The 56,372-nt window shown below is 67.6% G+C and carries 52 protein-coding genes and 2 pseudogenes (2 of these 54 running past the window's edge); 22 read left to right on the top strand and 32 right to left on the bottom strand.

The features are described from left to right. A protein-coding gene (locus tag ABLG96_RS15625; RefSeq protein WP_353648266.1) for an MFS transporter crosses the window boundary here: on the bottom strand, positions 1-600 show its 5' portion. Its footprint begins 654 nt before the window's first position; only the first 600 of its 1,254 coding nucleotides appear in the window; its start codon is at positions 598-600; the stop codon falls past the left edge of the window. A gap of 83 nt (positions 601-683) precedes the next feature. Here ABLG96_RS15625 and ABLG96_RS15620 point away from each other — a divergent pair, with 83 nt between their 5' ends. The 3 genes from ABLG96_RS15620 (at position 684) to ABLG96_RS15610 (ending at position 3,608) form a co-directional block, all read left to right on the top strand. Next, positions 684-1,346, top strand: a complete 663-nt coding sequence (locus ABLG96_RS15620) for a helix-turn-helix domain-containing protein (RefSeq protein WP_353648265.1) — start codon at positions 684-686, stop codon at positions 1,344-1,346. A gap of 103 nt (positions 1,347-1,449) precedes the next feature. Continuing rightward, entirely contained in the window at positions 1,450-2,667 is a 1,218-nt protein-coding gene (locus tag ABLG96_RS15615; RefSeq protein ID WP_353648264.1) for a glycosyltransferase family 1 protein, read from the top strand. Beyond that, complete coding sequence (locus ABLG96_RS15610; protein WP_353648263.1) at positions 2,664-3,608, top strand: glycosyltransferase family 2 protein; 945 nt, start codon at positions 2,664-2,666, stop codon at positions 3,606-3,608. Before ABLG96_RS15615 ends, ABLG96_RS15610 begins: the two co-directional genes overlap by 4 nt. 84 nt (positions 3,609-3,692) lie before the next feature. On the opposite strand, the gene ABLG96_RS15605 is transcribed toward ABLG96_RS15610, so the two are convergent. After that, on the bottom strand, positions 3,693-5,039 hold the full coding sequence (locus ABLG96_RS15605) for an FkbM family methyltransferase (protein ID WP_353648262.1): 1,347 nt from the start codon (positions 5,037-5,039) through the stop codon (positions 3,693-3,695). A 122-nt stretch (positions 5,040-5,161) separates the two neighbouring features. Here ABLG96_RS15605 and ABLG96_RS15600 point away from each other — a divergent pair, with 122 nt between their 5' ends. Together ABLG96_RS15600 and ABLG96_RS15595 are read left to right on the top strand one after the other, a co-directional pair. After that, positions 5,162-5,791, top strand: a complete 630-nt coding sequence (locus ABLG96_RS15600; protein ID WP_353648261.1) for an acetyltransferase — start codon at positions 5,162-5,164, stop codon at positions 5,789-5,791. Then, positions 5,792-6,913 (top strand): DegT/DnrJ/EryC1/StrS family aminotransferase, encoded by a 1,122-nt coding sequence (locus ABLG96_RS15595; protein ID WP_353648260.1) that lies wholly within the window; start codon positions 5,792-5,794, stop codon positions 6,911-6,913. Between the two features lie 127 nt (positions 6,914-7,040). Here ABLG96_RS15595 and ABLG96_RS15590 read toward each other — a convergent pair whose 3' ends face one another. From ABLG96_RS15590 to ABLG96_RS15535, 12 genes are all read right to left on the bottom strand, one after another. Further along, the gene (locus ABLG96_RS15590; RefSeq protein WP_353648259.1) at positions 7,041-8,726 is read right to left on the bottom strand and encodes a hypothetical protein; all 1,686 of its coding nucleotides are present in this window, start codon (positions 8,724-8,726) and stop codon (positions 7,041-7,043) included. A 137-nt stretch (positions 8,727-8,863) separates the two neighbouring features. Beyond that, positions 8,864-10,216: a glycosyltransferase family 4 protein gene (locus ABLG96_RS15585; protein ID WP_353648258.1), complete on the bottom strand. Its 1,353-nt coding sequence runs from the start codon at positions 10,214-10,216 to the stop codon at positions 8,864-8,866. Then, positions 10,213-11,250 carry a glycosyltransferase family 4 protein gene (locus ABLG96_RS15580; protein WP_353648257.1) on the bottom strand — a complete coding sequence of 346 codons (1,038 nt, stop codon included), beginning with the start codon at positions 11,248-11,250 and terminating at the stop codon, positions 10,213-10,215. The genes ABLG96_RS15585 and ABLG96_RS15580 overlap by 4 nt, the downstream gene beginning before the upstream one ends. Then, positions 11,247-12,281, bottom strand: coding sequence for a glycosyltransferase family 4 protein (locus ABLG96_RS15575; protein ID WP_353648256.1), 1,035 nt, complete (start codon positions 12,279-12,281; stop codon positions 11,247-11,249). Before ABLG96_RS15575 ends, ABLG96_RS15580 begins: the two co-directional genes overlap by 4 nt. Before the next feature lie 79 nt (positions 12,282-12,360). Further along, the gene (locus ABLG96_RS15570) at positions 12,361-13,296 is read right to left on the bottom strand and encodes a DUF4214 domain-containing protein (protein ID WP_353648255.1); all 936 of its coding nucleotides are present in this window, start codon (positions 13,294-13,296) and stop codon (positions 12,361-12,363) included. Positions 13,297-13,402: 106 nt separating this feature from the next. Continuing rightward, on the bottom strand, positions 13,403-15,364 hold the full coding sequence (locus ABLG96_RS15565) for a hypothetical protein (protein WP_353648254.1): 1,962 nt from the start codon (positions 15,362-15,364) through the stop codon (positions 13,403-13,405). Beyond that, entirely contained in the window at positions 15,364-17,331 is a 1,968-nt protein-coding gene (locus tag ABLG96_RS15560) for a hypothetical protein (RefSeq protein WP_353648253.1), read from the bottom strand. Before ABLG96_RS15560 ends, ABLG96_RS15565 begins: the two co-directional genes overlap by 1 nt. Positions 17,332-17,411: 80 nt before the next feature. Next, positions 17,412-19,319 carry a hypothetical protein gene (locus ABLG96_RS15555; protein WP_353648252.1) on the bottom strand — a complete coding sequence of 636 codons (1,908 nt, stop codon included), beginning with the start codon at positions 19,317-19,319 and terminating at the stop codon, positions 17,412-17,414. A gap of 19 nt (positions 19,320-19,338) precedes the next feature. Then, the gene (locus tag ABLG96_RS15550) at positions 19,339-20,751 is read right to left on the bottom strand and encodes an ABC transporter ATP-binding protein (RefSeq protein WP_353648251.1); all 1,413 of its coding nucleotides are present in this window, start codon (positions 20,749-20,751) and stop codon (positions 19,339-19,341) included. A gap of 3 nt (positions 20,752-20,754) precedes the next feature. Then, positions 20,755-21,801, bottom strand: coding sequence for an ABC transporter permease (locus ABLG96_RS15545; protein ID WP_353648250.1), 1,047 nt, complete (start codon positions 21,799-21,801; stop codon positions 20,755-20,757). Further along, positions 21,798-23,390: a glycosyltransferase gene (locus ABLG96_RS15540; RefSeq protein ID WP_353648249.1), complete on the bottom strand. Its 1,593-nt coding sequence runs from the start codon at positions 23,388-23,390 to the stop codon at positions 21,798-21,800. Before ABLG96_RS15540 ends, ABLG96_RS15545 begins: the two co-directional genes overlap by 4 nt. Continuing rightward, positions 23,387-25,030, bottom strand: coding sequence for a glycosyltransferase (locus tag ABLG96_RS15535; RefSeq protein ID WP_353648248.1), 1,644 nt, complete (start codon positions 25,028-25,030; stop codon positions 23,387-23,389). Before ABLG96_RS15535 ends, ABLG96_RS15540 begins: the two co-directional genes overlap by 4 nt. Positions 25,031-25,373: 343 nt before the next feature. Here ABLG96_RS15535 and ABLG96_RS15530 point away from each other — a divergent pair, with 343 nt between their 5' ends. Genes ABLG96_RS15530 through ABLG96_RS15510 form a run of 5 tightly spaced genes read left to right on the top strand, consistent with a single transcriptional unit; the run spans position 25,374 to position 30,520 of the window. After that, positions 25,374-26,360, top strand: coding sequence for a GDP-mannose 4,6-dehydratase (locus ABLG96_RS15530; protein ID WP_353648247.1), 987 nt, complete (start codon positions 25,374-25,376; stop codon positions 26,358-26,360). Between the two features lie 7 nt (positions 26,361-26,367). After that, the gene (locus tag ABLG96_RS15525) at positions 26,368-27,402 is read left to right on the top strand and encodes a GDP-mannose 4,6-dehydratase (protein ID WP_353648246.1); all 1,035 of its coding nucleotides are present in this window, start codon (positions 26,368-26,370) and stop codon (positions 27,400-27,402) included. Beyond that, a complete protein-coding gene (locus ABLG96_RS15520; RefSeq protein ID WP_353648245.1) occupies positions 27,399-28,541 on the top strand; it encodes a mannose-1-phosphate guanylyltransferase in 1,143 nt (380 codons plus the stop codon). The genes ABLG96_RS15525 and ABLG96_RS15520 overlap by 4 nt, the downstream gene beginning before the upstream one ends. Before the next feature lie 60 nt (positions 28,542-28,601). After that, positions 28,602-29,708 carry a lysylphosphatidylglycerol synthase transmembrane domain-containing protein gene (locus tag ABLG96_RS15515; protein WP_353648244.1) on the top strand — a complete coding sequence of 369 codons (1,107 nt, stop codon included), beginning with the start codon at positions 28,602-28,604 and terminating at the stop codon, positions 29,706-29,708. 35 nt (positions 29,709-29,743) lie between these two features. Further along, positions 29,744-30,520 (top strand): class I SAM-dependent methyltransferase, encoded by a 777-nt coding sequence (locus ABLG96_RS15510; protein ID WP_353648243.1) that lies wholly within the window; start codon positions 29,744-29,746, stop codon positions 30,518-30,520. Positions 30,521-30,571: 51 nt separating this feature from the next. On the opposite strand, the gene ABLG96_RS15505 is transcribed toward ABLG96_RS15510, so the two are convergent. The 3 genes and pseudogenes from ABLG96_RS15505 to ABLG96_RS15495 all read right to left on the bottom strand — a co-directional run bounded on the left by ABLG96_RS15505 (position 30,572) and on the right by ABLG96_RS15495 (position 33,949). Next, positions 30,572-30,742: a hypothetical protein gene (locus ABLG96_RS15505; RefSeq protein WP_353648242.1), complete on the bottom strand. Its 171-nt coding sequence runs from the start codon at positions 30,740-30,742 to the stop codon at positions 30,572-30,574. 1,000 nt (positions 30,743-31,742) lie between these two features. Further along, positions 31,743-32,114, bottom strand: a pseudogene (locus ABLG96_RS15500) (ISAzo13 family transposase); the annotation flags it as partial. A 968-nt stretch (positions 32,115-33,082) separates the two neighbouring features. Then, positions 33,083-33,949: a helix-turn-helix transcriptional regulator gene (locus ABLG96_RS15495; protein ID WP_353648241.1), complete on the bottom strand. Its 867-nt coding sequence runs from the start codon at positions 33,947-33,949 to the stop codon at positions 33,083-33,085. An 85-nt stretch (positions 33,950-34,034) separates the two neighbouring features. Between ABLG96_RS15495 and ABLG96_RS15490 the strand changes: the two genes are divergently transcribed. Further along, positions 34,035-34,751 carry an SDR family NAD(P)-dependent oxidoreductase gene (locus tag ABLG96_RS15490; protein WP_353648240.1) on the top strand — a complete coding sequence of 239 codons (717 nt, stop codon included), beginning with the start codon at positions 34,035-34,037 and terminating at the stop codon, positions 34,749-34,751. Between the two features lie 68 nt (positions 34,752-34,819). Continuing rightward, on the top strand, positions 34,820-35,665 hold the full coding sequence (locus ABLG96_RS15485) for an NAD(P)H-binding protein (protein WP_353648239.1): 846 nt from the start codon (positions 34,820-34,822) through the stop codon (positions 35,663-35,665). A gap of 439 nt (positions 35,666-36,104) precedes the next feature. Here ABLG96_RS15485 and ABLG96_RS15480 read toward each other — a convergent pair whose 3' ends face one another. Further along, positions 36,105-36,968: a zinc-binding dehydrogenase gene (locus ABLG96_RS15480; protein ID WP_353648238.1), complete on the bottom strand. Its 864-nt coding sequence runs from the start codon at positions 36,966-36,968 to the stop codon at positions 36,105-36,107. A gap of 151 nt (positions 36,969-37,119) precedes the next feature. Then, positions 37,120-37,665 carry a dinucleotide-binding protein gene (locus ABLG96_RS15475; protein ID WP_353648237.1) on the bottom strand — a complete coding sequence of 182 codons (546 nt, stop codon included), beginning with the start codon at positions 37,663-37,665 and terminating at the stop codon, positions 37,120-37,122. Between the two features lie 133 nt (positions 37,666-37,798). Here ABLG96_RS15475 and ABLG96_RS15470 point away from each other — a divergent pair, with 133 nt between their 5' ends. After that, positions 37,799-38,356 carry a MarR family winged helix-turn-helix transcriptional regulator gene (locus ABLG96_RS15470; RefSeq protein WP_353648236.1) on the top strand — a complete coding sequence of 186 codons (558 nt, stop codon included), beginning with the start codon at positions 37,799-37,801 and terminating at the stop codon, positions 38,354-38,356. Between the two features lie 169 nt (positions 38,357-38,525). On the opposite strand, the gene ABLG96_RS15465 is transcribed toward ABLG96_RS15470, so the two are convergent. Then, on the bottom strand, positions 38,526-38,789 hold the full coding sequence (locus ABLG96_RS15465; protein WP_353648235.1) for a hypothetical protein: 264 nt from the start codon (positions 38,787-38,789) through the stop codon (positions 38,526-38,528). A gap of 144 nt (positions 38,790-38,933) precedes the next feature. Next, positions 38,934-39,491, bottom strand: a complete 558-nt coding sequence (locus ABLG96_RS15460; RefSeq protein WP_353648234.1) for a TetR/AcrR family transcriptional regulator — start codon at positions 39,489-39,491, stop codon at positions 38,934-38,936. A 93-nt stretch (positions 39,492-39,584) separates the two neighbouring features. Between ABLG96_RS15460 and ABLG96_RS15455 the strand changes: the two genes are divergently transcribed. Further along, complete coding sequence (locus ABLG96_RS15455) at positions 39,585-40,325, top strand: SDR family oxidoreductase (protein WP_353648233.1); 741 nt, start codon at positions 39,585-39,587, stop codon at positions 40,323-40,325. A gap of 226 nt (positions 40,326-40,551) precedes the next feature. Here ABLG96_RS15455 and ABLG96_RS15450 read toward each other — a convergent pair whose 3' ends face one another. Further along, entirely contained in the window at positions 40,552-41,379 is an 828-nt protein-coding gene (locus ABLG96_RS15450; protein ID WP_353648232.1) for a helix-turn-helix transcriptional regulator, read from the bottom strand. Positions 41,380-41,487: 108 nt separating this feature from the next. Between ABLG96_RS15450 and ABLG96_RS15445 the strand changes: the two genes are divergently transcribed. Continuing rightward, on the top strand, positions 41,488-42,264 hold the full coding sequence (locus ABLG96_RS15445; RefSeq protein ID WP_353648231.1) for an alpha/beta hydrolase: 777 nt from the start codon (positions 41,488-41,490) through the stop codon (positions 42,262-42,264). A gap of 319 nt (positions 42,265-42,583) precedes the next feature. Here the strand turns inward: ABLG96_RS15445 and ABLG96_RS15440 are convergent, their stop codons facing one another. Next, positions 42,584-42,916, bottom strand: a complete 333-nt coding sequence (locus ABLG96_RS15440; protein ID WP_353648230.1) for a hypothetical protein — start codon at positions 42,914-42,916, stop codon at positions 42,584-42,586. Between ABLG96_RS15440 and ABLG96_RS15435 the strand changes: the two genes are divergently transcribed. Next, positions 42,814-43,629, top strand: a complete 816-nt coding sequence (locus ABLG96_RS15435) for an NAD-dependent epimerase/dehydratase family protein (protein WP_353651536.1) — start codon at positions 42,814-42,816, stop codon at positions 43,627-43,629. The genes ABLG96_RS15440 and ABLG96_RS15435 overlap by 103 nt on opposite strands. Before the next feature lie 486 nt (positions 43,630-44,115). On the opposite strand, the gene ABLG96_RS15430 is transcribed toward ABLG96_RS15435, so the two are convergent. Then, on the bottom strand, positions 44,116-45,189 hold the full coding sequence (locus ABLG96_RS15430; RefSeq protein WP_353648229.1) for an IS630 family transposase: 1,074 nt from the start codon (positions 45,187-45,189) through the stop codon (positions 44,116-44,118). 53 nt (positions 45,190-45,242) lie between these two features. On the opposite strand from ABLG96_RS15430, the gene ABLG96_RS15425 reads away from it, so the two are divergent. Beyond that, positions 45,243-46,268: an alcohol dehydrogenase catalytic domain-containing protein gene (locus tag ABLG96_RS15425; RefSeq protein ID WP_353648228.1), complete on the top strand. Its 1,026-nt coding sequence runs from the start codon at positions 45,243-45,245 to the stop codon at positions 46,266-46,268. Between the two features lie 453 nt (positions 46,269-46,721). Here ABLG96_RS15425 and ABLG96_RS15420 read toward each other — a convergent pair whose 3' ends face one another. Next, positions 46,722-47,159 carry a MarR family transcriptional regulator gene (locus ABLG96_RS15420; protein WP_353648227.1) on the bottom strand — a complete coding sequence of 146 codons (438 nt, stop codon included), beginning with the start codon at positions 47,157-47,159 and terminating at the stop codon, positions 46,722-46,724. Between the two features lie 109 nt (positions 47,160-47,268). On the opposite strand from ABLG96_RS15420, the gene ABLG96_RS15415 reads away from it, so the two are divergent. Both ABLG96_RS15415 and ABLG96_RS15410 read left to right on the top strand, forming a co-directional pair. After that, on the top strand, positions 47,269-47,883 hold the full coding sequence (locus tag ABLG96_RS15415; protein WP_353648226.1) for an NAD(P)H-binding protein: 615 nt from the start codon (positions 47,269-47,271) through the stop codon (positions 47,881-47,883). 53 nt (positions 47,884-47,936) lie between these two features. Next, entirely contained in the window at positions 47,937-48,827 is an 891-nt protein-coding gene (locus ABLG96_RS15410; RefSeq protein ID WP_353651535.1) for an SDR family NAD(P)-dependent oxidoreductase, read from the top strand. A gap of 791 nt (positions 48,828-49,618) precedes the next feature. Here the strand turns inward: ABLG96_RS15410 and ABLG96_RS15405 are convergent. Beyond that, positions 49,619-49,974: pseudogene (locus ABLG96_RS15405) on the bottom strand (aldo/keto reductase); the annotation flags it as partial. A gap of 103 nt (positions 49,975-50,077) precedes the next feature. On the opposite strand from ABLG96_RS15405, the gene ABLG96_RS15400 reads away from it, so the two are divergent. Next, positions 50,078-50,218, top strand: coding sequence for a hypothetical protein (locus ABLG96_RS15400; protein ID WP_353648225.1), 141 nt, complete (start codon positions 50,078-50,080; stop codon positions 50,216-50,218). Positions 50,219-50,352: 134 nt separating this feature from the next. Here ABLG96_RS15400 and ABLG96_RS15395 read toward each other — a convergent pair whose 3' ends face one another. Then, the gene (locus ABLG96_RS15395) at positions 50,353-50,778 is read right to left on the bottom strand and encodes a carboxymuconolactone decarboxylase family protein (RefSeq protein ID WP_353648224.1); all 426 of its coding nucleotides are present in this window, start codon (positions 50,776-50,778) and stop codon (positions 50,353-50,355) included. Beyond that, complete coding sequence (locus tag ABLG96_RS15390; RefSeq protein WP_353648223.1) at positions 50,775-51,668, bottom strand: MBL fold metallo-hydrolase; 894 nt, start codon at positions 51,666-51,668, stop codon at positions 50,775-50,777. Before ABLG96_RS15390 ends, ABLG96_RS15395 begins: the two co-directional genes overlap by 4 nt. A 132-nt stretch (positions 51,669-51,800) precedes the next feature. Here ABLG96_RS15390 and ABLG96_RS15385 point away from each other — a divergent pair, with 132 nt between their 5' ends. Then, positions 51,801-52,661 (top strand): LysR substrate-binding domain-containing protein, encoded by an 861-nt coding sequence (locus ABLG96_RS15385; protein WP_353648222.1) that lies wholly within the window; start codon positions 51,801-51,803, stop codon positions 52,659-52,661. Positions 52,662-52,874: 213 nt separating this feature from the next. Beyond that, positions 52,875-53,219, top strand: coding sequence for a nucleotide disphospho-sugar-binding domain-containing protein (locus tag ABLG96_RS15380; RefSeq protein ID WP_353648221.1), 345 nt, complete (start codon positions 52,875-52,877; stop codon positions 53,217-53,219). Positions 53,220-54,367: 1,148 nt separating this feature from the next. Here ABLG96_RS15380 and ABLG96_RS15375 read toward each other — a convergent pair. From ABLG96_RS15375 to ABLG96_RS15360, 4 genes are all read right to left on the bottom strand, one after another. Further along, the gene (locus tag ABLG96_RS15375; protein ID WP_353648220.1) at positions 54,368-54,748 is read right to left on the bottom strand and encodes a hypothetical protein; all 381 of its coding nucleotides are present in this window, start codon (positions 54,746-54,748) and stop codon (positions 54,368-54,370) included. A gap of 170 nt (positions 54,749-54,918) precedes the next feature. Then, positions 54,919-55,845, bottom strand: a complete 927-nt coding sequence (locus ABLG96_RS15370) for an NADP-dependent oxidoreductase (RefSeq protein WP_353648219.1) — start codon at positions 55,843-55,845, stop codon at positions 54,919-54,921. After that, positions 55,842-56,282 (bottom strand): ester cyclase, encoded by a 441-nt coding sequence (locus ABLG96_RS15365; RefSeq protein ID WP_353648218.1) that lies wholly within the window; start codon positions 56,280-56,282, stop codon positions 55,842-55,844. The genes ABLG96_RS15370 and ABLG96_RS15365 overlap by 4 nt, the downstream gene beginning before the upstream one ends. A gap of 75 nt (positions 56,283-56,357) precedes the next feature. Next, positions 56,358-56,372, bottom strand: partial view of an SDR family NAD(P)-dependent oxidoreductase gene (locus ABLG96_RS15360; RefSeq protein ID WP_353648217.1) — the 3' end only. It continues 912 nt past the right edge of the window; only the last 15 of its 927 coding nucleotides appear in the window; its start codon lies beyond the right edge, outside the window — the gene reads right to left on this strand; its stop codon occupies positions 56,358-56,360.

The raw sequence follows: 56,372 nt of genomic DNA, 5'->3' as shown, positions 1-56,372 counted from the left end.
CCCGCTGCGCGTGGGGGCGGACAGATCGGTCCTGATCCGTCCGAGCATGACCCAGGACACCGCGAACGTCACCGCGTCGACGGCGAACGGCAGCCAGCGGGTGATCCCGTAGAGGGCGCCGCCCAGCGGCCCGCCGACCAGCGAGGCGACGTGTTGACGCGCCTGGTTCTGGCTGAGCGCCGTCGGCAGCTCCTGCTCGCTGACGACGCTGCGCACAGCGGAGGTCTCCGCCGGCGAGAACAGGCCGGCGGCTGCGCCGGTGAGGACGGCCACCACCAGCAGGTGGGGGAGAGTGAGCACGTCGAGGATCCCGGCGACCACCAGCGACGTGTAGAGCACCACCCCGGCGGCGCTGGAGGTGCGCATCACCCGTAGCCGGTGCAGGCGGTCGGCCAGCACCCCGGCGGGCAGCAACGTGGCGGCAAGTCCGAGCAGGTGCAGTGCTTCGGCCAGGGCGGCGCTGAGTGCGGATCCGGTGAGCGCGAAGGCCAACAGGGGGAAGACGAACATGCTGACGTGACTGCCCAGATCGCTCACGGCCTGGCCGATCCAGAGTGCGGTGAAATCACGGTTGCGGGCGAGGGTGCGGTAGCTGGGCATGATCCGCACTCTATGGTGCGCAACTAATATTGCGCAATAGGAGTTGCGCACTGAACCGTGCGAGGTGCAGCTAGGCTGCGGGCATGAGCGAACCCGGAGCCGAGGTTCGGCACGTCCACGACCCGAAGGTGCTGCGCGCCATCGCACATCCGCTGCGCAACCGGATCCTCACCGAGCTCTCTGCCTCGGGTTCACTGCGGGCCGCCGATCTGGCCCGCGAACTCGACATCCCGGCCAACCAGGCGAGCTTCCATCTGCGTCAGCTCGCCCGGTACGGGCTCGTCGAGGACGATCCGTCGGCGGCCAGGGACCGGCGGGATCGTGTGTGGCGGGTGCCGGTGGGCGGTCTCGCGGTCAATCTGGGGGACATCGAGGCGGCGCCGGGCGGTCGGGCCGCAGCCCAGGTGTTCCGCCGCAATCGTGCTGCCTGGGCGCACCACGCGGTGGACGTTGCCTATGCGGACGAGCGTCCGGTCGGCACCCATCGCTCGATCAGCGACCACGCCCTCAAGCTCACGAAGGCCGAGGCGGACGAGCTGGCCGAGCAACTCGCCGCGCACGTCACGGCGTTCACCGAGAGGATCCGGAACGACGCCGTCGAGCCGGAGCAGCCCGACCAGCAGGACCCCCAGAACGCTCAGCACGAGGGTCGGCGCACCTATCTGCTGCTCTCACTGTTGTTGGTGCATCCCGAGTTGTCATCGGCCGAGACTCCGGGCAGTGCAGGGAAGCAGGCCGCCACGTGATGCGGAGGCAGGCCCGCCCGTTCCGGTAGCGTCCTTCCACGCCGGTCACCCATCGCTGTCAGCGACGCCGCGCCCGTGATCCACGAGAGGAACGCCACCCCCGATGCCAGCGTTGCGCGTGTTGCTCGATGCGACAGCCGTTCCGGCAGCACGCGGGGGAGTCGGTCGGTACGTCGAGGAGCTCGCCGCCGTGCTGCAGCACGAGGTGGAGCTCGTCATCGCCTGCCAGCGACGCGACCGGGAGGTCTTCACCGCCCGGGCGCCCCGGGCGGAGCTCGCAGTGCTGCCGGGCTGGGCGGACCCGCGGCCCGTACGTCTGCTGTGGGAGCAGTTCGGTCTGCCGCTCGTCGCCCGCAGGCTCCGGGTGGACGTCATCCATTCCCCGCACTACACGATGCCGTTGCTCGCCGGTCGCCCCGTCGCAGTCACGCTGCACGATGCGCTGTTCTTCTCCGACCGTGAGTGGCACACCGGTCTGAAGGCCCGCTTCTTCCGCAGCTGGATCAAGCTCTCATTGCGCCGCGCTGCGGTCTGCGTGGTCGATTCCGCCGCGACCGGTGACGAACTCGTGCGGCTCGCCGGGGCCGATCGCGACCAGTTGGTGGTTGCGCACCTCGGTGTCGATCCCGCCCGGTTCCATCCGCCGTCGACCGCCGAGGTCTCCGCCGCCGCGGCGTCGCTGGAGCTCGACGACCGGGGGTGGATCGCCTTCCTGGCCACCCACGAACCACGGAAGAACGTGCCGGCGCTGGTGGACGGATTCGTCCGCAGCTGTACCGACCGTCCGGACCCGCCGGTGCTGGTGCTCGCCGGCGGCGCGGGCTGGGACACCCGGATCGATGGCGCCATCGCAGCTGTCCCCGACCACCTGACAGTCCTGCGACCCGGGTACCTGCCGCTGTCGGTGCTCTCCGGCTACCTGGGCGGGGCGACCGTCGTCGCCTACCCGAGCCTCGGTGAGGGATTCGGCATCCCGGTGCTGGAGGGGATGGCCTGCGGCGCCGCCGTGCTGACCACCGATCGGCTGTCGCTGCCGGAGGTCGGCGGCGACGCGGTGGCCTACACCGAACCGGACGGGCCCGCCATCGGTGCCGCGCTGGACACCCTGCTCGACGATCCGCACCTGCGCTCCGAACTTGCCGCGCGGGCGGTGCGGCGGGCAGCCGACTTCACCTGGGACGGCTGCGCCCAGTCGTGTCTGGCTGCCTACCGCACGGCCGTCGCAGGCCGTCGGGGTCGGGGAATTCGGGGACGCGGAAGTCGGCGTCTCGGTGGTCGGCGTCTCGGAAGTCGCTGGAGAACTGCCGGAGGGGCCGGATGACCGACCCGAGCCGCCCCGACCAGCCACCGCCGCCGGAGAAGACACCGCCCGCCGGTCCGCGGGTGGGGATCGTGGTCATCACCTACTCGCCGGGCGAGACCCTGGACGCGTTCCTGGACTCACTACCGGCGGCCACCACCTCGCCGCCGTTCGTGGTGATGGCGGACAACGGCTCGACCGACGGATCGGTGGAGCGGGCTGCGGAGCGACCAGATGCGCCGACCCTGTTGCGCACCGGCGGCAACATCGGCTTCGGCAGCGCCGGCAACGCCGGTGCGGCAGTGCTTCCCGACACCGTCGAGTACCTGGTGATCGCAAATCCCGATCTGCGCTTCGGCGCCCGCAGCCTCGATCTGCTGGTCGAGGTCGCCGACCGACACCCGGACGCGGCACTGTTCGGTCCTGCCATCCGGACGCCGGACGGCAAGCTCTACCCGTCCGCCCGCCGGCTGCCGTCGATCACCGACGGGATCGGTCATGCGATGGTCGGCTGGCTGTGGCCGCGCAACCCGTGGACCCGGCGGTACCGCGCCGAGGACGACCAGGTCGCACTGCGCGAGGCCGGCTGGCTGTCCGGTGCCTGCCTGCTCATCCGGCGGGAGGCGTTCGAGCAGATCGGTGGGTTCGACGAGCGGTACTTCATGTACTTCGAGGACGTCGACCTCGCCGACCGGATGCACGGCGCGGGCTGGCGCACCCTGTACGCGCCGCAGGCCCAGGTGGAGCATGTCGGCGGGCACTCGACGTCGCGTCATCAGCACCGCATGTTGACCGAGCACCACCGCAGTGCCTACCGCTACCTCGCCGACCGACACTCGGCCCGCTGGCAGGGGCCGTTGCGCCTCGTGCTCAAGGCCGGGTTGGCGGCGCGGACGTTCGTCGCCACCCGCAGCGAACGGGTGGCGGCCGGCGCGGAGATCCAGGGCGAGCCGGAGCTCTGACCGCGTTCGGGTGCCCGCGCCCGGCCGGCCCCAGCGCCGGGTGTGCGCCCGGCCCGCCCCGGGTGAGGGCCTGCGGTCCAGGCCTCAGTGCGGGAGCCGCCCACCCACCGCGCGCAGCGCCTTGGTGACACGCCAGGACGTGGAGTTCTTGATGTCGACGATCTCCTGACGGGCAGCAGCCTCCGACGCCCGCGCCGCGTCCAGCTCCGGCACGGACGTCTCGCGGTAGGCGCTGAAATCGGCCCAGGTGCTGACTGCCTTCGTGCGCCAGGTGAGCGCCGATGCCTCGGCCTCTTCCAGCTGCTCCTGCAGGCGCTCGACGCGGGCGCGCAGCTCCTCGCGCTCCTGCTGCATCGTCGTCTGCTCCTGCTGCATCGCCGTGTGCTCCTGCTGCATCGCCGTGTGCTCCTGCTGCATCGTCGTTTGCTCCTGCTGCATCGCCGTGTGCTCCTGCTGCATCGCTGTGTGCTCCTGCTGCATCGCCGTCCGCTCGTGCAGCAGGTCGTCGCGGTGGGCGGTCAGATCGGCATTGATCTTCTCGAGATGGGTGAGCGCCTGCCGCACCTCGGCGAGTTGCCGGGAGCCGGTGTCCACCTGCTCCTTCAGCCACGCCTGTTCGTCCCGCTGGGCGTCGGCCGTCTGTCGGAGCTGCTCCTGCAGGGCGTCGTTTCGGGCGTAGATCTGGGCCAACTCGTGCCGCTGGTCCGGGACCTGCAGCGCGTTGTGCAGCGCGAGCGGGATGCTGTTGTCCATGATGTTCGCCGGAACGCTGAGCGCATCCAACAACTCGAGATGCTCGTCGGCGACATAGAACCGGGACAGCCCGTCGAAGAGCGCGAAGGTGTACCCCTGCGACGTGAGCGTCGATTCCCAGTGATCCCAGGCCGGCTCCGCAGTGTGCGGGGCGAGCGACTCGATCACCATCACCCACGGGCGGTACCTGCTCAGGTCCAGGCTGTTCAGGACGTTGAGCTCGGCGCCCTCGACATCCAGGTTCATGAAGTGGATCGGGAGGCCGTCCCACCCCGCCTCGTCGAGCAGCCGGGTGAGTCGTCTGGCCGGGACGATGATGTTCCGGACCTCGCGGGCGCCGCTCGCCAGGTAGGCGTCGGCGACGTCGGACCGCAGACTGGAGAGACCGGTGTCCGGCACCATGTGCAGCTCGATCTCCTCGACGTCCGCGTCGGTGACCGCTGCCTGCACCACGATGTCGCCGTCCCGACTGTCGCGATGAGCCTGTGCATAGGACTCGATCGGATCGATCGACATGCCGCGCCAACCTCGATCGTGGAACGCCTTCGTCACCGAATCGACCGTCGGATCGTTGGCCCCGACGTCCAGGTAACGCCCCTGGGTGATGTGCGACAACGCTCGGTACAGCACCACGTCCTCGCGGTTCTGCGCATATGACACGAATGGCTCCTGCTGCATCACAGGATGATATCTCCCGGGTCGGAATGTCCGACGACGCGGCACACGGATCGCTGGAGGGTCGCGGTGCTGTCGCGCTCCCAGGCGTGACTGCCGGCGGGTGACCGTAGGATCACCTCCCGATGACGAAAATCGTGGTGATCGGCACCGGCGGACACGCCCGTAGTTGTCTGGACGTCATGCTCACCGCCGGGCTCGACGTGCTGGGCGCTGTCGGGGATCCGGTCAGCGGCGCCGACGGCGGTCGGCTGCAGATCCCGGTGCTCGGCGGCGACGAGATCCTCCCGGCGCTGCTCCGGCAGGGCCATCGCACTGCGTTCGTGGCGGTCGGGGCCAACCGGGTGCGGGCCAGGATCACCGCGCAGATGCAGGCCCAGGGGTGGGAATTCGCTACAGTGATCGCGCCGTCGGCGCATGTCGCCGCGACCTCGACCGTCGGGCCGGGAAGTATCGTGATCAGCGGTGCCGTCGTGGGTCCGTACAGCACGATCGGCGCCGGCGTCATCATCAACACCATGGCGTCGGTCGACCACGACTGTGTGCTGGGGGACTTCGCCCATGTCGCTCCGGGGACCCACCTGGCCGGCACGGTCTCGGTGGGCACCGGAGCGTTCCTGGGTGTCGGGGTCTCGGTGATCCCGGGCAGCACCATCGGGAGCTGGGCGACGGTCGGAGCAGGCGGCACCGTGATCGGCGATGTCGAGGACGAGAGCACCGTGGTCGGGGTACCGGCACGGTCGAAGGAGCGCTAAGTGAGCAGTCCCGCACGGATCCAGATCGCCGCACCGCATCTGAACGGCAACGAGTCCAAGTACGTCCAGGAATGCATGGACACGGTGTGGATCTCCTCCGCCGGTCACTTCGTCACCGACTTCGAGCAGGCCTTCGCGCAGTTCTGCGAGGTCGAGCACGTGATCGCCGCCAACAATGGCACCACCGCACTGCACCTGGCCCTCGTTGCGCTCGATCTGGGGCCGGGGGACGAGGTCATCGTCCCGACGCTCACCTACATCGCTTCGGCCAACGCGGTCACCTACACCGGGGCCACCCCGGTGTTCGTCGACTCCGAGCCGGACGGCATGACGATCGACGTCGAGGACGTCCGCCGCAAGATCACCCCGCGGACCAAGGCGATCATGCCGGTGCACCTGTACGGCCACGCCTGCGACCTGACATCGCTGAAGGCGCTGGCGGACGAGCACGGCATCCCGATCGTCGAGGACGCAGCGGAGGCGCACGGCGCCCGTGCCGACGGCAAGCGGGTCGGCTCGGTCGGCCTGGTCAATTCCTTCAGCTTCTTCGGCAACAAGATCATGACCACCGGGGAGGGCGGCGCGGTCACCACGAACGACGCCGAGCTCGCCGCGAAGCTGCGGCTGCTGCGCGGCCAGGGCATGGATCCGCAGCGTCGCTACTGGTTCCCGGTGGTCGGCTACAACTACCGGATGACGAACATCCAGGCCGCCATCGGTCTGGGCCAGCTGGAGAAGATCGACGAGAAGCTGGCCATCCGCAAGGACCTGGCGGCCTGGTACGACGAGCGTCTGGGCGCTCAGCCCGAGGTCACCATTCCCAAGCCGCCGGCCTGGAGCGAATCGGTCAACTGGCTGTACACGGTGCGGGTCGACGTCCGGACGTCCGAGGCGCGCGATCGGCTGATCGAGTTGTTGGAGGCCGACGGGATCGAGAGCCGTCCGGTGTTCTACCCGATGCATCAGCTGCCGCCGTACCTCGACGAGCAGGCAGTGTTCCCGGTGGCCGATGCGATCTCCATCGGCGGGATCTCACTGCCGACCCACACCCAGCTCACCGAGTCGGACATCGACCGGATCACCGAGCGGCTGCTGCACCACCTGCCTGCCGTCCGCAGCTGACCCACGCCAGCAGCTGCACCATGCGGGCCCGCCCACGGACCATGGAGCGCGTCCCGTCCGGGCCGGGTTTGGGGGCGAGTTGCTCCGTACCTGGAAGGCGGAAGTAGAACGGTGGTGCCGTGCCGACCTATCGGCCCCTGGTCCACAACACGATCTCCCGGCCCGGCACCTTGTATGCCCGGGTGAGGCCGATCGCGTCTCCCTTGAAACGGGGTGAAGCCGCAATGACGCTGGCGGAGTCCGGCGGAGCCTGCCGGGTGCTGTCGAACTGTTCAATAGTGGCGTCGTTCGCGAAGTAGGCGAAGTTGAGCCTGGCGACGATGTTGGGGACACCGCCGCCGGCCATGGAGGAGTCCCAGGCGATCCGCTCGGTCCGCGTCACCAGGGGCACGTCGAACGCCGCTCCGGCCCGGTATCCGAAGTCGTCCGACTTCTGCGCGATCGACGTGACTGCCGATACCGACAAGGCCACACCCGACACCGTGATCAGCGCAACGACGGCGGCACGGGATCGCCGGCCCGGCCGGATGACGACGCCACAGCACACCGCGAAGAACACCATCGCGACCAGGGTGATCGGAACCTGGTGCACCCTGCTGATGTTGCCCGGTATCCAGGACGCGAGAGTGCTCACACCCGGGATGGGAAATGGTCGGGGTGGTGTGGACGTGTCGAACCGGTTCAGACCGATTCCCACCAGGACCGTCAGCACCCCGGCCAGGGCGATGGTCGCGCCACGGAGGATCCAGATCGTCCGGTCCGGCGTCCTGAGCATCCCCACTACGCCGAAGGCGATCAGTACCGGCATGAGTGCTGCGACATAGCGGCCGTACACCAGGTAGTCCGGGCTCCGGGTCGGTGCGGAGACGAGCAACACAGCAGCAGACCCGATCGTGAACGCCGCACCCGCACCGGTCACGAGAACCGCAGCGGCCAGCCTCGTGGTCCGGAGCGCCTTGTCCCCTGTCAGTGCCAGGTGCCAGGCATGCAGGACCCCGTACAGCGCGAGCAGACCGCTGGCGACCGCGAGATACCACACCTGACCCGAGGTGCTGAAGGCCTGGTCGGCAAGACCGGTGCCAGGCCTGTCGGAACCACCGTTCACGGGTATGAGGCTGGACAGGGAACGGCCCGGATAGTTCGCTCGCATCGTGATGACGTTCAGCCAGAGCCCGACTCCGAGCGCCACGACAGCGGTACCTGCGCACACCAGTACCGGGAGCAGACCGATCTTCCGCATGAAGGCCAATCCCACGACACCACCGACCGCCACCAGGATCAAGCCGCGTGGGTGGGTGGCGCCGAGCAGCCCGAACGTCACGCCCAGGCAGACCGCGGAGAGGTATCCCTGGCGAACTGCTCCGAATCGCACCACCCTTACTCCCATCCAGACCCACAGGATGAGAAGACAACTGAACAACGATTCGGTGAGGACGTAATCGGACCAGAAGACCGAGTCGACACACACGGAGGCAGCAACGGCTGCTGCCAGGCTCCGGGCCTGGGACACGCCCACCTCGCGGCACAGTGCGTACAGCAGCGGAAGGACTACCGCGGACACCAGCGCCTGGACCACCAGCGCCAGTTGGTAGATGGTCACCGGGTCGCTGCTCAACCAGTACGCCGGCACGATGAGGAGGGACGAACCCGAGTAGTAGTAGGTCGCCGTCGACAGATCGATCGGCGGGCCCCCGGCCAGTACCCGAGCGTTGGCCAGGTACCCGATCTCGTCGGCGACGACGATGGGACCGGTCCGGCTCAGCGACAGCAAGATGCGGAATCCCGCGGCGAGACAGAAGAGGAGCACCAGCACTGTCCTGATCCGACGATCGGATCTCAGGAATGGGGACAGCGCCCCGCTCTCGAATCGATCCAGCGCTCTCGCGTTCATCGTCCCCCTGATTTACTGGTGTTCTGTCTCTCGAGCCGCCCCCCGGACGTGCGTTGCTGTCAGTGCCTGGTCGCGCCACTCGAGCGACCGGGTGAATAGATCTCCTCGGCCACCACTGGCTCGCCGGAGAACAGTTCGGCGGCGTCCTGGGCGATCGACATGGTGATCTCGTCCTGCGGACCGAAGCCCAGCGAGTACAGCGTGCGGCTGAGCATGTCCACCAGGTCGCGCCGCCGCTGGAAGCTTCCGACCTGGGGGAGCACCTCCGCGATCCCCCGGCTGTAGGTCTCGGCAGTGTGCTCCGTCGCAACGAACCGCGCCGCGCGGACGCCGAACTCACGGGCGGCTGCCGGATCGTCGACCCAACTGCGCAGGACACTGGCGATGTCATCGGCGACCGGCGGGACGGAGATCCGCTGCACGGTGTCGTCCGGGACCTCGGCGTAGTGACCGCCGTCGACGGTGAGCACCGCGTGGCCGTAGGACATGGCGTCCAGCAGGGCTGCGCTGGCCGCCTCGCCGAACGGGAAGCGCAGCACCGTCGAGATCAGCGCACGCCGGCGCAGTTCGTCCATCACGTCGTCTTCGACCCTGCCGAGCAGGTGCACCGAGTCCTGCAGCGAGCGGTCGGCCACGAGCTCGCTGAGGGCCTCGAACGCCTCGTCGGTGCCGTAACCGCAGATCACCAGCTGGGCCCGATCGGCGATGCCCGCGTCGTCGAAGGCCTCGATGATCTTCTCGATGTGCTTGTTCCGGTTGGGCACTCCGGCCTGCAGGATGATGGTCCGGTCGTCGATCCCCGGCAGCTCGGACGGCTGCGGATTCGCCAGCGGCTCGCGCGGCAGCGGCAGCACCCAGACATCGCCCGCGTAGCCCTCACGGACCCGGGCGGCGGCCCACTCGGAGTGGGTCACCACCGCGGGCGCGTTCTCGAGCACCGGCTCGATCATCGGGTAGCGACGGATGTTCTCCGGATCGCCGACGAACTTCAGCTCGTCGGCGCGGAGCGCGGCGGAGGCGACTGCGGCCTCCGGGCCGTACCAGCGGACGAACTCCGTGCGGGCGGCGTCCTCCGGTCCGTGCACCAGATCGGGTAGCAGCAGGTGGATGAGCGACACGTCGTGCAGTACGACGAGGCCCGGCACGGTGCGTAGGAGTCGCATCTGCGCGGAGTGGTTGGCGGGGTTGTCGCCGATGTTGTAGACGACATGGTCGTACTCACCGAGTTGCTGTTCGGCATCCGCACCCAGCACGAACCCGTTGTCCGGGACGCTGCGCCCACCGGCGCCCTCCGGGTGGAAGATGTCGACGTCCCAGCCGAGGGTTTCGCGCATCGACGTGACCACCTGGGCACTGAACTGCCCGATCGCGCTGGGCCGGCTGAACGGGGTGCACCAGGCCACCGATGTCATGAGGTCAACCTCTCGATCACGTTGTCCCAGGACAGGTTCATCTTCTCCACCAGCCGTTTGCCCTCCCGGCCGAGACGACGGGCGTCGTCGGCGGAGGCGGCGAGCAGGTCGATCTTCTCGGCGAGGCTCTCGGCGGTCGGCTCGGCGACATACCCGCTGATGCCGTCCCGGACGAGTTCGAGCACGCCGCCGGCGTCGTCGGTGGACAGCACCGGCCGCTGCGCCAGCATCGCCTCGGCGGTCACGTAGCCGTAGGAGTCCTCGTCGACCGGCAGATAGGCCACGGCGCGGGCACCCGAGATCAGGTCGATCTTCTCCTCGTCCGAGATGAACCGAGGGATCAGCGTGATCCGGTCCTGCAGCTCGTGCTTCGCGATCACGTCCTGGATCTTGGTCAGCTCGCCCGGGGTCTCGGGTGAGCCGGCGATCACCAGCCGCAGCGACGAGCGGCTGTGGGCCATCGCCTCGGCCAGCAGCGCCTGTCGTTTGCCGCCGGACACCCGGCCGATCGCCAGCAGATAATCGCCGTGCTCGCCCGAGCGGAAGCTCTCCGGGTCGCCCAACGGGGCGTGCAGCACCTCGGAGTCGAAGCCGTTGTGGGTCTTGAGTCGCTTGCGGGTGACAGCGGAGTTGGTGAAGATCTGGCGGGCCTGCCGGAAGGCGTGGTCGTCCGCGGCGTGGATCGACTGCCGCAGTGCTTCGCCCTCCGGTGTGTTCGGCACGTCCTGGTACGGGGTGCCCCACAGCTCGTACACCTGGCGGAACTGGTGCAGCAGCCATGGCACCTTGTTCTGGTGCGGGACCAGGTAAGCCGGAAACTTCAGCGGGATCACCAACTCCACCTCCGGCATCAGGAGGGTGGCCGCGGCGAACATCGACTGCGAGATCGCCAGCGGAGAATGCCAGCGCAGCGGCACCTTGACGTGCTCGGTGGCGTGGCCGCGCTTGCGAAGCTCTGCCACCAGAGTGTCGGCCAGGTGCTCGGCCCCTCCCCGCAGGAACGGCACAGAGGTGTTCAGAACGACGATCTTCATCCGAGCAGCCTCTCCACGATGTGATCCCAGGAGATGTTCATCCGTTCGACCTGTTCCTGCTGGGCGGCGCCCATCCGAACGGCTTCCTGCTTGTCGGTGTACAGCCGGTCGAAGGCAGCGGCGAGCGATTCGGGAGTCGGGTCGGCGACCAGCCCGTTGACCCCGTCCTTGACCAGCTCCAGCGACCCGCCGGCATCGGTGACCGTCACCAGCGGCTTCCGAGCGGCGACCGCCTCCAGCCCGACGAAGCCGTAGCTGTCCTCGTCCAGCGGGATGTAGATCACGCCCAGTGCACCGGCCTGCAGCTCGTCCTTCTCCGTGTCCGAGACCACTCGGTCGAGGTAGGTCACCTTGTCCTGCAACGACAGTGCGACGATGGCCTCCTTGATGGAGTCCGCGTAGGCGTCGTGCCCACTGCCGCCGGCGATGGTGAGCCGGACGTCGGTCCTGGTGTGTTGCATCGCCTGTACGGCGAGCAGCTGTCGCTTGTGCGGGACCACCCTGGACACGTACAGCAGGTGATCGCCGAAGGGGCCCGTGCTGTGCGTGACGCCTTCTCCGAGCGGCGGGTACAGCACCTCGGAGTCCAACCGGTTGTAGCGGGTCAGCCGGTTGGAAATGGTCTGCGAGTTGGTGAACAATCGTTCGCACTCCCGCAGGGCGACGTCGTCGGAGGCGAAGTTCAGCCGGCGGAACTCGGCCCCGGAGCCGTCGTCCGGTACGTCCGGGTAGGTCTCCCACAGGTCGTAGGAGAGCCGGTGGTGGTGCAGGAACCAGGCGACCTTGGAGTGGTGCCGGATCAGGTAGCTCGGGGTACGGACCGTGATCAACCGGTCACCGTGGCCGGTGAAGTCCCAGTTGCGCAGACCCAGGATCTGCTGCGGCAGGTCGGTCGGTGAACCCCAGAGCGGGATCTTGTACATCTCGACCTGGTGCCCCCGGTTGACCAGCGCTTCCTCCAACCAGTCGACGAGCAATGTCGCCCCGCCGTAGGAGAAGGGTGTGATCGTGGTGGCGATGATGACCTTCATCGTCTGCAATCCTCGTCCTGATGCGTCTGCCGGTGGCGCGGTGAGCGTGTTGTCGAACCTGGGGACCCGCTGACTGACGTCACTCCTTGCCCGCGACCTTGCTCAGGTCCTGGGGGGCGGACTGTTTGAGCAGGATCGCGAGGTCCCGCTCGATCCTGTCCAGGCGGGCGGACACGGAATTGAGTGCGTAGGTGAGGGTGTCCAGGTGGGACATCTGGTGACGATCCACCTTCCACTGCCACTCCCTGCCCGCCTCCACCTCGCTGATCAGCGTCTCCACCCGGGACTGGGTGCGTCCGGTGGCGCGGGCGGCGGTGGTCCCCGAGAGGAACTCGCGGGCAACGGTCCGCGGACCCTTGTGCCGTTTCACCAGTTGACCGACGAGCCGTTTGACGCGGGGCCGACCGGCGTCGGACGCCGCGAGGGTGGCGGCCGCTTCGTCAGCGGAGAGCTGTACCGAAGGGGTCGGCGGGAAGCGCAGCTGGCTCTTGGCCTCCTCGGACGCGAGCATCGAGGCCAGCATGCTCTCGTGGGTGACAGCCCCAGCGGCCAGCGCGGTGCGGTGCGCCTCCAGACCGTCCTCGTCCGGGGCACGACCGAGTGCGGTCAGGTAGACGCCGGTGACGAACGCGACGTCGAGGTCCTCGGGGGCGCTGGCGCCGGTGGTGGCTGCCTCCTGGGAGCCCAGCAAGGCCTGGATCAGCAGGTCGGGAGTGCCGCCACCGCGGATCATCGCGGTGAAGGCGCGGTTGCCACCGTCGTCCGGGAGTCGGTGCAGGATCGTGCGGTAGAGCCCGTACACCCAGACATCGGCCAGATCGGGAGCGCGGTCGAGGCGACCGACGACCGGGGCCACCGGCGTCCAGGTCTCGACCACCGAGATCGTGGACGCGGCCATCCTGGCCTTCAGCAGGCGCTCGAAACCCCGGGCGCTGAACACCCGCCGCCCGGAGGGCGCGTCGGCTGCGGCGAAGGTGGGGCGTCGGACGGTGACCCGGGTGCTGCGCTCGGACATGCAGTCTCTCCGTCGGGGGGTCAGGGGCGATGTCCGGTGGTGTTCGGCTATCGGCCCGGGGGACGTTATCACGCAGGATGTGCGCGGGCGGGCCGGCCGGTGGGGGCTAGCAGGACGGACCTGCCTTGAGCGAGAGCGCCGTCCCGGTACGCAGGACGGTGAAGGTCCCCGCAGCTTCACCGGCAGCGGCGATGCGCTCCGCCTTGGCCTGCAGCGCGACGTCTGGGGTCGCCGTACGGACTCCGGCGCCCATCGGTACGAACTCCAGGACGATCACGTCTGCTGTGCCGCTGTGCAGCAGCGCACATCCCGAGGTGGCGATGTTGCCGCGTTGGTAGTCGGTGATCACCTGCTTGACAGCCGGTGGCCAGGCAGCTTGGGCAAGAGCGAAGTTCTTGTCCACTCCGATGTTGAAGGAGCTCGCACCCGTGAAGGGGATGAGGGCCGTTGCCAGGAAATCGTTCGATCCGGGCAGCAGCAGCACCGTCTCGGTCGGTCGGATCAAGGTCTGCAGGTCGGCCAGCACGCCCGACCGCAGCGAACCGACGAGGGCGTAGGAGGCTTCATTGCTCCGGATCTGCTTGATCGGGTTGACCGACCCCTCCAGCGCCAGCAGCAGAGCCAGCGCGGGTGCGAACCATCGAGCCCTGCTCCGCCACACCGCGGCGAGGCCGACGATCGCCAGCGCGATGAGGGCGAACCGGGTCACTGCGAAGATGCGGTAGGTCGCGCGGATCTCGGTGAAGCCGGGTACGTGCTCGTACAGCAGCGCCGTCGGCAACCACATCCGGGTCTCGGAGAGCGGGACGTCGTAGCTCGGCGTGATCGGAATCTTGGTGTTCGCGAACTTGAGCGCAGGACCGAAGGCGAGCACCAGGCAGGCCAGGCCTGCCAGCGCCAGGGTGAGGCGCTCACGGCCGGCCGCGGTGCGGGGCCGGAGCAGGCCGAACGCTACCGCCACCGCCACCAGGGCGACGGCGAACAGCCCGAGGAAGTTGGTGGTCTGGTTGGACCCGTCACCCCAGAGGTTGAGCAGGGTGGAGCGCCACGGCGCCCTGGACGAGTACCAGATCGATGGCCCGGGCAGGAGGAGCGTGAGCCCGTCGAGGCCCAGATAGCGGAACGCACTGATGCCGACGCGCAGATCGATGCCGCCACTGGGGACGTACACGAGGTAGAGGCCGACGGACCCGAGCAGCGCCGCCGCCCACGTCGCCGACCCGATCAGCCGGATCCGCCACGGCAGCTGCCGGGACAGCAACCAGCCGAGCCCGACGACCACGATCACGACCATCGTTCCGATGAACGAGTAGCCATCGGTCCACACCGCCAGCAGGCAGGTGGCAACGGCGAGAACGGCAGGGACCAGCCGGCGTCCGGCGGCAAATCCGTCCAGTGAAAGCAACAGCAGCCACAGGTAGAGCGGCAGCTGCGCATAGCCGTGGAAGGTGAAGGTGAAGGGAGCCAGGCCGATCAGGGTCGGCGAGGTCAGGTAGAGCGCTGCGCCGATCGCCGCCAGCCACACCGGCACGCTCCAGCGGCGGAACAGGGCGACCGTACCGGCGAATCCCGCTGCACAGCACAGCGCCGTGACGATCTTGTAGGCCCGCCAGGCGTCGATGCCGGGGAGATAGCTGAGCCAGGCACCGACGTAGGTCTGCGGGAGCCCGATCAGCAGGGGGGAACCGAAAGGAGCTCCGACCTGGTGGCAGCGCTGGAAGAACTGCGACCAGCCGAGCTTGGCGATGCACTCGATGTTGCCGGCTCCTGCCGACCAGACCAGTGCCGACGGCGCACCGGCGATCAGACCGTGGACGACCAACACCACGGCGAACAGCGGCACCGACCAGGCGACGGTCGGGATCCAGCTGCGCCACCGCTCGCGGAGGGGCCCCGCAGTCGGGGGGTCAGCGGGTGGCGGCCCGGGCGGTCGGGGGTCGATCGGTTGGGTGTCGGCCAGCTGGGTGTCCGCCGGGGCGTCGTGTGCGGGCGATGCCGCGTCGGGGGGTTCGCGGCGCTCGTCGGTCGGCAGGACCGCGGTGTCGGGTTCCGTGGGCGGTTTCGTCATCAGGCAGTGCAGTCCTGGTCGGGCCGGAGGCGCAGGGCGATCCCGGACGGCGTCTCGGTGGTGGCGAATCGGTCGAGTCGGGCAACGTCCTTGGCGCGCTGGACCAGTGCCGGGTCGGGGCCGGGGGTGACGGCCGCATTGACAGCTCCAGCCCGCAGGTCCAAGTACGACAGGACGATCACCGAGGCATCGGAATGCAGCAGTGCACACGCGTTGTCGGCGAACTTCGCAGTTCCGTAAGTCCTGGCAGCCAGGCGGACGGGGGCCGGCCAGGAGGCCATGCTGTAGGCGACGTTCTTGTCGATCCCCACGTTGTAGGAGCTACCGCCGGTGAACGGGACGAAGCCGCTGGCCAGGAAATCGTTGGCGTTGGGCAGGATCAGGGCCTTGTCGCCCGGCCCGATCATCTGGGTGAGGTGGATGCCGAAGTCGGCCCTGGTCACCTCGAGTTGGGCGCGGCTGAGCTGCCGATTGCTGATCTGCTTCGCCAGGTTCGGAACCGAATCGAGCACGAGGAGGATCGCAAGGAACGGGACGAGCATCCTGGCCCGGGTGCGCAGCACCATCACCAGGCCCACCACGGCGAGCACCACCAGCGCCCAGCGCGTGACGGTGAAGCTGCGGTAGGTGGCGCGCATGTCCTGGAAGCCCGGAACGTGCTCGTAGAGGAACGCGGTCGGCAGCGTGAACCGGGTCTCGCCGGCCGGGAGGTTGCCCGGCTTGATGGGGATGTCGGCGAAATTGGCGAATTTGAGGTTGGGTCCGAGCGAAAGGATCGCGCACACGACACCCACGCCGACGAGTGACCACAGCTGGCCGCGATGAGGTGCCCCCCGACGCAGCGCGCCCAGCAGGACCAACGTCACCGCCAGGCCGAGCGCGACGTAGCCGAGGTAGTTGCCGAGCTGGTTGTCACCCGTTCCCCAGAGGCGCTGCAGAACGCCGTTCCACGGCATCCCGGACGCCCAGTAGCTGGAGGGCGACGGGATGAAGAACGTCAGCAGGTCCGCCCCGAGGTAGCGGAAGGAGCCCATCGACGCCTGCGGGTGGGCACCACCCGGCGGGATGTAGCTCAGGTAGGCCAGTGATCCGGTGGCGAGCGCCACTGCCCAGACGATGCCACCGGCCAGCTTCTTCCGTCCAGCGGTGTCGCCCAGCAGCCATCCGAGCCCGATCCCCAGGATCATCACCGTCGAGGCGACGAAGGCGTACCCGTCGGTGAAGGCCATCAGCCACGCACAGGCGAACGCGATGAGCGCAGCGGAGACGTACCGGCCCCGACGGAACCGCTCGAGCGAGGTGAAGACCGCCCAGGTCGCCGCCGGCAGCATCACGAAACCGTGAAAGGTGTAGACGAACCCGTTCAGTGCCAGCACGGTCGAGGACGTCAGGTAGACGAACGTGCCGAGCGAAGCCAGCCAGGTAGGTGCTCCGAAGCGCCTGAGCACGGCGACTCCGGCCAGGTACGAGCCGGCGACGGTCAGGACGCCGACGATCAGGTAGGCGCGCCAGGCATCGATCAGGGGCAAGTAACTCAGCAGCAGCCCGAGATAGGTCTGCGGAGCGCCGGACAACAGGGGTGAGCCGACCGGTGCGCCGATCTGCGTGCAGTACGACCTGAACGCGGCGAACCCCATGGTGTTGAGGCACTCGATCTGTCCCGCACCCAGCATCCACGACAACTTCGCCGGGGAGAACCCCGGGAAGAAACCGGTGGTGATCAGGGTCAGCCCGAGCGGCGGGACCACCCACAGCAGATTGCCCAGCCACGCCGACCGGCGTTCGTACCGCGTCGCCGCAGTGCTGCCGGTCTCGGAGGGGCTCGATGCAGTGGTGCCCTCACCGACGCGGCCGTCGTCATGCTCCAGGGTGTCGACGGCAGCACTCGGATCACCCGTCGATCTGACAGCCGCGGCCGGGGCGATCCGATCGCCTGCTGCGTCGTCGCCTGCGGCGGATGTGGTCACGATGTTCGATCACCCGTGACCAGAGGATGGGCGCGTGGCGGAGACGGCGGCGGTTGCTGCAGAGTTTGTCCGTCCGGAACTCATCTGCAGTCCCGATCCGCCGGGATGCGGATGGCGATCGCCGTGCCGGTCTCGGTGACCGCGAACTTGCCGGTGGCCGCGACCGCCTGGGCCCGCTTGGTCAAAACCGGTTCGGGTTGCGGGATGGTCGCCGAATCGACTGCGGCGTTCAGCAGTCCCATGTACGACAGCACGATCACCGACGCGTCGGAGTGCAGCAGGGTGCAGGCCTTGTCGACGAATTCGGGAGAGCCATAACTGGAGACGGCATCCCGGACGCTCTGCGGCCAGTTGTCGCGGCTGTACTCCAGGTTCTTGTCCTGCCCGTTGTTGTACGACGTCCCCCCGGTGAACGGGACGAACGCGGCCGCCAGGAAGTCGTTGCTGGCCGGCAGGATCAGCGCCTTGTCGCCCGGGTTGATCAGCTTGGCGAGGTTGCCACCGGAACCCGTCCGCGCGGCGTCGAGCTGGACGTTGGCGGAGGCACGCAGAGCGATCTGCTTGGCAAAGTTCGGCATCGAATCGAGCAGCAGCAGGATCGCGAGGAACGGCACCAGCACCTTGGCCCGAGTGCGCAGCAGCATCACCAACGCGACGACGGCGAGCACGATCAACACCCAGCGGGTGCCGACAAAGCTGCGGTAGGTCGCGCGCATGTCCTGGAAACCGGGGACGTTCTCGTAGAGGAAACTCGTCGGCAGGGTGAACCGTGTGAGCTCGGCCGGCAGATTGTCCTGACCGAGCACACCGGACTGCCTGTTCGCCAGCTTGAACGACGGACCGAGCGACAGGATGGCGCAGAACACCCCGACAGCGGCCAGCGCGATGAGCTCGCCGCGTCCGGGCGCCAGGCGGCGCAGCGCACCCGAGGCGATCAGCACCACGAACAGGGCCAGTGCGACGTACCCGGGGTACTGGCTGAACTGGTTGTCGGAGGTGCCCCAGAGCTGTTGCAGGGTGTTCTTCCAGGGCATCTCCGCGGCCCAGTAGTTGACCGGCGGCGGGATGAGGAAGGTGATGAAGTCGGCGCCGTAGAAGCGGAAGGATCCGAGTCCGGTGTGCGGATGGGTGCTGCCTGCCGGGATGTAGCTGAGGTAGGCCAGCGCTGCGGTACCGACGCCGGCCACCCAGGACGCAGTACCCCAGACCTTCGCGCGCTTCGGGGCGTCGCCGAACAGCCAGCCGATGCCGACGCCGACGATGAGGACCATGGCGGTGACGAACGAGTAGCCGTCGGTGAACACCAGGAGCCAGGGCGTGAGGAAGGCCGGCAGCGCCCCGCGGAGATTGCGCCCGCGGCGGAAGTTCTCGAACGAGGCGAGCGCCGCCCAGGTGGCGGCCGGCAGCATGATGAAGCCGTGGAAGGTGTAGTTGTAGCCGTTCAGCAACAGCACGGTGGGCGACGTCAGGAAGATGAAGACGCCGAGCGAGGCGAGCCAGATGGGTGCCCCGAACCGCCGGAGCACAGCGACACCGCCGGCGTAGCTGCCGGCCACGGTGAGAACGCCGACGATCTGGTACGCGGCCCAGGGGTCGATGAACGGGATCGTGTGCAGCAACGAACCCAGGTACGTCTGCACGAGCCCGGTCAGCAGCGGCGAGCCGACCGGCGCACCGATCTGCTGGCAGTACGAGCTGAACTGCCCGAACCCCATGTTGGAGAGGCACTGGATGTGCCCCGCTCCGAGCATCCACGACAGCTGGGACGGCGAGAAGCCGGGGAAGAACCCCATCGTCATCAGCGTCAGCACCAGCGGTGGGGCACACCACAGGAGGTAGTCGACGAGGCCGGCGCGCTTCCCACGTGGCGGGGGCGTCGCCGTGGCCGCAGCCAATGACCCGGGTGCGCTCTTCCGGTCGGTCGCGCTGCTGCCCTGGTCGTCGGCGCCGTGCTGGAGGGCCTCGGAGGGAGCGGGGGTGGTCGTCACGATGTCGGATCGCCTGTCATCAGGAGGTCGACGCGCTGCCGGGAGACACGGCGACGCGGAGGGACGGGTCGGTCTCGGCAGACTCGTGGGTGGAATCCGCCTGAGCCGCGGCTTCGGTCGAGGAAGCAGCAGCCGCTTCGGCATCGGCATCGGTCGAGGCAGCAGCAGCCGCCTCGGCATCGGCCTCGGCGCGCTGTCCTGCCTCCCGCGCGGCAATGTCCGCGGCGGTGGCCTCGGTCTCGGCATACGCGCTGGGCACGTCGAGCACACCGATGGTGAAGCCGTTGCCACGCACCTCGAGGCTCGCGCCGCCTGTGAGCCGGTGCAACTCGACGCCGCTCTGCCGGCCGATGGCTGCGGTGATTCCGTAGGTGCCCTCCACCAGCGGAAGCGAGCCCATCCGGAAGGTGAAGACCCGATCGCCGATGGCCGCCGGGATCTGCTGCTCGAGCAGCTTGGTGTTGGTGCCGTAGACGATCTGACCCAGGCTGGTGTCCATGAACATGCCGACCACGGCGTCCGCGACGGCCGGCTCATCGAAATGGGTGGCGATGCGCACCTTGAGCGCGTCGCCGGTGGTGATCGAGATGGTCGGTTGATCGTTGTCGTCGAACAGGCTGACCCCGACGACCTGGGCCGTCGAATCCGGCGCTCTGGTGGACACCCGCTGCTTGGCCAGGTCGGCCTGCCTGATGGCATCGAAGTCGGCCCGCAGGTGCCGCAGCGCGTCCACCGGGTCACCGTCGACGATCACCTTGCCGCCCTCGAGCAGCACGGCATGGTCACAGATGTCCGCGACCTGGTCCAGTGAGTGGGTGACCAGGATGATGGTCCGCCCCTCCTCCTGGAACCGGCGGATCTTGTCCATGCACTTGCGCTGGAACGGCTCGTCGCCGACCGACAGCACCTCGTCGACCAGCAGGATCTCCGGGTCGACGTGCACGGCGACCGAGAAGGCCAGCCGCACGTACATGCCGGACGAATAGAACTTCACCTGGGTGTCGATGAACTTCTCGATGCCGGAGAACTCGACGATCTCATCGAAGTACGACTCGGTCTGCGCGTTCGACAGGCCCAGGATGGAGGCGTTGAGGTAGACGTTTTCCCGTCCGGTGAGATCGGGGTGGAAACCGGCGCCGAGCTCGAGCAGCGCGGCGATCCGGCCGCGGTGCTCCACGGTGCCGCTGGTCGGCTGCAGGATGCCGCCGATCATCTTGAGCAGCGTCGACTTGCCGGAGCCGTTGGGCCCGATCAGCCCGACAGTGCTGCCGGCGGTGATCTCCAGGTCGACGTTCTCGAGCGCCCAGAAATCGTCCTTGTGCTGCTGGGAGCGACCGAAGTTGACCAGCCGCTCCTTGAGCGACTTGTCCTTGCGGATGACGAAGCGTTTGGAGACGTCGGCGACGCGCACCACGACCGGGTTGCTGGACATGATTCAGAGCTCCTGGGCGAAGTTCGCCTGCATCCGGGCGAAGGCCCGCTGGAAGACCCACACGAGGACGGCGCCGATGACGATCGCGATGGCCACCCACATTCCGAGGTTAGGCGGGAACTCGGCTGCAGGTGCGTTCAGCCGGAAGGCCTTCTGGAAGCAGAAGACGGCGATGGCGATCGGGTTGAACAGGTAGGCGTTCTCCAGTCCGGTGCCGCCGACGGCGCTGATGACCTGCGCCCAGGAGTAGACCACCGGACACGACCAGAAGCCGACGAGCAGGGCGATCTCCACCAGGTACTGGACGTCACGGAGGTAGACGTTCACCGCGGACAGCAGGAAGGCCCACGCCATGCCCCACAGCAGCAGGATGGCCACCCCGGCGAACACCCACACGATCTGGGTGAAGTTCGGCGGAGCACCGGCGACAAAGGTGGCGATGAACAGGATGCCGACCTGGATGAAGAAGTTGAACAGCGCGGAGCCGATCACCGCGAGCGGGAACACCTCGCGGGGCAGGAAGATCTTCTTGATCAGGCCGCCGTTGGCGACGATCGAGGCTGAGCCGCCGCCGACGATCTCGCCGAACAACGACCAGGCGGTCAGCCCGGAGTAGATGTAGATGGCGAAGTTCTTGATGCCGCCGGGGTTGCGGAGGGACTGCTCGGCGCCGAGGAACCTGCCGATGGCGAAGTAGTAGACCAGCAGCAGCGCGAGCGGCCGCAGCAGCGACCAGAGGAAGCCCAGGACGCTGTCCTTGTACTTGCTCTTCAGTTCCTTGCGGACGAGTTGCGCCAGCAGTTCGCGGTACTGCCACACGCCACGGATCGAGCTGGCGGTGCCGCGCAGGAAGCCGGTCACCGGTCCCGCGGCGACCAACGGCTGCTCGCCGAGCGCATCGATGTGCCGCTTGCGGGCCGCAGCGAGCACCTGGTCGCCCTCGAGGCTGGCGTCGACCGAGGGATCCTGGTGGAGCGCGACGGTGGCGGGGGCGTCGGCGACCTGGGTGTCGGCCTGCGTCATCTCATCGGGATTGCTGGGAGTGCTCATGCGGTGTGCTCGTCTCGGCCGGTCGTCAGGATGCGCCAGGTGCGGCCGGCGTAGTCGTCCCAGCTGCCGGGCACCCGGGCCGCGGCCTGGGCACGCAGCTCGTCGAGCAGGGCGTCGTCGGTCACCAATCTCCTCATTCCGTCCGTCACGCTCTCGTCGTCACGAGGGTCCACCAGCAGTGCACCGCCTGCGGCGGCGATCTCCTGCATCGACCCGAAGGCCGACGTGATCGCGGGAGTGCCCGCGGCGAGGGATTCTGCCACGGGCAGGCCGAATCCCTCGTTCACCGAGGGGAACACGGTGAACCGGGCGAGTCGGAACGCGGACCACAGCAGGTCGTCGTCGGCCGCCGAGATGCTCTCCACCGGACGCCCGGCGAGCTGCAGCTTGGCCAGGTGGGCCTGGAAACGCTCCGAGTTCCAGGAGTTCCCGCCGATGAAGGTCAGGGAGAACCGGTGACCCTCGCGCCACAGCACCTCGGCGGCGTGCAGCACCGCGGTGTGGTTCTTGCGCGGTTCATGGCTGCCGACAACCAGCACCATCGGCAGTTCGCCGAGCTTGAGCCGTTGGGCGGCGGCGGCCAGCGCGCGGGTGTCCGCGGGCGGCGCCTGGGACGGCAGCACGACGGGCAGGATCGACGGACCCGGCAGGTCGATGCCGGCCAGCATCGCGCGCCAGCCGCGGTATTCGTTGCCGGCGGCCTCGGAGATCGGCACGACCACGTCGGCATGGCGCAGCGCGGCGAGGTTGGACGCGAAGCCGGGCAGCATGCCGGAGTGGCTGGTCTCGGCGGAGGTGACGGGCACCAGGTCGTATCCGATGGCGCCGTAATGCACCCGGCCGAACCGGGCGAGCGCCATCTGGCGGCCGGTGCGCGCCACCTCGGCAGACAGCTCCGGCAGCAGGAAGATGCTCTGCCACGGCACGACGACCGCGTCGTCGGCCGGCACCGGTACGGCAGGGCCGCCCCAGAATGCACGCCTGGCCTCGATCGGGGTGAGCGCCCGCAGCGCCTGCAGGTGCTCCGTCCAACCGACCATGGTGACGTCGTGTTCGGCTGCCCACCGGCGGGTGGTCTCCCGGGTGACGCGCTGGATGCCGGTGGCGAAGTCGGTCTGCGACGTGTGGTGGACGTCGACCAGCACGGCGCCGGTGACGATCTTCACCTGCCGCCACGGACCGCGGTCCAGCAGCCTGCGTGCCGGGCCGTTCCACAGCGCCAGCCGGATGGCCGCGGCGGTGCCGGACAGCCGGGCGGCCCGGGTCGCGGCCAGCACCCGCGGAACCGTCGGCAGTCGGGCTTCCATCACGGCCAGCAGCAGCCAGATGGTCTCCTCGTCGGCGGGCTCGAGAGCTGCGGCCAGCGCGACCACCAGGGACTCGCTGTCCTTCCGTCCCGGTTGGGTGCCGCCGAGGGTGTGGATCAACGACTGCATCCGGGCGCGCAGCGCGTCGCGCCGCTCGCGTCCCAGACCGTCGATGTCGGCGGCGATCGCCTTCGGCTCGTGCGAACGGGCCCGGCCCCGGATCAGGGTGCGGGCCGCGCCGGTGAGCTCGGTGGCCTTCATGACCTTCGAACGCAGGCTCATCGGACGTCCTCCGCCGCGGTGGCCGCACCGGCCACGTCGGCCATGTCGGCCATGTCGGTCGCGCTGCGGGTGTGGCGCCCGGTCGATGCTGCCGGGACCAGCGCCAGCTGTTCGGCGACGACCGTCCACAGTGCGTCGGCGTAGCGGGTCCAGTCGGAGCCAGGACGGGAGCGGATCTCGGCACGCAGCCGGTCCCGCTCGGCGGGATCCGTCAACAGCGTGCGCATGCCGTCGCGGATGGCATCGTCGCTGCGCGGATCGACGGTGAGGGCGCCGCCGCCGGCCGCGATCTCCGAGGGCGCGCCGTAGGAGCTGGTGAGCACCGGAACGCCGTGGGCGAGCGACTCGGCCACGGGCAGGCCGTAACCCTCGTGCAAGGACGGGAACACGGTGAAGGCGGCCTCCCGGTAGGAGTGGGTGAGCACGGCCTCGTCGACAGCACGGAGGATCTCCAGCGGGCGCCCGGCGGCGATCAGCTCGGCTGCCGCGTCCGGGAACTCGTGGCCCCAGCCGCTGCCGCCGATGAAGCGGATCCGGAAGTCGATGCCCTCACGCCACAGTTGCTCGGCGGCGTTCAACACGGCGACATGGTTCTTGCGGGGCTCGAACGAACCGATCATCACCACCAGCGGTGCGCGGTCGTCGGCGAGTGCGGTCTGTTCGATGGCACCCGCGGGTTCGGCCAGATCCGGAAGCGGGAGCGGGAGCACCGTCGGGCCGGTCAGGCCCTGGGTGGGAAGCATCGAGACGAAGCCGCTGAACTCGGCGGCCGCTGCGTGCGAGATCGCCGCAACAGCGTGGCCGTACTTGAGTGCGGAGAGATAGTTGACGAACTTCACCGAGTCGGCCGGCGGAACGGTGTCGGCGCTGACCACCGGGATGGCGTCGTACCCGATCGCCACCAACCGGTTGCCGGAGTGCGCGGCAAGGGCAGCCAGCCGGGGGTCGGCCTCCGAGCTGGGCACCTCGACGAGCAGGACCACCGAACGCCACGGCACCAGCAGGGTGTCCACGCCGTCCTCGCCGACGGGCCCGGCATCCTCCCGACCCCACTCCAGCGCACGTTGCCGCTCCGCCGGACGCAGTTCACGCAGCGCTCCGGAGGCGTCCGTCCACACCGCGGGAACCACCTCGGGACGCGACCGCCACTGCGGCAGGAGGCTGCGAGCCACCCGCTGGATACCGGTGTGCAGGTCGTGTTTGGCCGAGTGTTCGACGTCCGTGACCACCCCGCCGGTAACGATCCTGATCCTCGACCGCGGCTCACCGACCTGTTGGGCACGCAGCAAGGAGGTGTCGAGGAGCTCGACGATCCCGGCGACACCCTCGAGCTGCAGGGCGCGCCGGGCGTCGGTCAGTTCGTCGAGCGTGGGATACGCGGCGGACAGTGCCGTCAGCAGCAGCCAGATCTCGTCCTTCGCCAGCGTGTCGGCCACCCGGACAGCGAGCAGGTCGAGCACCCGGGCGGCGTCCTGCGCCCCGTCATCACCGACGGGAGCAGGAACAGCGTTCAGGTCGATGTCGAGGGCAACGGCGGCGGCGCGGAGCCGACCGGCCAGTGCGGCCCGGGCGGTGGCGGGCGCCGGATCTTCCGGGGTTCGGTCCGCCTGCGACGGGGACTGCTGGTGTGCGTCGGTCACCGTGCGACGGCCCCCCTCAGCTGCGGTCCGGGCGCTGCACCGGATCCCGCGGTGGGCGGAGCGACACGGGGTGCCCTCTCGCCTCCGACGGTCGGCGCGGGATCCTCGACGGCAGATGAGGAGAGAGGTGAAGTCACCGGATGATCGTAGCCGCACCGACAGGGGTGGCCCGGGTGCTCACGTGGCGCGGCTAGACTGTGGCCGTTTTGTCGCCGTGTCCGCATTCGTCCGGGCGAGCACCGATTTCGGTGGTCCGCCGGCCGGCCGGACACCGGTGGCGAGCGCCGACCAGACCCACTGGCGACATCGACCGGACCCCGCCGGCAGCCGACCGAGGAGTGCTATGCCCACCGCTTTGATCACCGGAATCACCGGCCAGGACGGCCTCTATCTCGCGGAGCTGCTGCTCGGTAAGGGCTACGACGTCTACGGCCTGATCCGTGGCCAGAACAACCCGAAGCGGGCGTTGGTGGAGAAGGAAGTTCCCGGTGTGAAGCTCCTCACCGGCGACATCACCGACCTGTCCAGTGTGATGCGTGCGCTGAACGTGTCGCAGCCCGACGAGGTCTACAACCTGGGCGCCATCTCCTTCGTCGCGTACTCGTGGGAGAACGCCCACCTCACGACCCAGGTCACCGGCAACGCGGTCCTGAACATGCTGGAGGCGATCCGGTTGTACGCCGGCACCGACATCGGCAAGGTCCGCTTCTACCAGGCCTCCAGCTCCGAGATGTTCGGCAAGGTCCAGGACGTCCCGCAGCGCGAGTCCACCCTGCTGTGGCCGCGGTCGCCCTACGGCGTCGCCAAGGTCTACGGGCATTACATGACCATCAACTACCGCGAGTCCTACGGCATGCACGCCAGCTCGGGCATCCTGTTCAACCACGAGTCGCCGCGTCGCGGGCCGGAGTTCGTCACCCGCAAGGTGACCCAGGCCGTCGCCCGGATCTCCCTCGGCCTGCAGGATCAGATCTCGCTCGGCAACCTGGATGCCAAGCGCGACTGGGGTTTTGCCGGCGACTACGTCGATGCCATGTGGCGGATGACGCAGGCTCCTGAGGGCGACGACTACGTGGTCGCCACCGGTGAGACGCACTCCATCCGCGAGCTGCTGGATCTCTCCTTCGCCCGGGTGGGCATCGAGGACTGGGACAAGCACGTCTACATCGACCCGCAGTTCTTCCGTCCGGCCGAAGTAGATCTGCTGATCGGCGATCCGGCCAAGGCCAAGGAGAAGCTGGGCTGGGAGCCCACCGTCACGTTCCCCGAGCTGGTGAACATGATGGTCGACTCCGACGTCGCGCAGCAGTCGGCGCAGGCAGGGGCCTAGTCCGAAGATGGCATCCGAGCACCGCGGCGGCGGGCCGAAGGTGCTGGTGACCGGCATCACCGGTCAGGACGGGGGCTACCTCGCCGACCAGCTCGTTGCCCGCGGCGCCGAGATCCACGGTCTGGTCCGGGGCGACGACGCCGCGACCGACGAGTTGGTGCGTCGCACGCCCGGGGTCCGTCTGCACCTGGGCGATCTCGGCGACCCCGACTCCACGGCAGAGCTGATCCGTGAGCTGGCGCCAGAGCAGATCTACAACCTCGGCGGGCTCACCTCGGTGGCCCAGTCGTGGGTCGATCCATTGCTCACGGCCAGGATCAACGCGCTGACCGTCGCCGCGATGCTGCACAGCGCCTGGGAGCTGACGGCCGCCGGGCATCCGGTGCGGTTCCTGCAGGCTTCCAGCGCGGAGATCTTCGGCAACCCGACGGCCCGGGTGCAGAACGAGGACACCCCGATCATGCCGGTGACGCCCTACGGTGCCGCCAAGGCCTACGCACACCATCTGACGAAGGTCTACCGCGAGCGCGGCATGCACGCAGGGTCGGTGATCCTCTACAACCACGAGTCGCCGCGGCGACCCACCCAGTTCGTCACCCGCAAGATCACGGCCGCCGCTGCCAGGATCGCCGCGGGCGACCGCACGCCGCTGCTGCTGGGCAACCTGGATGCCCGGCGTGACTGGGGATGGGCGCCGGACTATGTCGATGCGATGGTGCGGGCGGTGCAGCTCGACACGCCCGACGACTACGTCATCGCGACCGGTGTCTCGCACTCGGTGCGCGAGTTCGTCGGGGCGGCCTTCACCGCTGCCGGGGTGCACGGGTGGGAGCAGTACGTGCAGGTCGATCCGGCGTTCTTCCGGCCGGTCGACGCAGTCGAGCTCACCGGCGATGCGAGCCGGGCCCGGACCGTGCTGGGGTGGGAGCCGACGGTGTCGTTCGACGAGTTGGTCAGCAGGATGGTGCAGGTCGACATGGCCCCCGCGGGGACAGCCGGTCCCGGCGCCGTGGGCGCGAGTGATGAGAAGGAGCTGGGATGACGGACGGTGTGCAGCAGGACGGTGTGCAGCAGGGCGGTGTGCAGCAGCGGGTGGTGGAACCCGATTTCTGGGCGGTGATTCCGGCTGGTGGGGCCGGAACCCGGTTGTGGCCGCTGTCGCGGTCGTCGGCGCCGAAGTTCCTGCACGACCTGACCGGTACCGGCCGATCGCTCCTGCAGGCAACCCGTGACCGGCTCGCTCCGCTGTCCGGGGATCGGATGATGGTCGTCACCGGCGTCAAGCATGCGGACGCGGTGCGCGCCCAGCTGCCGGAGCTGGCAGCCGATCTGGTGGTCGCGGAGCCCTCGCCGCGGGACTCGATGCCGGCCATCGGGTTGGCCGCGGCACTGATCGCGGCCCGCGATCCCGAGGCGATCATCGGCTCCTTCGCCGCAGACCACGTGATCAGCGACGAGGACTCCTACCGGGACTGCGTCCGCGAGGCGATCGCGGTGGCGCGGACCGGCCGACTGGTGACCATCGGCATCGAACCCTCCTATGCCGCAACAGGTTTCGGCTACATCCAGGCCGGTGAGGCGCTGGACGTGGCCGGTGCGCCGCACGCGGCCGCTGTCACCTCGTTCGTCGAGAAGCCGGACGTCGACACTGCCGCCGGCTACCTCGCGCAGGGGGGCTATCGCTGGAACGCCGGCATGTTCGTGGTCAAGGCAACAGTGCTGCTGGAGCTGCTCGCGAAGTACCAGCCCCTGCTCGCCGCCGGTCTGCAGGCGATCGCCGCCGCTCCGGAAACGCTGCAGGAGGTGTGGCCCTCGCTGACGAAGATCGCGATCGACCACGCCGTCGCCGAGCCGGCCGCTGCCGACGGCATCGTGGCCGTGGTCGCAGGCACCTTCGACTGGGACGACGTCGGTGATTTCGCTTCTCTCGCCCCACTTCTGGCCGATGCTGCCGGGCTGCCCGGAACCAAGGTGCTCGGCGATGCCGGCGCTGTGCTGATGCACGACGCCGACGGTCTGGTGTCCACCTCCACCGGTCGCACCGTCGTCGTGCTCGGCCTCTCCGACGTGGTCGTCGTCGACACCCCCGATGCGCTCCTGGTCACCACTCGCGAGCGGGCGCAGGACGTCAAGAAGATCGTCGACGCCCTCAAGGCGGACGGCCGCGAACACCTGACCTGATCCTCTGCTCCTGGTGAGCCCACGGCCGCAGGAACCCGGTGCCGGTAAGGTCGCTCCACGATGACCGAGCACGCAGATCGCCCCGGATCCGACGATCCGACCGGAAGCACCGACCCGTCGCAGCCCGCCGACCCGTCCGTCGAGGACGCGGTCGAGATCGTGGAGCCGGAGCCGGAGCCGGTCGACGCTCCCAGCGGCCGGCGGAAGATGCTCCTCGTCGCGGTCAAGGTGCTCGGCATCGGCATCGCCCTGCTGGCGATCTTCCTGTGCGTGAAGGTGATCGTCCAGGAGTGGTCCGCCGTGCGCGCCGCGGTCGCCGAAGCGAACATCCCGTTGCTGATCGCGGGCTTCGTGCTGGGCGGTCTCGGCGTCTGGGCGCAGGCGTTCCTGTGGTGGCGTGCGCTCGCGGTGTTCGGGGAGCGACGCGGTTTCGGCAGGACCACCGGCTGGTTCTTCGGCGGCGAGCTCGGCAAGTACCTGCCCGGCGGGATCTGGCCGGTCGTCGGCCGCGGCGAGCTCGCCCGCCGACAGGGAGTCCCGCGGCCGATCGCCTACGCCACCACCCTGCTCTCGCTGGGGCTGCTGTGTGTCGGCGGCGCTTTCGTGGCAGGAATCCTGACCCTCTTCTTCGCCTTCGGCGGCGGACGGTTCGGTCTCGAGATGCTGGTGTTGTTGCTGATCCCCATCGGGATCATCGGGGTGCATCCGGCCGTCGTCGGCCGGTTCCTCGCGCTGGCCCGCAAGGTCACCAAGGGCAAGCTCGACCTGCAGCCCCGGTCGTGGGGCACCATGCTCGGTCTGGTCGCCGCCGCGCTGCCGGTCTGGATCTTCATCGGCGCCCAGGCGGTCGTCGTCACTGCAGCGCTCGGCCTCGACCAGCAGCCGTCCAGGGTGGCGTTCGCCGCGATCGTCGCCTGGGTGGTCGGTCTCCTCGCGATCCCCGTCCCCGCCGGGGCCGGGGTGCGGGAGGTGCTGTTCGTCGCCATCAGCGGTCTGGCGGATGGTCCCGCTTTCGCGGTGGCGGCGCTGTGCCGGGTGTTCCTCATCCTGGTGGACGGGCTCGCCGGCGCCGCGGCACTCACGCGACAGGGCAAGCGTCCACCGCAGACCGGAGAGAAGGTAGCGACGACCGCCACGAGGCCTGCCGGATCCGCGGCGTCACCATGACATCATCGACGATCGGCGAACCAGAAGGAGTGCTCGTGACGCAGGCAGTACCAGAGGACAGAAGTGCATCCACCGGAGCCACGTCGGCGCGAGGTACGTGGGCGTGGCGTGCCAAGAGTCTGTACGCAGCGGTTGCCCGCGCTGCGGGAAAGGCGCTGGTTGCCACCAGGATCCTCCCTGCGACCGTCCCCCCGCGAGAGCGTCGCATCAAGCATTGGCTGGCCAGCCTCTCCAGGGTGCACAACTCGCTGGGCATCGCCGAGCTGGATGTGCCCTGGTGGACGTACAAGGCGATCGACGAGGTGGACGCCTGGCTGCAGGCGCGCCCGCGGCCCATCCGGGTGTTCGAGTACGGATCCGGCGCCAGCACGTTCTGGTTGGCGAAGAGGGTCGACGAAGTGTGCTCCGTCGAGCACCACCAGGGCTTCGCTGCCATGATGCGTCCCGAACTGGCGAAGCTGGGCAACGTGACTTTTCTGGAGGTGCCGGCGCCGAGATCGAGCAGCCCGCGGGTCGGATCGGCCAAGCCCGGCAGTACCGACCTGGACTTCCACGACTACGTGCATGCCATCGACGGTGTCGAGGGAATGTTCGACATCGTCGTCATCGACGGCCGGGCCCGCGAGGAATGCCTGCGGGTAGCTCGCACGCGGGTGGCCCCGGACGGCATCATCGTGTTCGACAACTCCCACCGTGCCCGCTACCGCACGGCGATCGCGGAGTCCGGGTTGCCCGAACGGGCCTTCGGCGGGCTCACCCCGACCTTGCCGTACCCGGACCGCACGTCGGTCATCACCCTCCACCAGGCCTGATCGACGAAGACCGCGCCCGCCCACTCATCGGCCGGTCCGTGTCGGGCGGTCTCAGCGACGCGGGCTGTGGACCTTCGGCTCGCACGAGGCGATCACGTCGCGGCTGATGCTCACGGTCTGCTGGGCGTCCATCGGCGACAGCACGTGGCCCGGCATCACCGCCAACGGATGCCGGCGACGCGCGTCGGCAAGGCGGTGTGCGGCGCGTTCCCAAGCGGTCACGGTGTCTCCCCAGGGCGATGTCGGATCCGACCCGTCACTCCAGTCACAGGAGTAACACTGGTCACACTCTGACACGCCAAACGGGTTGTTCCGGGCGCGCTCCGGGCGTGTCGTTGCCGATTCTGCACCCCCGTCGGTCGATGGTTCGGCCACTCGCGGTCCGTGAATGGGGGTCGGCAGGGGGCCTCGGGCGCCGCCGCGGCATCGACAACTGCGATCGGTCGCCGCCGTCGGGCCTGTCAGGCGCGGTCGTGGAGGGTGACCTGGTACCCGAACATGAACAGGAAGTAAGCCGCAGGCTACTTATGCTCAGTCCGAATTTAGCCTGACGGGTGACGAGACCCCTGCCGATTGGCTCCGGGGGACGCCCCCCTGACCAGCGATGATGGCAGTAGGGGAACTCACCTGGGTCCGCCGATGGAACGATGTAGACGTGATCAACCTGGGTAGAAGAGGTCGGGTCCACACTCGGCTCGAGAGGAACTGGTGTGGTTCGGCCTCGCACTCTGCGTGGCCAGTCTGATCTGGTTCGCCCGATCGGGGGCCGGCTGATCGTCGTCTCCGCCGCCGCCCAGGAGCGGGTGGAAAGGCCGTACCAGCACCACCCAGGTGATGTTTGAGGATTGGGCAGCTGTCGTCACGTCTTCCGTGCTCAGCTCAATCGTGGAGATTTGACGACTGGCCGTCACCTTCAGCGGTGTAAGTGTCGCCTTTAGAGCCGTTTGCGCGACGTTGATCGTCGCTTCGAAGACGTGGGGATGTACCCTTAAGGGTGACGCCCACGGCGTCCCCCTGCCGCGCCTTGACGACCATATTAGCGGCCCGCAATGAGCTGCTTCGTACGGCCGGAGTGCCTTGGAGGCTCCCCAATGATCGATCCACGTTCTTTTCGTGCTGCCCACTTGTCGGCCGGTTCGACCGGCCGCGGTCGCCCTTTCCCATCAGCTGCTCCGGGCGGTGCCCCTAGTGCTGGCGGTATGGGTCCCGCTGGCTCTGGCGCCAGCAGCCTGCTGGCGTCGGGATAGGTGCTGGCGCCCATGGTGTTCCACCACCGGCGTATCGATTCGACGGCGAACTGGCCGGTGTCGGCGTCGGTGCCGACGTTCACCCAACCGGTGTTCGCGGCGATGTCGTACACCCCGTACGGCGCCACCTTCCCAGCTTCCTGTCGACGAAGTCATGGACCAGAGTCTGCGTGGGGTTCGCCCTGCGGTTCCCATTCCCGACCACTGGCGGTGAAGTTCCCGATGAGCTCCTTCTTCTTCGTATCGACCGAGATCACCGGATCACCGGCAGCGGTGAACGCGGTGGCCCGGTCGGCCAGATACCTGAACTGCGCGTCCCGATCGACGTGCTGGTTGCCTTCGATGGTTTCGTGGTGCTCTGTGATCCGGTCGACCAATCGACCGTTTTCGGGTCCAGCGGCACCATCCGTTCGGCGTCCAGCTTGCCCAACGGCATCTTCAGCCAGGCCCCCGCGCCGGGACCTCAGGAACTGGACTGCGTGATCGACGAGTTCGCCGATCCGCAGCCCGGTCGCCCGAGCCAGCAGCAGGGCGTCGGCGCGGAGCCGGTTTCCCGATTCACCGAGCGCGGCGGCCTGCCGCCGGTCGGCGTCCGGCGGCAGGTAACAGGGCAACGGCCGGGGCAGCCGGGGAGCGTCGCGGGGGATGATGAGCCGCCGGCCGGGTGCCAGCTCACGGTGGCCGGTGACCTCGATCGGCGTGGCGCCGTAACGGTCGCTGCTCGTACGTGAGTTCGGAAACGGTGCCAGAAAGAGCCGGAAATGGTGCCAAATAGATCGAGGATTCACAGGCCTAATCGGCGCAGCACCGGCCGCGATCGTCGCCGATCCTGGGTTGAGCATCGTGGAGCTTCGCCGGGTCCTGAACCTGACCCACCCCGGAACGGTTCGCCTCGTCGACCGACTGCAATAGCTCGACTGGGTACGCCGCGAACACGGAACAGGCCGCACCCTTCGCTTGGAACCCACACAGGCCGGGCGACGAGCGGAACGGACATTGGCTGCTGCCCGAGCCCACGCCGTCAGCAAGCTGCTCGGCGCCCGTCCCGAAACCGACGTGCACGCGCTGGCCCTCCTAGTCGATTCCATGCTGCGCACCACCACCGTAAATGTTGATGCGACGCGCCGCCTATGCCGACTGTGCGACCGCGACGTGTGCGCACCCTGCCCGGTTGAGTAGGGCTTGCGATGTAAGAGGTCGCTGGATTCTTGAAGGCCACCGATCTCCCGGTCGAGCCATTCGCGCAGCAGCCAGGCCCGTCGAGGTCTTCCGGATGGGCGGCGTAGGAACCTCCATCATCGGAAGACCTCGACCCTCAACCGGCGACTGACGCGCTCGGCGCCGACTGCGAAGAAGCGGTTTCTGTTCCGATGACGGACAGGAGACGAAGGGACTCGCTTGCCGATGATCGGGGTGGAGCGGTGAACACGATGATTCTCAGGTCCGAACCGTGAACGGAGAGCACGTCGCAATCCAGCTCGATCGACCCGACCATCGGGTGATCGATGATCTTGCTCACTCCGCCGTGGCGGCCAACGCCCGCGTGGCCCCAGATCTTGTTGAACTCTGCGCTGGAGGAAAGTAGGTCTCGAACCATTGCGGCCAGGTCGTCATCGTTTGGGTAGCGGGCGGTGACCTCCCGAAGGTCCGCGACTAGAGAGTGTTTGTACGCTTCCGGATTCGGGTGACGCACGGGCCCGGACTTACCGAGGAAGGTCCGCCACACGAGGTTGGCGCCTCGGTGGGGCCGCTCGCGTTCGTCTCCGGTCACTGCGGACCAGAGCGCGTTCTGTTCGACTCGCGTCCACGCGGCGTCGAAGACGGCGATCGGGACGTCGGGAAGCCGGTCGAGGAGTCGTTGCACGCTCGGGGTGATGTGCTGCGGGACCTCGGCCTGAAAGTGGCTGGCGTGTCCGGCAAGACGACAGGCCAGCTCGTATTCCGCGTCCGAGAGGCGCAGGGCACGGGCGAGTGCGCGGATGACGCTACGGCTCGGGTGGGATCGCCCCTGCTCCAGGCGCTTCACGTAGTCCGCCGATACCCCGGCGAGCCACGCCACTTCCTCACGTCGAAGTCCTGGTGTCTTGTCCGACCCGCGTCCGAAGGGGGAGCCGACATCGTGCGGTTGGATGCGCCCCCGCCATGCTCGCAGCATCGCACCCAGTTCCGAAGATTCGCTCATGCCATTATTGTCGCCAGTTTTAGCGCGGCCAGGGTGGGACAGATTGGGCCACGCCGATTCCTTCGCGCCCAGCGAAACTTGTCTCATGACACAGCAATTTGCAGGGACACCGCGGATCGCGTTGGTGACCGGTGCGAACAAGGGCGTCGGCTTGGAAACTGTTCGTCGCCTCGTCGACGGCGGGTATCGGGTCTACTTGGCCGCACGGGACCAGGAACGAGGCCGAGCAGCCGCCGCCGAAGTCGGTGCGACACCGATTGTGCTCGACGTCGGAAGCGACGAGTCCGTCGCCCACGTCGCTGACCTCGTGCAGCTGGCGGAAGGACACCTCGACCTGCTCGTCAACAACGCCGGCATCACCGGGCCGCTGCGCGACGTCCACGACTACACCGCCGCAGACATCTCAGAAGTGCTCCTGACCAACGTCGCAGGATACGTCCGCGTCATGCACGCTTTCCTGCCCCTGCTCGAGACGTCCCCGGATCCGCGGATCGTTAACGTCAGCAGCGGAATCGGTTCCTTCGGCCTTTTCCATGATCTAGACCGGATCGAAGCGACCGCCGGCACGCCGCTCTACGCGGCCTCCAAGGCCGCCATCAACATGCTCACCGTCCGGTACGCGCGGCTGCTCCCCCACATCCGCATCAACATCGCCGACCCCGGCATGACCGCCACGGACCTCAGCGGACAGCGCGGCCACTCCGTCCAAGACGGCACCGACGCCATCATCACCTTTGCCTTCGCAGACGAAGGCGGCCCGAGCGGCACCTACCGAGACCGCGACGGCGAACTGCCCTGGTAACTCGCTTCAACAATCTCACCGAGGTAGCAACCCCAATAAGCGCAGTAACCCCAACGAAAGGAACAACCATGTATCTCGTAATCGGCGCTACAGGCAACGTCGGAGGTGAGCTGGTCGAGCACCTCCTGGACCAAGGACAGAAAGTGCGCGCACTGGTCCGCGACGCATCCCGCGCAGCGGTGCTGCCCCCGGGCGTCTCGATCGCCGTCGGCAGCCTCGAGGACCCAGCAAGTCTGGCCGCGGCCGCGGACGGTGTCGACGGGGTGTTCTTCATGCAACTCGCTCCCATACCCGCACAGGCGCAAGCATTCATCGACGGCGTCCGCTCCGTGGGCGTAAAGCGGGTCGTTGTGCTGTCCTCGGTCGGAACGCGACTGCACCCCGCGCCCACGATCGGGGCGTTCATCACCGCCCGGGACGACGTGTTCCGCGCCTCCGATCTCGACGTCACCTATGTGTACGCCAACGGACTCATGTCCAACGCGCAGTGGTGGGCTCCCACGATCCGCGAGTCCGGGCAGGTCATCGACAGCACCGAGCCGGGAAAGATCGGCGTTGTCGACCCTTACGACGTCGCGGCCGTTGCGGCCGTCGCGCTCACCCAGCCTGGCCATGTCGGCCACGGCTACTTCGTCACCGGGCCCGAGGCCCTGTCCCCCAGTGAGCAGACCGCAATCCTGTCCGAAGTTCTCGACCGGCCACTGGAATTTGTCGCCTCGACGCCCGAAGAAGAAGCTCAGCGCAGCATTCAGAGGGGGACGGCTCCGCAAATGGCTGCTGCCCGGCAAAACCTCGACGAACTTTTCAAGCTGAGCCGCGCCGGCATTCTCACCGACGACGTCTCCAACCTCACCGGCAACGCACCGCGATCGTTCCGCACCTGGGTCCAGAACCACACAACCGCGTTCGCCTGATCTCCGACAATAGTAAGGCCCGCTAAGCATTCGTCGATGAACCGCGAAGACAAGATCGATCCTCGGCCGCTAGCTATCGTGGGGTGTGCCGCAGCACCGCGTGGTCCAGCAGACAGAAGCTATCGAGGTCAGGGCCACAGAAGTGGCGTCAGACACGTCGAGGTCTTCCGAATGGGCGGCGTAGGAACCTCCATCATCGGAAGACCTCGACCCTCAACTGGCGACCGACGCGCCCACCCCTACACCGTCAACTGCGAAGAGCCACGAAGGGTCTTCGCATCTACCGGATACTCGATCGCCGTCCGGCGGTATTCACGGTCGGAGGCGCGCTGCTAGGTGTGGGCCCAGCGTGGGTGCGGCTGTTCGTTGCTACTGGGCAGGGGATGCCCGGGGCGGCCGCAACTTGAGCCAGAACCACTTACCGTGCAACTTCACATTCTCAGGTGGTGAACACGACGCGGCTGCGGCCGTAGTCGGAGACCCAGGCCTGCTCGACCCGGGCCAGCGGTACCTGGATGACCTCGATCTGCAGGTTCGCGGAGTCGGCGATCTGCAGAGCCTCGGCGGAAGCCTGCAGGATCTCCGGGACCCGCACTGCGCTGATCCCGGCGCCCATGAGGACGACGGAGGCGGAGCCCAGCACGCTGGTCGGCACGTTGGTCGCCGCGCCCGCCGAGGTGCCGGCGATGACGTAGCGGACCGGTTTGGCCGCTTTGTGACCACTGGCGATAGCGGCCAGCACGGTCTGGGTGGGTGGGCCGGAAAGGTAGTCTAAAACGATGTCGATGCCGCCGTCGGCGAAACGCGCTGCCAGCGCGTCCTGGACGTCTTCGGGATCGGCGGTGAGGTCGATGGTGGTATCGGCGCCCAGCTCGATGAGCCTAGCCAGTGCCTCGGAGCTGCGGCCGGTGACGATCACCCGGGCGGCGCCGAGGTGTTTGGCGATCTGGACGGCGACCTGCCCGGTGGTGCCGGTCGCACCGTTGATAAGGACGGTTTCGCCGCGTTGTAGCCCCGCGCGGGTGCGGAGCGCACCGATCGGCGACTGACCCGGGTTGAGGATCGCCGCGGCGAGCACGTCGCTGACCCCGTCCGGAACCGGTAGGCACAGCGCGTCCCGTACCAGCGTCTTCTCGGCCATGCCACCGAAGGGTGCTTCCGGCAGCAGGAACGCGACGCGAGCGCCGCTCCCGGTCCGACCGACGCCGTCCAGGCCGGGTACCAGGGGGAACCCGCCGGTCATCGAGTAGTGCGTGCCCGCCGCCCGCGCCCGGGTGGCGTTGGACAGCGCGGAGGCCGCCACGTGGATGACCGTCGCCCCATCTTGCGGTTTGGGTTCGTCGAACTCACCGTATATCGGTGTCTGATTCGGACCTGAAACGATTGCGGCTTTCATTGATTGCTTCCTCATCTACCGGTTGTTTGAAAACATTGGGGTATCAGCCCGTGTCTGCTCAGAGCTCTCCGGGCACAGCGAACCGGTAGAACACCCCACCGACCGGCTGAACGCCCATGAGCAGCCGGGCGGCGGCGTCCTCCAGGTCGCGGGCCCGGGACAGATCACCGACGTGCACCGGGTCGTAGCCGGCGTCCCGGATGAGCTGCTCGGTAATCTCACGGGCGCCCTCGTCGGCGACGTAGCAGTTGCTCGGTCGCACCCTTTGTTCGCGCACCTTGTCGAAAAGCCCCCCAAAATTCATGTTGAAGCTCTTGGCGACGGGGGCGCGGGTGAAGGACTTCACCTCCTGGGCGTAGGACGGGAAGCTGCCATGACGCTCGGGCAGGATGTTCGTCGCGTCGATCGCGATCTTTCCCTCCAGGCCGGTCACCGCGCTCAGCGCCGACGAGATCTTCGCGCCGGGCACCGCGATCAGCACGACGTCGGCAGCGGAGACATCCCCACTGTCCCGGCCGAGCTCATCAACCTGGTGGCCCGCCGTCCGCCAGAGCTTGGCCAGGCCCCCACCGATCGTCCCTCGCCCTATGGTCACAATCTTCATCTCGGTCTCCTTCGGTCGATGGTTGCGGATACGGCGCCGACGCCGTATTGCCGGGCCCGATGGTTTACGTGTGAACTAAACGCTACGCCCATCTTGGTCACACCTCAACCAAACGCTGGCTAGATTGACATCCATGACCGAAATGAGGTGGCTCGACGATCGGGAACAGCGGGCCTGGCGCAGCCTGATGGCCATGCAGGAGGGCCTCGGGGAGTTCATCGATCGGCAGCTGCGCAATCGATGCGACCTGTCGCACGCCGACTTCCAGGTTTTGGCCCATCTCTCGGAAGCAGCCCAAGGTCGGTTGCGCCCGTTCGAGCTCTCCCATCTGCTGCGCTGGGACAAGGGTCGGCTGTCGCAGCACCTGGGCCGGATGCAGACTCGGGGCCTGGTCTCGCGCGTGCGATGCCTGGAGGACCGGCGGGGCGCGGTGGTCTGCATGACTTCGCGAGGTAGCGAACTGATCGAAGCGGCTGCCCCGCAACATGTCGCCGACGTCCGCTCAGCGGTCATCGATCAGCTCACCCCCGGGGAGCTGGCGACACTGACCGCCATCGCCGACAAAGTCCGCGACCGGCTCACACTGCTTGGCGAAATCGAGGCCGCAGGGTCCTTCCGTAGACGATCCGTCACCGGGCACCCAGGTACGGCGAGCAGCACGACGTCGGCGTCGGCGGCGTCCCCACCGTGATGCCCCAGTGCGGTCACCTCGTGCCCGGCGGAGGTCCACAGGCGTGCCAATGTCCCCCGATGGTGCTCGGAGCGGCGTTCCCATGATCTCGGCGGCCGGTTGTTGTGATCTTTGTCAGGACTCCTGCGATGCTGGCGTCGTCTTTGATTGATCGACTGGTCGCGGGCTCCTACGCGTGGTGGACGGCGTCGTCGTAGCTGAGGCGAGGTAGGCGATCGAACCAGGCGCCGGGACCGGGGGTGCCAATGTTGACCACGAGATGCGAACGCCACGTGGTGTCGGGGAAAAACTCGGAGTCAACGGCGGCGTCGTCGAAGCCGATCATGGGGCCGGCCGCGAGCCCGACAGCTCGGATGGCGATGATAAAGTACGCCGCCTGCAACGCGCCGTTGTAGCGGGCGGCGCTGTCGCGCATCTCGTTGGCGGCGAACACACCTCGCGCAGCTCGGGTTTGTAGGGCAGCAGCTTGAAAATTAACCCAAGCTTCGTATCGGGCAGGTTTACAACTTGTTCTCGAATTATTCTTCAGTTATCGGACAGAGTGCAGGAGAATCTCCAACGCGCGGTTCTCGCGTGATCACCAGGTGCGCAGGCCTTGAAGAATGACCGCAACGGCCTTCCTGGACCGGGCCTCCCACTCGGCTGGCGGCACGCGGGTCAGCGCTCCGAGCAGCAGGATCACATCGGTTGCGTCGACGTCGCTACGGACATCGCCTGATTCTTTTGCGCGATCGAGCATGTCGTCCAGGGCCTGGTCGAATCGGTCGTGGTGATCGGCATACAGACCCTGCCAAGCAGTCGCCTCGATCGCCGCGATCACGCCGCGCTTGACCCGCGCGTAGTCCACGATGCGGTCCAGCCACTGCGTCAGAGCCTCGAACGGGGGCAACTTCGCCAGCAACGCGGAGGCCGAGTCCATCAGTTCATGCATCTCCTGCTGGTAGACCTGGGCAAGCAGGTGCTCACGGGTCGGGAAGTGCCGGTAGAGGGTGCCCTGACCCACCCCGGCTGCCTTGGCGACGAGGTGCAATTTGAGCTCGTCGGCTGCGCCGTTGGAGCGCGCCAGCGCGCTGCGCGCCGCGGCGACGATGCGATCTCGGTTGTCGACGGCGTCGGCGCGTTGCGCTCGAGTCACCCGATGGTCCTTCCTTCTCAAGTGGACAGTTGTCCAGTACTGTCGGGCCGTAGCGGACAACTGTCCGCGAGTGTAGACGAGGGAGCGTGTGGCATGAGTGGAGTTGCTGGCAAGGTCTGTGCCATCACCGGAGCAAGCAGCGGCATCGGTGAGGCGATTGCGTTGGAACTCGCCGGCCGCGGCGCGGCGGTAGTGCTCGGCGCGCGCCGCACGGATCGCCTGCAGGGGTTGGCAACCCGGATCGCGGACGCCGGCGGCCGGGTCGCCATCGAACCGGTGGACGTCACCCGGCGAGTGGATCTCGACCGGCTGGTGGGCGCCGCGGTCGAGCAGTTCGGGCGTCTGGACGTGCTGGTCAGCAACGCTGGAATTGCTAGGACCGGCCCGGTGGACGAGCTGGACGTCGACGGTTGGGACGCGATGATCGATGTCAACCTGCGTGGTGTGTTGCACGGAATCGCCGCGGCGCTGCCGATCTTCCGTCGTCAGGGCCGCGGGCATCTGGTGTCGATCATTTCGACCTCTGGGCTCAAGATCGTGCCGACGCAGGCGGTGTACGCCGGCACCAAGAACGCTGTCCGCACGCTGCTGGAGGCGTTGCGTCAGGAGTCCACCGATGGCGTCCTGCGCACCACCTCGATCTCACCCGGCTTCGTCCGTACCGAGCTCCTTGATCACGTGAACGATCCGGACGTCCGGGAGCAGGGCCAGCGCCGGATGGCCGAGATCGGTATCGGTGCCGATGCCGTGGCCCGCGCCGTCGCCTTCGCGATCGAGCAGCCCCACGACGTCGAGATCGGCGATATCACCATCCGGCCCACCGTCCAGAACTGACACCGAACCCCCGTCCGACCGCGCCGATAGACCGCTGCATGCCAGTGGTCGATCCGGCATGCTCCGCGGCCGGCACCATTGGTCGCCGCCGGACGTCGCTCGGCTCAGGCCGAGAAAACGCCGCCTGCAGGGGTCAACCCCGCAACCCGCGAACCACTTCTGACGGGGGGATACCCCATCAGGGCAGATGAAGATAGCTGCTGATCTGGTCCCGAGGGGTCGGGGGTTAGCGGGTGAAACTGGTTGTCTGCCATGAGCCGGGGCGTTGTCCGGTGGCGTTGCGGAAGAACACCGAAAAGCTGGAGGCGTCCAGGAAGCCGAGTTCGGAGGCGCATCTGCTGGTGGTGAGCCGGTCGTGGGCAAGCAGCCGTTGAGCTTCCAACACGAGACGGTCGGTGAGGTAGGTCTTCGCCGTCTGGCCGGTAGCTTGCTGAACGGCCCTGGACAGGGTCCGCGGCGCATAGCCCATGACCTGGGCGTAGTAGCCGGCGTCGTGGTGAACGCGGAAGTGGGCCTCGACGTGGCAGCGGAACAACCGGAAGATGGTGTTCTCGGGGCGAGCCCTGGCTGGCGGCGGCCTGAGCCGAGCCACGAGTGCCGACACCAGGATTTCGAGGAGTTCGGTCGTTGGGCCAGTCGGTGCCGCAGATGCCTCAAGCCGAAGGTGGGTCATCGCGGCCGCCACCAGCTCCCACTGATCGACCGGGATGCGCCATCCGGCGACCAGGTCCGGCGCTGCGACGAGCTTCCGGGTGGCGGGTGTGACCGGGGCGGTAGGGACGAACAGCACGACGTGGCCTGCCACGTCGGCCATTTGATCCCAACGGTGCACGGCGCCAGGCGCGATCCATATCGCGGTCCGCGCAATGAGCAGATAGCTGGAGAAGTCGATCGAGACCGATCCGTGCCCGGCTTGGATGACGGCCAGGACGTGGAAGTCGGCCCGTTGCGTTCTACCGTCGTTGAGCTTGCGGAGCCGGTCGAATGTCATCACCTCGACCGGGCGCGCCACCGCACCGGCAGGTTGCCAGGTCAGCTGCCGAATCTTTGACATGTCCACTTTCCACTACCGGCGGTCCATTCCGACCGCTGCGCCAGCCTCGGGCCTGCGGTGCAATAGACACCAAGAGCACACACTGTGAATATCATCAGAGGAGCGATTATGCACGCCGCCGAGCAGCAGGTCCTACCCGCTTACGACCACCGCCGGGGGAGCGGGCCCACGCTGGTGTTCCTTCACTACTGGGGCGGTTCGGCGCGTACGTGGACTCTTGTCGCCGACCGCCTCGCCGACCACGATGTTCTGACCATGGACTTCCGCGGGTGGGGCCGGTCCCGGGGCCTTCCCGGCCCGTACACACTGAGTCAACTCGCCGCCGACACCCTCTCCGTGCTGGACGATGCCGGCGCCCGTGACTATGTGCTCGTTGGTCATTCGATGGGCGGCAAGGTCGCACAACTGGTGGCCGGCACCCGCCCCGCCGGTCTCCGCGGGCTCATCCTGGTGGGATCAGGACCGGCCAGGGCCGGGGCGCAGATCACGACCGGGTACCGGGAACAGCTCTCGCACGCTTATGACAGCGAAGAGTCAACGGCGGCCGCGCGCGACAACATTCTGACCGCAGGAGCGCTTTCCGACGAGCTCAAGGCACAGATCGTGACCGACTCCCGGTCCAGCGCCGACGCCGCCCGCACCGAGTGGCCCTTACGAGGAATCGCCCAGGACATCTCCGAACGCACCCAACTGGTGGACGTCCCCACCCTGGTCATCGCCGGGGAGAACGACCACGTCGAGCCCCTCGAGGTCCTGCAACAAAACCTGATCCCCTACCTGCCAGGCGCACAGTTGTTGGTGATCCCGAGCACCGGACACCTGATCCCCCTGGAGGCGCCCACCGAGCTGGCCAACGCAATCTCCGACTTCTCTCCGGCCACCTGACCTGCCGCCCATGGCGGTCATTAGCAGGACGTCACGGCATCATCTGCAAGGTTCGACGGAACGATGTGCCCCGGTGGCCGGCATGTAAACCACCGCTCGCAGGCGTCCAGGCAGGATCGCCACGGCGGGTGTCCTGGCTGGTGGGGTGACCCGGGGCGCTGACTTCGGCTGACCTGCGGTGAGCGGTGTTGGGTCACCTATCTTCTATCTTCACGACTGGTTTCGCCGGTAGAGACGGCGAAGGCTCCCGCGGTACATCCCCCTACGTCGGCACCGGGGGGGGGGTGGGTCCTGCACCGTCACCGCTGGCGAAGAGCGGTCAGCGGGATCCGGCCCACCCGGAGACGGTGGAGAGGTGGCGGGCGCAGATGCGCTCGGCGTCATCCCGCGGAACGTCGAACATGGAAAGCAGGTAGAGCGCCAGTTGGTCGGCGGCCCGGTCGAGGGCGTCCGGTGTGGCACTGCTGGTGACGCCAAGGTCGAGAACGCCGAGCAACGCTCCGCCGACACAGGCCAGGGCGACCTCCGGATCGCCGACGACGAAACGACCTGCCTCCCGGGCGGCCAGAATGTCACGACGCGCGCGGCGCGAGTCCGGTCTGGGCGGCGACCGGCTGCACCTACGGGCTGCACATCGCCTCGCCGTTTCCATCGGTGAGCCCGAAAAACGACGCCGAATTGGTGCAACCCGCGCGTAATGGGACCCTGTGGGTGCTGGCCACCGCACGTGAGGCCGGGGTCAGGCGGGTGGTGATGACCTCCTCCACCGCGGCGGTGGCCTACGGCCGAGGCGGGCGCGAAAAGCCGTTCACCGAAGCGGACTGGTCGGATGAGACGAACCGGTCCGACCAATCGGGTTACGAACGCTCCAAGACCATCGCCGAACGGGCGGCGTGGACCTGGATGGAGCAGCAGGGCCATGCGCTTGAGCTGGTCACCATCTGCCCGGGCGCGGTCCTGGGGCCGGACCGGTCGGCCTCCATCGACATCATCGCCCGCCTGCTGGAAGGGTCACTGCCCGGGCTGGCCAGATTCGGCTGGCCGCTGGTGGACGTCCGCGACGTCGCCGCCCTGCACCTGTTGGCGATGACGGACCCTCGCGCGGCCGGCCAGCGTTACCTCGCTGCGGGCGATTTCGCCTGGATGAGCGACATCGCGGGTGTGCTCCGCGAGCGGGTGCCCCGGCGGACCCAGCCCAGCCCGCTGGTACGCGCCTCCGGGCTGGTCGACCGCGCCGTCCGCAGCCGGTTGTACGAGCTCGGCAAACACCGAGCGGTCACAGCTGAAAAGGCACGCCTTGAACTAGGTTGGACGCCGCGATCCAACGAGGACGCCATCGTCGCGACCGCCCAGAGCCTGGCATAGCCCGGCCGCACTGTCGCGCCGGTACGAATTGCCGGTTGCTGGCACGACGCGTTCACCGGTAAAGGCGGTGTGAGCAGTTGCTCTGGCCGTGAGAGGCGTTGGTGGGCTGGTCAGGTTCGGATGGGAGATCCGAGACCGCGGTGATGAGTATGCGAAACCTGCTGAACTATCGCCGATGGGCGCAGACGAATCCGCCGAGCCGGCGGTGGGACTCAGGTAGCGGCGATATCGCTCAGCGGCGTGCCGATGGTGGCGGTGGCAGCGTTGCGATCCCAGCCACCGGCGAGAACGCCGATCGCGTGAGCCGAGTCGAAGTCCATCGCGCCAGGACTTGTCAGCCGGGATTGCCCATCAAACGATAGAATGTTCCCTGCAACAATGACGCCAGGGTAGGAGGCGACGTTCTCGGTGCCCCGCCCGCATGATGGGCACTGCCTCGCGATGTACCCACCATTGCACAATCGAAAAGTTGTTGAAAGGACGGCCCTAGTGTCGCGTTTCTGAAGTTGCTTGATGGTTGGCCTTTCGGAGGATCTGCTCGGTGGTCTTGGTCCAGACGAAGGGGTGTTTGCGGTCGTTCCAGCCGGTGATGAACTGCCGGATCTTCGCGTTGAGGTCCTTCACGCTGGTGAAGATCCCGCGGCGGATGGCCTGCTTGTCGATGATCCCGAACCACACCTCGACAAGGTTCAGCCACGACCCGGACGTCGGGGTGAAGTGCAGGTGGAATCGTGGGTGCTTTTCCAGCCATGTCTTCACCTCCGGGGTCTTGTGAGTTGCGTAGTTGTCCATCACGAGGTGCAGTTCCTGCTCGGGGTAGGCGCGGTCGAGCTGGCGCAGGAACGCCAGGAACTCCTGCCGGCGGTGCTTCGGCTTCACCGCCCCGGTGATCTGCCCGGTCGCGACTTCCAGCGCCGCGAACAGGGTTGTCGTGCCATGGCGTTTGTAGTCGTGCGTGCGCTTCTCCGCATCGCCCACCCGGACCGGAAGCATCGGTGCGGTCCGGTCCAACGCCTGGATCTGGGACTTCTCATCCACACACAACACGACAGCGTTTTCCGGCGGCGCCAGGTAGAGACCAACGACGTCGGTGACCTTGCCGACAAGCTCCGGATCGGTGGAGAACTTGAACGTCTCAGATCGCCAGGGTTGCACCCCGAAAGTCCGCCAGGCCCGCGCGACCGTCGCGTTCCCGATGTTCAGGTGTCCCGCCAACAGCCGGGACGACCAATGGGTCACCCCGTACTTCTTCGGCGGCGGCGTCAACGTCGCTGCGATGATCCGCTGATTATCGACCTGCTTGGGTCGCCCCGCACGAGGAGCATCCAGCAGACCAGTCAGACCGGTTGCGGCATAACGGCTGCGCCACTTCCACACCGTCGTCGTCGTTGATCCGACCTCGATCGCGATCCGCGCATTCGCGACCCCGTCCGCCGCAAGCAACACGATCCGGGCCCGCAACACCAACCCCGCACGCATCGCCGTCGAACGCGTCCACGACACCAACTTGTCCCGATCGCCGTCCCAGAGCACCAACGGCGGGGCTGGAGAATTTGCCATACCCGATTCTCTCAGCCCAGCAACCATTTAGGAACTAACGACACGCGACACTAGTGCGTGCACTGTGGTTCGAAGACGTCGGCCAACTCATCTGGCGGGAGGTCGAGGACCTCGTGGTAACCCATCCGCTGGAAGCGATCGTGCGTCCTGTCGCCTCGACGACGTGCGATTTGGATCGGGCGATCGTGCATGGCCTGGTACCGCTGGGCAACGGGTTCCCGATCGGGCACGAATGCGTGGCCGAGGTGCTCGAGGTCGGTGCTGCTGTACACCGGGTAGCGGTCGGGGATCTTGTCGTCGTGCCGTGGCACATCAGCTGCGGTGTATGTCCGCCGTGCCGAAATGCGTTGCCGACGGCCTGCACGACGGTCCCGGGGCTGCAGGGCTACGGCGCGTCGATCGCCGGTGACTGGGGGGGCTTGTTCTCCGAGCAGGCGCGGGTCCCGTACGCCGACGCCATGCTCACCCGGCTGCCCCCCGGGGTCGAGCCGGCGGCGGCCGCCGCGGTCAGCGACAACCTCACCGACGCCTTCGTCTGCGTCACTCGGGGGCTCAGCCGGCACCCCGGCGCTCGTGTGTTGGTGGTCAGCAGCCTGCCCAGCCTGGGGCTTTTCGCGGTCGACCAGGCGCTGGCCGCGGGGGCCCGGTCGGTCGACTACGTCGATAGGAGCGGTCGGCGCCGGGAGGTGGCCCGAGCCCTGGGCGCCGATGTGGGGGCTGAAGTGGACGCCGGTACCCAACATTTGCAATACCCGGTCGTCATCGGCGCCACCAGCGACGGTGGGCTCTTGCGTGAGGCTGTGCTGTGTCTGGCGCCCGGCGGGCACCTGTCCAACGCTGGGATGTTTTTTGCTGATACCCCGCTGCCGCTGTGGGAGATGTACCAGCGAGACGTGACGGTCTCGGTCGGCGCGGTCAGTGTCACCCCGCACGTGCCAGCTGTGTTGGACCTGCTGCGGTCGGGCCGGTTGCGCCCTGAGCTGGTGATCTCGGTCCATGATTCCGAAAAGGCGCCGGAGGTGTTGTTGGACCGGGCGATGAAACCGGTCCTGGTACGTCAGCAACTCATCGGCTCCTGACCCTGCGAGAGCCATCGATTATGGGTGATCTACCCACCATGAGGACGTCGCCACTGAGCCGCCGCGATCTTCGTGGACCACGTCCCTGGTCCACAGCCCCACCCGGCCCGTTCTTTCAAGCACTAGGCCTGCAGTAAGCAGACCAGCAGATCTTCCGGTATGCAGCTTTCCGGCCGGGAACTGCGCCAACCTCCGCGGCCGGCCCGGGCCGAGACCTGACCGAACTCGCGCCTGCGTACTGCTGCCCAGGTCGTCGCGAACAAGGGCCCGTCGACGCAACGGTCGATGCCCCGCGATGGCCGCTTCCCTGATCAAGAATGCGCCCTTGATCAGCTGACCACAGCGCAGATCGCCGCTCTGGCCCACGGGCTCTCCGGGTCAACGCGGCAGCTTCGTCGTTCCTGCGCTTCGGGTCAACGGCCCTGATCCAGACCAACTGCGATCAGCTTGTCGTCACGGCGAGGCGAGGGCCACTGTCAGCAGTTGATGGAGGCGGTACTGGTCCTGCAGGGTGAGGCGGGCGATGGGTGAACGGGTGGTGATAGCGGCGACGAGGGTGTTTCTGGCTTGCCGGCCGCGGGGTGTCAGGTGCAGGGTCTTGACTCTTCGGTTGCCGGGATCGACCTCTCGGGCGGCGAGGTTCTTCGCTTCGAGCCGATCGGCCAGGAAGGTGACGGTCGAAGGATCGCAGCGCAGCTTGTGGGCCAGTTCGCGCATCGACGGCGCGGGCGCCTGCGGGTCCAGCTGCCACAGCGCGTCGGCCAGCGGCTGCGTCAGATCGAGCTCGCGCAGGACGTCGGCGATCAACCCCAGGGTCCGGTCTGAAAGACCCAGGACGAGGTCCACCAGGGCATAGACCAGCGGTTCTCCGGCAGCGAGATCGTCGACCACAACACCAAGCGTACTTGGAGAATCCAACCCTTGACAACTCCAATGGATAGCAGCAAACTGAGGCCGTCCCTTGGAGACTCCAACTGTGCGTCCGGGGTGGGAGGTTGTCATGCGGATCGTCGTGTTCGGTGCCACTGGTGGAACCGGAAGCCAGGTGGTGCGGCAGGCTGTGGCCGCCGGCCATGAGGTGACCGCGGTGATCCGGCGCTCGGGTGCGCTGGCCGCGCAGCAGCGCCTGCAGGTGGTGGTGGGCGCGCTGGATGAGATGGATGTGGTGGAAAACGCCGTACGCGGTCAGGACGTGGTGATCAGCGCCCTGGGCACCGACCGGAAGGGGCCCACCACCGTGTGCACCGACGCCATCGGTGTGATCCTCACAGCGATGCGCACCCAGCACCTCGGCCGGCTCTTGGTCGTCAGCGCCTACGGCGCCGCCGACACCCACGACCGGTCACTGTATTCCAGGCTTCTGTGGGCCATGAAGGGTGACAGCATGCGTGACAAGGAATCGATGGAGGCCCTGGTCCGCGAGTCGGAGGTGGACTGGACCATCGTGCGTCCCCCGGCGCTGACGAACGGCCCGTCCACCGGCGCCTACCGGACGGGCACCGACCTGCCGATCGGTCTCAGATCCAGGATCTCCCGGGCGGATCTGGCTGGTTTCCTGCTCCGCGAGAGCGCAGCGCCGGCCTTCACCAAACTTGCGCCCAGGATCACCCGGTGAGCGCCGACCACCCGGGCACCGACCGCTGGCCCTCATGGACGGACAAGGTGTGCATGGTCACTGGCGCGACCGGCGGGATGGGCCGGGCCATCAGCACAGATTTCGCCCGCCGCGGCGCGACCGTGGTGCTCGTCGCCCGGACCCAGGCCGGCGGTGAGGACGCCCGCGCCGTCATCGTCGCGGCGACCGGCAACCCCCGCGTGCAGGTGCTCACAGCAGACCTGTCCGACCAGGCCTCCATCCGCCATCTCGCCGAGCAGTTCCGGGAACACCACGACCAACTGCACGTACTGGTGAACAACGCCGGCGCGCACTTCCGCGACCGCGCCCTGAGCGTCGACGGCGTCGAAATGCACCTGGCCGTCAACCACCTGTCGTGGTTCCTGCTCACCCGCCTGCTCCTTGACCCGCTCGAAGCTGGCGCACCTGCCCGCATCGTCAACATCGGCTCCCAATCCATGGCCGATACCCGACAGGTGAAGATCCGCCGCAGGCCACGGCCGGCGACCCTGGATCTGGCCGACCTGAACAGTGAACGCAACTTTCAGCCGATGACGGTCTACGCCACCGCTAAACTCGAAATGATCATGTGTAGCTACGTCCTGGCCAGACGCCTTCTCGGCACCGGCGTCACCGTCAACACCGCCCACCCCGGCATCACCGCCACCAACATCGTCGACGCCATCTCCGCCCCGGCGCTCAAACCCTTTCTCGGCATCGTCAAACGGTTTCTGCTCACCCCCGAACAGGGTGCCCAAGCCGCCATCCACCTGGCCACCGCCCCGGAACTGGAAACGACGACCGGCCGCTATTTCATCAAGCAAACTCTGGCCCGCTCACCCGAGGTCTCCTACAACACCGCGCTGCAGGAACAACTCTGGGCCGCCAGCTCCGACCTCGTCGGTCTCCCGCGCTGGCCTGACCCTGCCGAGGACGCCCGCTAGCCGGACCGGCACGCCTGAACTGTTTTCTCGCCGGTCATCAACCGAAGGCGTCCCGGCGCGGGCGCCGGAATCGTTGGTCGGCCCGCGCCTCAGGAACCTCGTGCGTTGGCCGCGTGTGGCGGGCAGGTCGCCGTATCAGCGCACGGGGATCAGTTGCGAACCAGCAACATTTCCCGCCCACGGCTACCACCGCTTCGGTCAGAATGGCGGCGGTGGCTCCGGCACTGGCGATGGCGCCATCGGGCGGCAGCTCCACACCAGTCGGTGAGGGCGAACAGCTCCTGGGCACTCACGGCAATGGCAACGTCTGGCCGCAGCTGGGCGAACGCTCGCACCGCGGCGGGTGCTTCGGCACCCAACCGGTGTCAACCAAAGGGCTAGCCCAGGACCTCGCGGAGCAAAAAATCAGAGACGAAGGCCACCCGCGCGCCCACGTCACGACACTCGGCGACCGGCTGCTTGGTTGTGCGTGCAGGGCCCACAGGGTCGGTGACCGCCTCGCCCAAGCGGAACGACATCAGGAAATAGCGGTAAGCGGTGGCCTCCGGCAGACGCGCTCCCGCAGCGAGGGCACCGCTGATCCGGCTTCACGACCGCACCCCCGTACCGCCCGGTCTGGCCCGAGGCGCAGTCCCGCGACCTGCGACCGAGCTCATCGAGGCGACAGAACGTGGCCGGGCCAGGACATGTGAAGGTAGCGTCAGGCATGGCCGAGGCCGTCGCGATGGGCAGCTTCAGGACTCCCATCATGGGAGATCTCAAGTCGGAGAACCCTTGCGGTCCCGGATTATTCAGCTGCTGATGTCCTCCAGCTCTGCCACGTCTTCGGGAGATAGGGACAGTCCGCGCCTGCGACATTCTCCCGTAGATGCGCCCTGTTCGACGTGCCGGGGATGAGCAGGATGTTCGGGGAACGCTGCAGCAGCCAGGCCGGCGCGACCGACATCGGAGTCGTCCCCAGGCGTCCGGTCACCGCCAAGAGCCCGGAGGACTGCAACGGGGTGCAACCGCCGAGGGGGAAGAACGGCACATCCGCGATACCTTCGGCGGCGAGCGGGCCGATCGGATCGTCGTCGTGGCGGTGAGCAAGGTTGTACATGTTCTGAACGCAGACGATCGGGGTGATGCTCTGCGCCTCCGCGGCCTGCGAAATACGTGACCCACCAACAGGAACCACGTGCGACCTGTGACAAGGATGGCAGCCCTGAGGCGGACTGCAGCCCAGCTGGGGTACAACGCTTTCCTGGGGAATGCCCAGTCGCCAACTGCTCGAACGGATCTCGGACAAGTGGGTCGTCCTGATCCTGTGCGCGCCCGGCGTAGGCATCGGCCCAACTGCCGCGCTCGACGCGCCGCAGGCGATGCGCTACTCGGAGATCTCTCCTGCGTAGGTCTGGTCACCCGCAGCGTGACGCTTGTCCTTTCAGCACGTGAGGCGGGGACTCAAAAGCTGGGCCAGGCGCAGATGACGGAGGTGTGTCGCTCGATGATCGCGCAAGCTACGACGCCCAGACCACCTGACACTTCATCGTGTTGCGGCGAACAACGCGTGCACGGTTTCCATGGCCTGGGAGGCTCGTGGGTATCCGACGTAGCCGGCCAGCAGCGTCATCAAGGCGGTGAACGAGTCCTCGTCGAGGCCATGTTTTCGACCCAGCTGCAGGTGGGTGTCCAGCCGATCACCGGATATGCCCTGCGCGGTCAGTGCGGTGATGATGGCGATGCTTCGGTCCCGACCGGTGAACGCCGGGTGTGCCCATGCGGCTCCGCCGGCGCCCTGCAGCGCCTCTTCGGTGAACACCGGACCGACCCGGCCGGTAAAGGCTGCCAGCACCTGCGGTGCTGGTACCGCGAAAATCTCGGCGTAGGCGGCGATACCGCGGTCCCTTCGACCTTGGAAGTCCTCGGTACCGGCCGGTTCGCTTCCGCCGGCGGGCGTTGGACCGGTCATGCCGCGTGTTCGGAGCACAAGCAACCCACGCCGGCGGCGATCCATTCCGGTGCGGCCCAGTCGGGGTGCCGGGTGATCATCAGGGCTCGGACCTCTTCGACGATGGTTTCCTGGCTCATGGCCGAGTCCCGGCGGATCCACGTCTCATCGCGCAGTAGTTCAAGGTAATCCGAGACGTCGGTGAGCAGTCGCGGGCCGCCGACGTCGCCGTGGCCGGGAACAACCACCTGCGGGCGTTGCGCGGCCAGGTTCTGCAGCACCTGGATCCAGCGGATGCCCGATACATCGGTGTCGTGCGGTGGGAACCAGGGGAAGATCGCGAACTGCCCGGTCTCGGCCAGATCGCCGGTGAACAACACCCCGGCATCGGGAACCTTCACGACCTGGTCGCCGCTACTGTGCGCCCGGCCGGTGGCTTGCAGCTGCACCACCCGGCCGCCCAGGTCCAGCTCGTACGAATCGTCGTAGACCAGGTCTGGGGTGGCCAACTCGACGCCTTCCAACTGCTGGGCGACCGGTTCGCCCAACCCCCGGAACATCTCCAGGTACCCGGGGCCTTTCGTGGACAGATCGTGGGCCTGCGCCTGGTTGATCAGGAACGTGGCGTGGCCGGCGAACACCTGCGCGCCGAACGCGTGCTCGGGATGAAAATGGGTGGTCGTCAGGTACAACTTGCGACCCGCTGCGTAGTCGGCCGCGAAATCCAGAACCTTCTGGGCGTTGCGCGGTCCCATTCCGGTGTCCACCACCAGCACGGCCTGCGCGCCGCCGATGATCCCGATGTTGGGTACCAGCCCGACCCGCCGGTTGGGGATCACCACCAGGTCGGGAGCCAGTTCCTGGACATCGGATATCTGCACCACCGGGTCGGGGAGTTCGTATTCAGCCATCACACCTGTTCCTTTGCGAAGATTGGCCGCCTGGTTTCGCAGGCGATCGATAGTGCCAGTCCATCGCGCGTTGGGCCCGAGTTCCAACACCACTTCCGCATACCCGATACCGTGCGGGTATCGTCGCGGTTCATGGACCTGCGAGCACTAAGTTATTTCGTGGCCGTCGCTCAGGAACGCCACTTCGGGCGGGCTGCGGTCCGACTGCACATGACGCAGCCGCCGCTGAGTCGAGCCATCAAACGTCTGGAAGACGACCTCGGTACCGTGCTGCTGCTCCGTTCCGCAGCCGGGGTCACCCTCACCGCCGCCGGGGCCGTGCTCTACGACGAGGCCCGCACTCTTTTGGAGCAGGCCGACCAGCTACGCACCAGAGTTTTGGGCGTGGCCGGCGCCGCCACCGTCACCGTCGGTGTCCTGGCCGACAGTGGCGAGCAGGCCGGGCACCGCCTCGCCGCCGCCTTCCGAAAGCGCCATCCACACGTCCGCATCGCCATCCGGGAGGCGGACTTCACCGACCCGAGCACCGGCTTGCGGGCCGGCCTGGTCGATGTTGCCCTGACCCGGGCGCCATTTGACACCACCGGAATCGGCACCCACGTGTTGCGTGCGGATCCTGTCGGGGTGGTCCTGCGTACCGACGACCCACTCGCCCAGCACGACGCCCTGCAAATGCGTCAGCTGGTTGACCGGGAGTGGTTCCAGCTGCCCGAAGGAACCGATCCGCTCTGGCGCGCCTACTGGAACGGCACCGCGACAGACACGCCACGGCGCCACGGTCCGGTGGTCCGCACCATCCATGAGTGCCTGCAAGCTGTGCTCTGGAACGGCACCATCGGGCTTGCCCCCCTGGTCCACGATCTACCCGCCGGGCTCAGGTCGGTGCCGCTGATCGACATGCCGCCCAGCCGTCTCATCCTCGCCTGGAACCAGACCAACACCAACCCGCTCATCAGCTCATTCACCCGTATCGCCGCCGAAATATATCGATAACGCCCGGTGGACGCCCCGACGCGAGACGCAGCTGCCCCGGTGCCCTCCAAGGGTTTGTCGAGCAACAGCACCCTGACCGCGGCGCTCCACCGGCAGACCAATGAAATTGCACTGCGGACACGATTGCCCTCGAGGCGTTGGCCGCCCAGGACGTCCTGGTCGTGGCCGCTCTGGGTCGCGACGCGGCGGACCTGCCAGGTCCGATACCGGCCAATGCTCGGGTGGAGCAGGTTCATCCCGTTCGGGGCCCTGTTCCGCCGTGCCGACGTGTTCGTGACCAACGGCGGCTTCGGGGCCACCCAACAGGCCCTGGCCTGCGGAATCCCCGTGGTGGTTGCCGGTGCCACCGACGACAAGCCCTCGGTCGCAGCCCGGGTCGCCGCTCGCGGCGTCGGGGTCGAGCTGGGCACCGCAACACCGGAACCGGCGCGGATCAAAGACGCCGTCCTGGGTCTGCTGCTCGACCAGGCGACCCGCACGCGGGTGGCCGTTCTCGCCCAGGAATACCACGATCACGACGCGGTAGCCGAAGTGGAACAACTCGCCGATCTTTTCTGAGCGGCGCCCAGGCACCCGACCCGCCGCCGGCCACCCGGTCGCAGGTGAGCTGCCGCCCCTGTCGTTTTCTTCGCCCCGCCGGCTGCTGTTGCGCCGGCCTGAATCCGGGTGCAGCGGCTTGCGGAGTCGCCGACCCCGCGACTTCGGGCTGGGGATTCACATCCATGGGTGCCGGTGGGTGGGGCGCCACTGGAATCGTGGAAGATCCCGTCCGTGTGATGTCTCAGAGACCACTGTGAGAAAGCAGTACCAGCATGATGCAGAGTCCACGACAAGGAGACCGCATGTTGAGAAAAGCTTTGGCGATTGCCGGTGTGGTCGTCGCGATGGTGGCCGGCTCCGCCGAGCAGGCAGCCGCGGCCGCACCGGTCAGCACCATCGGCTCTGCCGCTCAGAGCACCTGCCTGGATGCAGCCCCCGCCGATCCCGGCGGAGACATGGCCGGTCACCGGTGCACTGCCGGTACATCGCAGTCCTTCGCGTCGCAACCGATTTCGGGTGCGCCCGCCAGGACCTATCAGATCATCAGCCAGTCCTCCGGGTTGTGCCTGGACCAGTATCGGTTCGGGATCCGGCAGGAATCATGCACCGGATCCGTACCACCCGATGCCAGCAATACCGAATGGACGTTGACCCAGCAGGGCAGCAGCGGTAACCGGTACAACTTCGTGGTCACGACCACCGTCGGAACGCCTTCCCCACGATGTGTGCAGGTCTACCCCACACCACCTGGATACGTCGGGCCCCGTTTCGCAATCTCACCGTGCAACTCCAACGAACCTTCGCAAACGCTGACCCTGTCCGCCGCGCCATGACCCGCCGACATCCAGGGCTGTTGTGACGTTTCCGCGGGTGGTCATCGGCCGTCGTAGCGACCGGAGAAAACCCGCCGCTACCGCATGCCCGGCCCGCGGAAGTCGATGTTGTCATCAACCGGCGCGGCCACCGCTGCAACGTCTGGACTCAACGAGGCGATCAAGTCGTGCACAGCGGCAGCGCCGACCTGTCAGCCGTGAGCATCGGCGTCGGTCACCGTCGTCACATCTTTCTCCAAATGGACGAAATACAGATCCTGGACCAGGGGCCGCGCAAAAACTGGGTCGCTGGGAAAGGGCCCGAATTTCTCCGGTGCGGTGAAGCCTTGTCGTTCATAGTAGGAAATCAGCTGAGCTTGTCGATCCAGTACAGATATTTTCAACCTGGTCGCCCCGTATCTGGTCTTCGCGATCACTCCCCCTCGGCCAGGACCCGGCGGCCCACGCCGCGTGCCTGCACGCCCGGGTCCACTGCGAAGGTCCCGAAATAGACGACGCCGCGGCCCGATCCTGGAGTCGGCAGCACGCCACCACGCGCATCCCGTCGGTCAGGAACAACATCATCGAACCGGGCGCGAGGATCACCTCACACACGCCGGACTCATCGATGCGGTCGCCGCCGACAAACTCGGCCTCACTGGTCCAGCCCTGCTCACTGGCCTGGCCCCGGTAGGCCGACCGGATCAGGTCCACCAGTACCGGGGCGTCAGCCACCGTCGCATTCCTGAACACACCTTCCGCGGTTGACATGCGCCCCTCTCGGGCGTGCCCGGATGCTTTCGGATCCGGGCGGAAGATGCCCTGCTCGGCGCAGGGCATTCATCCCCGCAGTATCGCTGAGCTGAGGATCCACCGCGCTGCCGACCGCCGACCACGGCGACGGGTCACGGAGCGTAGGGGGTCAGGATGATTTTACCTTTGGCGTGGCCGGCGGCAAGGTATTCCAGGGCCTCGCGGCCCTGCTGGAGGTCCAGTGTGCGGTCGAGCAGAACCCGGATGCTGTCATCGAGCATCGCTGTGACGGCGGCGAGCCGCTGGGGATCGGAGGCGTGGAAGACAAATTCGGCGCGGAGCCCCCGTGAGGCTGCACGTTCGGTGTCAGGTGGCATCGGGACGGCAACCAGTAGTCCGCCCGGGCGCAGGACGTCCAGGGAATGCTCCTCCACCGCGCCACCGACGGTGTCGATGACGACGTCGACACCTGCGAGTTCGGCGCCGAACGGCCCGGCGGTGTGGTCCAGCACTTCATCTGCGCCGAGGTCGTGGGCGATCTGCACGCCGGCGCCGGAGGCGGTGGTGATGACCTGGGCGTGGAGTTGGTGGGCCATCTGGACGGCGAAACTGCCCACACCGCCGGCGCCGGCGTGGATCAGCACCTTCTGCCCGGCCTGAACCTGCGCAACCTCGGTCAGCGCCTGCCAGGCGGTCGCGGCGGCGGTGGCCGCACCGGATGCCAGGAACAGCGGTATCGAGGTGGGCGCGGTCACCAGCTGGTCGGCCGGGACCACCGCGAACTCGGCGTAGCCGCCGCCGGCGGAGGGATCCAGCCGGGCCACCACCCGGTCCCCGACCGCCCACCCTTGGACCCGGTCACCCAGGGCGGTGATGGTTCCGGACACGTCGGTGCCCAGGGTGTACGGGAATTTCACGGGAAAGAACTCGTGCATGTAGCCGGCGGTGATCTTCAGATCCAGGGGATTGGTGGCGGCCCCTGCGACGTGGATCAGCACTTCGCCGGGACCGGGGGAGGGCTCCGCGACGTCGGTGAGGGTGGGGGTGTCGCTGTAGCGGGTGATCTGGATGGCTTTCACTGGGTGTCCTTGCTGATCTGCGGGGCCTGACCGACCTGGTTGAAAAATCCGAACCAGTCCTCCAAGTGCCAGGTTCGAGCAAGCCGCCCGCCTTGGATGTCATGAAATTCGTGGATCGGGATGTGAACCGCTCGGCCGGTCGCGGGGATGCCGAACATGTCGCCGGTGTGGGTGCCGCACATTTCGGCGCGGACCCCGATCTTGCCGTTCCCATCCGGTCCGCGCCCGTCGATCACGTCGTGCACGAGGATGTGGAAGTCGGTGAAGGACGCCCCGATTGCCTTGATCATCGGTTTGATGCCATCGGGGCCGGGTTCCTGCCCCGGGCCCAGCGGGATGTCTTCCCAGTCGGGGGTGACGACACCGTCCAACAAATCGGTGTCGCCGGAGAACGCCCGGTAGAACGTCTTGACGATGTGCTGCAGTGAATCGGGCATGCGCGATCTCCTCGGTGATGACAGGAATGGTGCTTGGGGGTGATGGTGCTGGGGGGTGATGGTTGGTGGTGTTGGTCAGGGGAGGGCGGG

Source organism: Nakamurella sp. A5-74, from assembly GCF_040438885.1.
Classification (GTDB): Bacteria; Actinomycetota; Actinomycetes; order Mycobacteriales; family Nakamurellaceae; genus Nakamurella.
The sequence above is the reverse complement of the archived record's forward strand: the minus strand, read 5'-3'. Positions and strand labels throughout refer to the sequence as shown.

Excerpts from the sequence above, each read along its gene's own strand:
- ABLG96_RS15520 (WP_353648245.1), top strand. The coding sequence starts at position 27,399 with ATGACGGACGGTGTGCAGCAGGACGGTGTGCAGCAGGGCGGTGTGCAG.
- ABLG96_RS15410 (WP_353651535.1), top strand. The coding sequence starts at position 47,937 with ATGGTCACTGGCGCGACCGGCGGGATGGGCCGGGCCATCAGCACAGAT.
- ABLG96_RS15485 (WP_353648239.1), top strand. The coding sequence starts at position 34,820 with ATGTATCTCGTAATCGGCGCTACAGGCAACGTCGGAGGTGAGCTGGTC.
- ABLG96_RS15380 (WP_353648221.1), top strand. The coding sequence starts at position 52,875 with ATGCTCGGGTGGAGCAGGTTCATCCCGTTCGGGGCCCTGTTCCGCCGT.
- ABLG96_RS15585 (WP_353648258.1), bottom strand. The coding sequence starts at position 10,216 with ATGACATCGGTGGCCTGGTGCACCCCGTTCAGCCGGCCCAGCGCGATC.
- ABLG96_RS15605 (WP_353648262.1), bottom strand. The coding sequence starts at position 5,039 with ATGCAGCAGGAGCCATTCGTGTCATATGCGCAGAACCGCGAGGACGTG.
- ABLG96_RS15580 (WP_353648257.1), bottom strand. The coding sequence starts at position 11,250 with ATGAAGATCGTCGTTCTGAACACCTCTGTGCCGTTCCTGCGGGGAGGG.
- ABLG96_RS15570 (WP_353648255.1), bottom strand. The coding sequence starts at position 13,296 with ATGTCCGAGCGCAGCACCCGGGTCACCGTCCGACGCCCCACCTTCGCC.
- ABLG96_RS15415 (WP_353648226.1), top strand. The coding sequence starts at position 47,269 with ATGCGGATCGTCGTGTTCGGTGCCACTGGTGGAACCGGAAGCCAGGTG.
- ABLG96_RS15450 (WP_353648232.1), bottom strand. The coding sequence starts at position 41,379 with ATGTCAAAGATTCGGCAGCTGACCTGGCAACCTGCCGGTGCGGTGGCG.
- ABLG96_RS15455 (WP_353648233.1), top strand. The coding sequence starts at position 39,585 with ATGAGTGGAGTTGCTGGCAAGGTCTGTGCCATCACCGGAGCAAGCAGC.
- ABLG96_RS15575 (WP_353648256.1), bottom strand. The coding sequence starts at position 12,281 with ATGAAGGTCATCATCGCCACCACGATCACACCCTTCTCCTACGGCGGG.
- ABLG96_RS15525 (WP_353648246.1), top strand. The coding sequence starts at position 26,368 with ATGGCATCCGAGCACCGCGGCGGCGGGCCGAAGGTGCTGGTGACCGGC.
- ABLG96_RS15600 (WP_353648261.1), top strand. The coding sequence starts at position 5,162 with ATGACGAAAATCGTGGTGATCGGCACCGGCGGACACGCCCGTAGTTGT.
- ABLG96_RS15395 (WP_353648224.1), bottom strand. The coding sequence starts at position 50,778 with ATGACCGGTCCAACGCCCGCCGGCGGAAGCGAACCGGCCGGTACCGAG.
- ABLG96_RS15565 (WP_353648254.1), bottom strand. The coding sequence starts at position 15,364 with ATGACGAAACCGCCCACGGAACCCGACACCGCGGTCCTGCCGACCGAC.
- ABLG96_RS15550 (WP_353648251.1), bottom strand. The coding sequence starts at position 20,751 with ATGTCCAGCAACCCGGTCGTGGTGCGCGTCGCCGACGTCTCCAAACGC.
- ABLG96_RS15400 (WP_353648225.1), top strand. The coding sequence starts at position 50,078 with ATGCCCAGTCGCCAACTGCTCGAACGGATCTCGGACAAGTGGGTCGTC.
- ABLG96_RS15515 (WP_353648244.1), top strand. The coding sequence starts at position 28,602 with ATGACCGAGCACGCAGATCGCCCCGGATCCGACGATCCGACCGGAAGC.
- ABLG96_RS15540 (WP_353648249.1), bottom strand. The coding sequence starts at position 23,390 with ATGAGCCTGCGTTCGAAGGTCATGAAGGCCACCGAGCTCACCGGCGCG.
- ABLG96_RS15490 (WP_353648240.1), top strand. The coding sequence starts at position 34,035 with ATGACACAGCAATTTGCAGGGACACCGCGGATCGCGTTGGTGACCGGT.
- ABLG96_RS15615 (WP_353648264.1), top strand. The coding sequence starts at position 1,450 with ATGCCAGCGTTGCGCGTGTTGCTCGATGCGACAGCCGTTCCGGCAGCA.
- ABLG96_RS15430 (WP_353648229.1), bottom strand. The coding sequence starts at position 45,189 with ATGGCAAATTCTCCAGCCCCGCCGTTGGTGCTCTGGGACGGCGATCGG.
- ABLG96_RS15385 (WP_353648222.1), top strand. The coding sequence starts at position 51,801 with ATGGACCTGCGAGCACTAAGTTATTTCGTGGCCGTCGCTCAGGAACGC.
- ABLG96_RS15365 (WP_353648218.1), bottom strand. The coding sequence starts at position 56,282 with ATGCCCGATTCACTGCAGCACATCGTCAAGACGTTCTACCGGGCGTTC.
- ABLG96_RS15470 (WP_353648236.1), top strand. The coding sequence starts at position 37,799 with ATGACCGAAATGAGGTGGCTCGACGATCGGGAACAGCGGGCCTGGCGC.
- ABLG96_RS15390 (WP_353648223.1), bottom strand. The coding sequence starts at position 51,668 with ATGGCTGAATACGAACTCCCCGACCCGGTGGTGCAGATATCCGATGTC.
- ABLG96_RS15440 (WP_353648230.1), bottom strand. The coding sequence starts at position 42,916 with ATGGAAACGGCGAGGCGATGTGCAGCCCGTAGGTGCAGCCGGTCGCCG.
- ABLG96_RS15530 (WP_353648247.1), top strand. The coding sequence starts at position 25,374 with ATGCCCACCGCTTTGATCACCGGAATCACCGGCCAGGACGGCCTCTAT.
- ABLG96_RS15495 (WP_353648241.1), bottom strand. The coding sequence starts at position 33,949 with ATGAGCGAATCTTCGGAACTGGGTGCGATGCTGCGAGCATGGCGGGGG.
- ABLG96_RS15610 (WP_353648263.1), top strand. The coding sequence starts at position 2,664 with ATGACCGACCCGAGCCGCCCCGACCAGCCACCGCCGCCGGAGAAGACA.
- ABLG96_RS15475 (WP_353648237.1), bottom strand. The coding sequence starts at position 37,665 with ATGAAGATTGTGACCATAGGGCGAGGGACGATCGGTGGGGGCCTGGCC.
- ABLG96_RS15545 (WP_353648250.1), bottom strand. The coding sequence starts at position 21,801 with ATGAGCACTCCCAGCAATCCCGATGAGATGACGCAGGCCGACACCCAG.
- ABLG96_RS15445 (WP_353648231.1), top strand. The coding sequence starts at position 41,488 with ATGCACGCCGCCGAGCAGCAGGTCCTACCCGCTTACGACCACCGCCGG.
- ABLG96_RS15620 (WP_353648265.1), top strand. The coding sequence starts at position 684 with ATGAGCGAACCCGGAGCCGAGGTTCGGCACGTCCACGACCCGAAGGTG.